Genomic DNA, 47,426 nt, shown 5'->3' on the forward strand with positions numbered 1-47,426 from the left:
CGGGGTGGGTTTGTTTGCAACAACTTTGCTTTCGGCAACCCCCAGCGAAGGGGACCATGTGGGGCTGTGTGGGAAGGGGGGGGGGGGGGGGGGGGCCGCGGGGGGGGGGCCCCCCCCCCCCCCCCCCCCCCCCCACGCCGGCAGCTCAAGGGCGTGCTGCGCGACCAGAGCGTCCTCGCGGGCATCGGCAACGCCTACTCGGACGAGATCCTGCACGCGGCCCGGATGTCGCCCTTCAAACTGGCCGCGAGCCTCACCGACGACGAGGCGCGGGAGCTGTACACGACAGTCGTCGACACCCTCGGCCGGGCGGTCGAGCAGGCCCGGGGCCTCGCGGCGGGCGACGTGAAGGCCGGGAAGCGGGCGGGGATGCGGGTGCACGGCCGGACCGGGCAGCCCTGCCCGGTCTGCGGGGACACGGTGCGCGAGGTCTCCTACCGCGATTCCTCGCTCCAGTACTGCCCGACCTGCCAGACCGGCGGGAAGTCGCTCGCGGACCGGCGGCTCTCCCGGCTGCTCAAATAGCCCGCTGCCCGGCCGAGTCCCGCCCGCCCCGCTGCCGCGGCCGCCCCCCGTTCGGCCCGTTCGGCAGGCCGCCGCCCGGCCGCGCCCTCGCGTCCGCAGCCGCTACCCAGCCGCGCCCTCGCGTCCGCAGCCGCTACCCGGCCGCCTCCCGCTCCCGCTCCCGCGCCTCCGCCTTGGCCAGCTCGGACCGCTTGTAGGAGTAGCCGAAGTAGACCACCAGGCCGATCAGGAACCACACCGCGAAGCGCACCCACGTCTGCCACGCGAGATAGGTGATCAGCCACAGCGACGCGGCCACCCCGATCGCCGGGACCACCGGCATCCCCGGGCAGCGGAACGTGCGCGCCAGCTCCGGCCGCTTGTAGCGCAGCAGGATCACCGAGGCGCAGACCACCGCGAAGGCCAGCAGGATGCCGATGTTGGTCAGCTCCGCCGCCTCGCCGATCGGCAGGAACCCGGCGATCGCCGCCGACGCGAAGCCGACGATCCAGGTCACCCGCGTCGGAACGTGCCGCGTCGGGTGCGTCTTCGCGAACCACTTCGGCAGCAGCCCGTCCCGGCTCATCGAGAACCAGACCCGCGTCACTCCGAGCATGAACGTGAACATCACCGTGAGGATGCCGATGATCGCCCCGACCGCGATGACATCCGCGAGCCCGCCCAGCCCCACCGACTTGAAGGCCGTGGAGAAGCCGCTCGCCTTGTCGATGTCCTTGTAGTCCTGCATCCCCGTCAGCACCAGGCAGGCCAGCACGTACAGCACCATCGAGATCGCCAGCGAGTACAGGATCGCCTTCGGCATATGGCGCTGCGCGTCCTTGGACTCCTCGGCCGCCGTGGACATCGCGTCATAGCCGAACACCGCGAAGAAGACCGTCGCCGCGCCCGTGAACGCCCCGCTGACGCCGAAGGGGAAGAACGGTTCGTAATTGCCGGTCTTGATATGGAAGAAGCCCACCGCGATGACCACGAGCACCACCAGGACCTTCAGCCCGACGACGATCGTCTCGAAGCGGGCCGCGTTCTTGATGCCGAGCGTCAGCAGATAGGCGATCAGCAGGCACAGCAACGCCGCGAAGAGATCGACCCGGTGCCCGCCCCCGGTGCCGGGGGCGCCCAGCATCCAGTGCGGCAGCCCGGCGTCCATCTCCCCGAGCAGGAAGTTGATGTACCCGGAGATGCCGATCGCCACGACCGCGACGATCGCCGTGTACTCCAGCAGCAGGTCCCAGCCGATGAACCAGCCCGCCAGCTCGCCGAGCACCGCGTAGCCGTAGGTGTAGGCGGACCCCGCCTTCGGGATGAGCCCCGCGAACTCCGCGTACGAGAACGCCGCTGCCGCGCTCGCCACCCCCGCGATCAGGAACGACACGAGTACGGCGGGGCCCGCCTTGCCGTTCGCGATCGTGCCCGCCAGGCTGAAGATGCCGGCGCCGATGATGCCGCCGACACCGATCGCGGTCAGTTGCCAGAGCCCGAGCGAGCGCTTGAGCCGCTCGCCCGCCGCGCCGTCGTCGAGCTGTTCGATCGGTTTGCGGCGCAATACGCCCTGTCCCATCCGGAGCCCGGCCATGATGTGTCCTCTCCGTGGAAGCTGACGGCCGGTCATCATGGCCGAGCCCGGGCGAGGGGGGAAGACGCCGCACCGCGCCGCGTGCGGTCAGTTCACCGCGGGCGGGGCGGCCGACGCCGAGGTTCCCCAGTCCGAGGGCGCGGAGCCGACGCCGAAGGACAGCGACCGTCCGCGCCGGATGTCCTCGGTACGCACGTACGTCTTGCCGTACGACGAGCCGTCGAGGCGCACCGACCGGATGTACCGGTCGTGGTCGGAGGTGCCCGGCGCGGTGATGGTGAACCGGCCGTGCGGGTACCAGCGGCGGTCCAGGCGCAGCTCGACGCGGTCGAAGACCGGCGTGGACAGCCCCCAGGTGTCGGCGCCGGGCTGCACCGGATAGACGCCGATGGCGGAGAGCACCATCCACGCGGACATGGTGCCCAGATCGTCGTTGCCGGTCATGCCGCTCGGCGAATCGGTGAAGAGGGTGAGCGCCGCGTGCACGACGTCGGTGGTCTGCCACGGCCGGCCGGTGGAGAGGTAGGTGTACGGGGCGATGGTGTCGGGTTCGTTCTGCGGGTTGTACTTGTCGGCGTTGTAGTAGTCGTACGGGCCGTTGACCCACACCTTGCGCGCCGTCCCCGCCGGGTCCTCGATCAGCTTGTCGTAGGCGAAGAAGGAGTCGAGGCGCTTGTTGGCCGCGTCCTTGCCGCCGATCAGGGACACCATGCCGGACAGGTCCTGCGGGACCAGCCACTGGTACTGCCACGCGGTGCCCTCGTGGAAGCCGACGCTCTTCGCCGGGTCGGCGGGGCCGGTGAACGCGCCGTTCGCGTCGCGCGCCCGGAAGAAGCCGGTGCCGGGGTCGAAGATGTTGCGGTAGTTCTGGGCGCGCCGCGCGTAGCGGGCGGCGTCCGCCGGGTGCCCGAGGTCGCGGGCCATCCGGGCGAGCATCGCATCCGACAGCGCGTATTCGAGGGTCGCCGACGCGCCGTGGTCGAAGTCGGAGTCGCCGGGCTTCTTGTGCTGCCAGTCGGCGAGGTAGGGGGCGTAACCGTCCTTGATGTACTGGGCGTTGGCCTCCCGGCCGACGGCGGGGGAGCCGGCCGGCGGCACCCCGTCGGCGTTCTTCTTGAGCGCCCGGTACGCCTCCTCCTCATGCCCCTTCAGCAGCCCCTGCTGATAGGCGTTGGTGAGGTAGGGCGTCACCGGGTCGCCGGTCATGATGTTGGTCTCGACCGTGCCGTACCCCCACTTGGGCAGCCATCCGCTGTCCGCGTCGACGCGCAGCACGGACAGCGCCATGTCCCGTGCCTCGCGCGGCGCTAGGAGCCCCAGCAACTGCGCCTGGGTGCGGTAGGTGTCCCACAGGGACCAGTTCTGGTAGTAGGTGAACCCCTTGGCGCGGTGGATCCTCTGGTCCCAGCCGGTGTAGCGGCCGTCCACGTCGCTGCCGAGGTTGGGCGCGAGGAAGGACCGGTAGAGGGAGGAGTAGAAGGTGCGCCGCAGCGCCTCGCCGCCGTCCTGGGTCCGTACGCCGCCGAGCCGCCGCTCCCAGGCCGCGTCCGCCGCGCGGGCCGTACGGTCGAAGCCGCCGCTCTCGGCGCGCAGATTGCGCCGGGCGCCGGCCGCGTCCACGTAGCTGATGGCGGTGGTGGCCTCCACGCTCCGGTCGCGGGTGGCGTCGAAGCGGAGCCACGCGCCGTTGCGCCCGGTGCCGGTGGAGGATCTCGAACCGGTGGTGACGGTGCCGTCCCGCCAGGTGCCGTAGGCGGTGAAGGGCCGGTCGAAGCGGGTGACGGTGTGCAGGGTGTACGGCTTGGTGCCCTGGCAGAAGCCGTGTCCGGTGATGGTGGTGCGCACGGTGCGCGCGTCGAGGATCTCGACGGTGGTGGAGTCCGTCTTGTGCAGCGACTGCCCGGCGTTGAGCAGGACGTTGGCCTTGTCGGTGGCGGGGAAGGTGTAGCGCTGGTGGCCGGTGCGCCGGCCGGCGGCGAGTTCGGCGGTGATGCCGCCGTAGGACTTCAGGCCGACCCGGTAGTAGCCAGGGCGCGCCGTCTCGTCGTCATGGCTGAAATCGGCGGCGTAGCGGGCGTAGTCGGTCTCGGTCACCTCGCCGGTGGTGGGCAGCGTCGGCAGGTCGCCGCCGAGGCCGCAGCCGACGCCGGACAGATGGACGGCGCTGAAGCCGCGGATGCGGGTGTCCTTGTAGTCGTAGCCCGTGTTGTGCCCGGTGTCGGGGGAGAGCTGCACCATGCCGAACGGCACGGAGGCGCCCGGGTAGGTGTTCCCCTCGTTCTGCGTACCGATGAAGGGGTTCACCAAGTCGGTGAGACGGCCGCCGGACGGGGTCTCGGCGGCCTGCGCGGGTACGGACGCGAGCCCGCCCAGCAGCGCCGCGCAGGCGAGGGCGGCGGCGCGGGCGCGCAGCCGCGGGCGTTGGGTCCATTTCATCGTTCACGACCTTCACACGATCGGTGACATCGTTGTCAGCGCAGAGGCTGGCCCGGCCCGTACGCCCTGTCAAGGACGCGCCGGACAACAGGGACGGCGCGTCCGCCGGGACGTCCTGACCGAACCGGCCCTTACGCGGCCCGCCGCCGAGGGCGAGACTGACGCCCTGCCAGTCGATTCCCCTACCGTGAACAGAGGCGGACCACCATGCCGAACGGCGCGCAGACCCTGATCCGCAGCCTCGTCGACGCAGGCGTCGACGTGTGTTTCGCCAACCCCGGCACCTCGGAGATGCACTTCGTCGCGGCCCTCGACGACGTCCCCGAAATGCGCCCCGTCCTCTGCCTGTTCGAGGGCGTGGCCACCGGCGCCGCCGACGGCTACGCGCGCATGGCCGAGCGGCCCGCCTGCACCCTGCTGCACCTCGGCCCCGGACTGGCCAACGGCCTCGCCAACCTGCACAACGCCCGCCGCGCCCGTACCCCCATCGTCAACCTCGTCGGCGACCACGCGCTGGGCCACAAGCCGCTCGACGCCCCGCTGGAGTCCGACATCGACGCGCTGGCCGGCAGCGTCTCCGGCTGGCTGCGCCGCACGCGCGACGTCGCCGAGCTGGGCGCGGACGCGGCGGAGGCCGTCGCCGCGGCCGCCGAGGGGCAGATCGCCACGCTGATCGTGCCCGCCGACATCTCCTGGACGGAGGGCGGCAAGGCGGCGCCCACCGGACTCGGCGTGCGCTCCGGATCCATCCCCTCCGACTTCGCGGCCGTCACCGCCGCGCTGACGTCGGGCGAGCCCGCCGCCATCCTGCTCGGCGGGGCCGCGACCCGCGGCGCGGAGCTGGAGGCCGCCGCCCGGATCGCACGGGCCACCGGCGCCAGGCTGCTGTGCGAGACCTTCCCGGCCCGCCTGGAGCGCGGCGCGGGCGCCCCCGAGGCCGAGCGGCTCGCCTACCTCGCCGACGCCGCCTCCGCCCAGCTCGCCGGTCTGCGCCACCTGGTGCTCATCGGGGCCGTCTCGCCCGTCACCTTCTTCGCCTACCCCGGCAAGCCCGGCGACCTGGTGCCGGAGGGGTGCCAGGTGCACACGCTCGCGCCGACCCCGCAGCAGGCGGCGACGGTACTGCTGCCGTTGGCGCACAAGGTCGCGCCCGAGGCCGCCCCCGCGCTCGCCGCCGCCCGCAGGCCCGAACGCCCCACCGGCCTGCTCACCGCCGAGTCCGCCGCCGACGCCATCGGCGCGCTGCTCCCCGAGGACGCGATCGTCGTCGACGAGTCCAACACCTCCGGCCTCTGGCTGCCCGGCGCCACCGCGGGCGCGCCCCGCCACGACTGGCTGACCCTCACCGGCGGCGCCATCGGCCAGGGACTGCCGGTGGCGACCGGCGCGGCCGTGGCCTGCCCCGGGCGGCCGGTGCTCTGCCTGGAGTCGGACGGCAGCGCCATGTACACGTTGCAGGCCCTGTGGACGCAGGCCCGCGAGAACCTCAACGTCACCACCGTCATCTTCGACAACCGCTCCTACGCGATCCTCAACCTGGAGCTCCAGCAGGTGGGCGCGGCGGTGGCCGGCGAGCGGGCCCGCGGCCTGCTGGACCTGTCCCGGCCCGAACTGGACTTCGTGGCCCTCGCCAACGGCATGGGCGTGCCCGCCTCGAAGGCCACCACGGCCGAGGAGTTCACCGCCCAGCTGGAACGCGCCCTCGCCGACCCCGGCCCGTACCTCATCGACTGCGTGGTGCCGCCCATCGTCTGAGGCGGTGTCGCGTCCCTGGTCGGATCACTGCTCGGTGTCCGGTGCGTACGCTTCGAAACTGCCGCGAACGACGCGGGGAGAGATCGAGCATCGGAGCCGCCACATGCCGGACACCAAGCGCATCCTCTGCTTCGGGGACTCGCTCACCTGGGGCTGGGTCCCCGTGGCAGAGGGGGAGCCCTCGCGGCGCTACCCCTTCGAGGAGCGGTGGACGGGGGTCATGGCCGGCGCGCTCGGCGACGCGTACGACATCGTGGAGGAGGGCCTCAGCGGCCGGACCACCACCGCCGACGACCCCGCCGACCCCCGGCTCAACGGCTCCCGCTACCTGCCGTCGGCCCTCGCCAGCCATCTCCCGCTCGACCTCGTCGTCATCATGCTCGGCACCAACGACACCAAGGCGCACTTCGACCGCACGCCCTTCGGCATCGCCACGGGGATGTCCGTGCTCCTGCGCCAGGTGGCCCGCTCGGCCGGCGGCGTGGGCACGGTCTACCCCGCGCCCCGGGCCCTGGTCGTCGCGCCGCCGCGGCTCGGGGAGATCTCCGGCCCGTGGCGTTCCGAGGTCTTCAGGGGCGGCCAGGAGAAGTCCGCCCGGCTCGCGGGCTATTACCGCGCCCTCGCGGACGCCGCGGGCGCGGCCTTCGCCGACGCCGGAGAGTTCATCACCACCGACGGGAAGGACGGCGTCCACTTCACCCCGGAGAACAACGAGGACCTCGGGCGCGCGCTGGCCGAGGTGGTGGCCGCGCTGCTGTAACCGCCCGCCGCGAAGGGCCGGGCCCCGGCGGGGCCCGGCCTGTCAGCGGCCCGGCCTCAGCCGGGGGCGTGCCACAGGCCCGCGTGCTCGCGATGCGCCTCCGCCAGGCCCTGGTTGAAGAACCGGTCGTAGTACTCCAGCTCCACATGGTGGGTCTGGAGCCAGACCCCCGGCACATGGATCGCGTCCGTATGGGCGGGGAACCGGCCGTGCGTGTCGAAGATGTACGAGCAGATGTCGCGGGCGCAGTCGACGACCCGCTCGTCGTACTCGCTGGCCTCCGCCAGATAGCGCTGCCCGTAGTCCTCCTTGTAGATCCGGGAGAAGACGTCCTTGTCCGTGTACGTGCCGCCCGGACCGAACTTCGAGCGGATCACCGAGTCCACGGCCGCCGACATCGACGCCTGGTAGGGCGGGCACGCGGCCTCGATCAGCCGCTCGCCGCCCCGCTCCAGACCGACGGGGTGGGACCGGACGTTCGCGTACTTGGGCAGCGGTACGTGCCAGCGCCAGATGTCCGCCAGCCGCCAGCGCGGCGTGACGAACGAGAAGCCCAGCATCCGCCCGTACAGCCGGGAGAACTTCGGGTCGCCCAGCGCGATCTGCGGATTGATCGAGGCGTGGATCCACGCGCCCAGCCCCATCGCGTCCGCGACGAGCATCAGGTTCTGGAGCAGCAGATCCGCCTCGATCTGGGTCCGCAGCGGTCCCAGCGCCCCCAGCGGCAGTTTCAGTTCACCGTTGAGGAAGCCGTTCTTGACCCACTTCTTGACGCCCGCCGGGCGGTAGAAGTTCCGGTCGTCCACCAGCGTGGGCCGGGCCCCGTCGGGCTGCGTCAGCAGATACATCAGCCCGTTGACGTACTGGTGCGAGAGGTCCACGACGGGGAAGAAGACCGTGCTGCCCGGCAGGTTGGACAGGAACCGGTTGGAGTCGAGGTACGCGGGGAAGTCCCGCAGCCCCTCGGCCACGTCGAGGCGGGTGTCGAGCACCCTGACCTTCGCCAGGCGCGCCCGCTCGATCAGGTTCGCGGCGTCGAACGGCACGTCCGGCGCGGGCGGCAGCCTCCGCAGGAAGTACGTGCCGCTGTCGTCGATCATGAAGAAGTGGGTGCCCTGGGCGTTGTCCGGGCTGCCCGCCGACCGGCCGGCCATGGTGAGGTTGGGCTTCGACATGATCGGCTTGCCGTCGCGCGGGTCCTCGAACGGCCGGTCCGGCATGGTCAGCCCGGTACAGCCGGTCAGCGCGATCAGCACCGCCTCCTCCAACTCGCCCAGCGGCTCGGGCGAGTGGGGGGAGTGGTACGTCATCGACCCGGCCGAGACGGACGCGCCCCGGCTCACCCGGTGCGTACGCCGCCGCCACACCGTCTCCAGCAGGGGCCGGGCGAGCAGGTCGTCCAGCCCCTCGTGCGCTGCTGCGCTCATCGTCGTCCTCTCAGCCGTCGGCGCCGGGGCTCCGGGCCGGCTGGACCGGCCGCCAGGGGGCGAAGGCGCTGCCGTGCCGCGGCAGCATGGCCGCCAGCTCCGGGCAGTGCCGCAGGATGACCGAGTTCATCGTGCCGTGCTCCACCCAGTCCATGCCCAGCGGCGTGTAGACCTCGGGCCGGTAGTCGACGGTCAGGAAGCGGTCGCTCTGCAGCCGCCGGGTCGCCATCAGGATGAAGATGCGGAACGCCGTGTCGCTGAACCCGAACCCGGTCGGCGGGTTCTCGGCGAACAGCCCGACCATCGTGTCGATCTCGTCGACCGAGCTGTACACCTCCTTGAGCCGCGCCACCGTCTGCGGGTCGTCGGAGAGCTCCTCGAAGCGCCGGATGCGCTGCTTGCGCAGCCCGGCCCGGAAGTCGTTGTACCGCGGCACGCCGCGCCGCCGGGTCCGTACCAGGTCGACGACGGACAGGTCGATCACCTCGCCGTCGCGCTCGAAGTGCTGGAGCGCGCGCGGGAAGTTGTTGAGGGTGATCGCGCCGGGGTGGGCGATGCCGAAGGAGTACAGCGAGTCGGTGAGCCCCGTCTTGCGGGCGACGGACTCCGCCGCGGTGCCCTGGATGTCGTTGAAGCCCAGTGTCTCCAGCCGCTGCCCGAAGTGGTGCTCGCGCATCTCGAAGTCGTCCGGGATCAGCGGGTGCATCCGGTAGACGGTGACGAAGTCCTCGGTGAGGGAGTACGGCACGTCGTTGTGGTCCGGCAGCGTGTTGGGGATGCCGGTCAGGGCGTGCGTGTCCAGCAGCCACAGGCCCAGCTTGCTCAGCCAGTTGTCCGGCGGGCCCTCCCAGTTGGTGTGCAGGCCGATGTCCAGGGCCTCGGTGGCGAGGATCGCCGGGGTCCACTCCACCGTATGGATCTTGGCGATCAGCGCGGAGACGACCAGCCGCGCGGTCTGGTAGATCCGCTCCTCGCTCATCGTCGGGTAGGAGTGCCGCAGCGCGCCGCAGACCGCGTTGTGCTCGCGGGCGAAGAGGGTGTGCATCATGCTCAGGCCCAGCCACCAGTTCTCGCTGAAGCCGGTGAGCGGGATGCCGTCGTGGCCGATGGGCAGGTGGCCCTCCTCCAGACGCAGCGTCGCACCGCCGTCCGCGTCCCGCATGGCGCGCGCCGTCTGCTCGTTCTCGCCGTACACCTCGGACCCGTCCCACCAGTGCGAGGCGGTGTTGGAGAAGAGGATCGGCGGCCGGTTGCCGGGCTGTTCCACGCCCTCGTTCTCGGCGAAGCGCATCAGGTTCTCCGGCGGCCCGCCGGGGGTGTTGTGCCACTCGGGGCTGCCCGGCGGCAGCGCCACCTCGACGTTCCGCTTGCCCGCCGGGTAGCGGCGGTGGTTGACCCAGTCGTGCACCTGGAACTGGATCCAGGACGCGGCGAGGATGTTCAGCGAGGTCGCGGGCCGGAACTCCTCACGGGTCAGCAGTTGCCTGCTGACGGTCACGGGGTTCGGGGTGTCGAAGAGGTCCGGGCGGTAGTCCGGTTTGAGGTTGCGGCCGAAGGACGCGCCGATCGCGCCCATCTTCGGGGCCGACAGGTCGTTGGACGTGCCGTCGTACGTGCGTGCCGTGCGGACCTGCTCGTCGATGGGCGGGGGCACGGGCACGGCCTGCGGCGGCGCCTCGCGGACCTCCGTGTCGATCAGGTTCAGCTTGCGCAGCGCCTGCCGCAGCGCCACCAGGTTGAGCAGGCTGAGCTGCAACGGCAGCTTGTGCCACGGCACGAACCGGTTCACCAGCCGGAACAAGGCCCGTACGGGAACCCCGAGGATCGCGTTGCGGCGCGGCTCCACCGTCACGAACCGCAGCCCCAGCCGGTGCGCGCTGCTCGCCTCGTACGCGACCTTGCGGGCGCGGTTCAGGTTGCCCAGCGGGCGGAACTCGTCCGTGGTGTACCAGGGGTTGAACGCCAGCTCCTCGACGCGCCGCGCCGCCGAGCGGGCCTCCGCGGTGTCGACGTCCTGCGCGGGCAGCGTCAGCACCGCGACCGGCACCACCGCCGCCACGTTCTCCTGCCACTCCACCGCGCCGTTCTCGATGGGCGTGCGCCGCTCGTCCACGAACCGCTGCACGCACAGTTCGAAGGCGACCTCGCCGGTGCCCAGCCGCCGCGCCAGTTCGTGCCGCAGATAGTCGGGGTCGGCCTGGTTCGCCTTCGGCGCGGGCGGCGCGCCGGGCGCGGGGCGCAGCTGGTAGCGGACCGGCCCCGCCTCGCCCCACAGGATGGCGCCGCGGCTCCAGTACGTCTCCTGCGCGAGGCTGTCCACCTTGTGGCGGGTCGCCTCCCGCACATTGCGCCGCATCCGGTTCGCGGCCGAGATGCCCACCGCCAGCGGCAGTTTGACCAGCAGCCCGAACGCCTTCTGGAGCGTGTTGCCGGCCCCTGCCATGGCCTTCGCGAAGGCCACGAACTCCCGTGCGTCGCGGGCGTGCGAGACGGGGAAGTTCGTCGTCAGCAGGTCGTGGCTCTCCTCCGCCGACACCTCGACGCGCACGGCCGCGCCGCGCATGTCGCCGGTGGCGTCGCTCTGCGGGATTCCGCCGGCGTTCGAGAGCCGCAGCAGCGCCGGGTACTCGGCGCCGGGCTGCGCGAAGCCCGTCCGCAGCGGCGCGGGCAGATCGTCGAGGAACCGCAGCCGCGCGTTCTCCAGCCCCAGCACCGCCTTGGCGTGGAAGGCCCGCTGCGGGTGCGCGGCCCCGCTCGTCTGCTTGTTCTTGAGCTGCACACGCATCAGTTCGCGGGCGAGCCGCTCGAAGACCAGCCGTTCGGCCTCGGGACTGCCGCCTTCATAGTGTTCGTACTGGTCGTGCTGCCCGGTGTCGGCCATGGGACGCGCCCTCCGTTACGGGAGCAGGGGGCAGTGACGCTACTCGCGCGGATTCGCTTGCCACAGATGAGGTTCGGGCCTCCTTGTGGATCTCGGCGGCGGGCGGCCGGGGCCCGGCCCGTACCGGAAACACCCAGCTCGGCGGGGGCGGGGACGCCGCCGCGGCGGCGCCGGGGCCGGGTGGACCGGGACGTTCTCCCTCAGCAGCCTCACCAGGCCCGCACCCGGTGGCCGGTGTTCGCGTCCGGCTCGGCACGCCGGTGCGCGGGTCCGGGCCGAGCACCGGCCGGACGCATCTCTCAGTACCCGTGAATATTATCTCTGACCTGCTCTTATTGATGCCGTGGTACCTGAGCAGTACGGTGGCCCCATGCCAGCCCTGAATGTGGACTTCCCCGACCAGGAGCTCCAGGAGATCCGCGAGATCGCCCAGGAGCGCGGGATGACGATGAAGGCGTTCGTCCGCGCGTCGACGGCCGATGCCATCGCGCACCACCGGGCGCTCAAGGAGGGCGCGGAGGTCTTCCGCCGGGTCTTCAACGACCCCGATCTCGCCGCGGCCATCGCCGAGGCCGGGATAGACGACGGCCCGACCACCGGCACCTCCGGCCGGGCCGCCTGATCCATGCTCCCGATCCTGCACATCGACGTCCGCTGGCTGCTCACACAGCACGAGATCGCGCTCCCCGACCAGCCCGTGATCTCCGACTTCTCCGCCCTGGTCGCCGCCGTCGCCCGGCACCGCGTCGACCCGCCCCGCCTGGGCGTCGACTCCGACCCGGCCTGGCGCGCCGCGGCCCTCCTGCACACCCTCGTCCTGCTCAAACCGCTGCCCGCGTACAACGTGCGGTTCGCCTGCGCGGTCTCCATCTCCTACATGCACGCCTCGGGCGAGGGCCTCGACGACCCGTACGGCGAATTGGTCGAACTCACCAAGGAGCTGGCGGCCGGCGAGAGCGACGTCTTCGCCGCCGCGGACCGCATCCGCTCCTGGCGGCTGTGACGGCGGGCGCTACGCGTCGGCGTCCGCCCGTCGCGGCGCCGGCGGCCACGCGTCCGTACGGAGCACCCCGAGTACGTACGCTCGCGCGACCAGCGCCGTGCGGTGCTCAATGAGGCGCTGCGGCTGTGGCCGACGGCCGCCGCCTTCAGCCGCCAGGCCCGCGAGGACACCCTCCTCGGCGGCCGGTACCCGCTGCGCGCCGGGGAAACCGTCATGGTGCTCACCCCCATGCTCCACCGCGACCCCGGCTGGGGCGACAACCCCGAGCTGTTCGACCCCACCCGGTTCTCGCCCGAGGCGGAGGCCGCCCGCTCACCGCACGCGTACAAGCCGTTCGGCACCGGTGAACGCGCTTGCATCGGGCGGCAGTTCGCGCTGCACGAGGCCACCATGCTGCTGGCGCTCCTCGCCCACCGCTACCGCTTCATCGACCACGCCGACTACCGGCTGAGCATCAAGGAGACGCTCACCCTCAAGCCCGACGGCCTCACCGTGGGGCTCGTGGCTCGCACCCCCGCCGACCGCGCCGCGATCCGCGGCGCCCTCCCGGCGGACGGCGGCGACCGGCTCCGCACCGACGCCGAGGCGGCGAACGGCCTGCCCACCCGAGCCCGGCAGGGCACCGGGCTCCTCCTGCTGCACGGCACCAACTACGGCACCTGCCGCGACTACGCGCAGCGCCTCGCCGACGCCGCCGCCGACCTCGGCTTCGCGCCCGCCGTCGCCCCGCTCGACGCCCACGCCGGCCGCCTGCCCACCGACCGGCCCGTCGTCATCGTCGCCGCCTCCTACAACGGCCGGCCCACCGACGACGCGGCCCGCTTCGCCGCGTGGGCCGAGCGCGCCGAGGACGGCGCGGCCGACGGCGTCGCCTACGTCGTGCTGGGCGTGGGCGACCGCAACTGGGCCGCCACCTACCAGCGCGTGCCCACCCTCCTCGACGACCGCCTCGCGGCCCTCGGCGGAACCCGGCTCCTCCCGCGCGCCGAGGCCGACGCCTCCGGCGACCTCGGCGGCGCCGTCAAGACGTTCGCCACGGCCCTGCGCGACGCCCTGCTGACGCAGTACGGCGACCCCGGCTCCGTCGGCGCCGCGGCCGGCCCCGCCGCCGACGAGCCCGCCTACGCCGTCACCGAAGTGACCGGCGAGCCCCTGGACGCCCTCGTCGCGCGCCATGGGCTGCTTCCCATGACCGTCACCGAGGCATACGACCTCACCGACGCCGCGCACCCGCGCACCAAGCGGTTCCTGCGCCTCGAACTCCCCGCCGGGGCCGAGTACCGCACCGCCGACCACCTCGCCGTGCTCCCCGCCAACGCCCCGGCGCTCGTCACGCGCGCCGCGGCCCTCATCGGCGCGGACCCCGAGACCGTACTGTCCGTACAGGCCCGCCGCCCCGGCCGCGGAACCCTGCCCGTGGACCGGCCGCTGACGGTACGTCAACTCCTCACCCGCTACGTCGAACTGCAGGACCGTCCCACCGTCGAGCAGCGCGCCACCCTCGCCGAGCACAACCCCTGCCCGCCCGAGCGGGCGGCGCTGGGCGCGCTCGGCGACGACGACCCGCGCACTCTCCTCGACCTCATCGAGGACCACCCCGCGCTGCGCGGCGCCCTGCCCTGGCCGGTCCTGCTGGAGCTGCTGCCGCCGATACGGACCCGCCACTACTCCATCTCCTCCAGCCCGGCCGACGATCCCCGCCGCGCCGACCTGATGGTCTCCCTGCTGCACGCCCCGGCCCGCTCCGGACGCGGCGACTACCGCGGCACCGGCTCCGGCCATCTGACCGCGCTGCGCCCCGGCGACACCGTCCTCGCCCGCGTCCAGCCGTGCCGCGAGGCGTTCCGCATCGGCCACGACGCGCGGACCCCCGTCATCATGGTCGCCGCCGGCACCGGCCTCGCCCCCTTCCGGGGCGCGGTCGCCGACCGCCGGCGCCGCGGCGGACTCGCCCCGGCCCTCCTCTACTTCGGCTGCGACGCCCCCGACGCCGACTACCTGCACGCCGACGAACTCCGCGCCGCCGAAGCCGCCGGGACGCTCTCGCTGCGCCCCGTCTTCAGCGCCCGCCCCCAAGACGGCCACCGTTATGTGCAGCACCGCGTCGCCGCCGAGGGCGAGGAGCTGTGGGGGCTGCTGGAGGCGGGAGCGGTGGTGTACGTGTGCGGCGACGGCAGCCGCATGGCGCCCGGCGTGCGCGACGCGTTCCGGGACCTGTACGCCGAGCGCACGGGCGCGGACCGGGCGGCGGCGGACGCCTGGCTGCGCGAGCTGACGGCCGCCGGACGCTATGTGGAGGACGTCTACGCGGCGGGCTGATCGCCGGACCTGCTCCACCACTGGGGCGGCAGGTGCAGCACGACGAGCGTGAAGCCCGCCAGGATGAAGTTCCGTCCGGCGGCCTCCAGCCCGTTCCACTTCGACGACTGCCACATCGCGAACCACTCCCCGCCGATCGCGATGAAGCCCGCCCCGAAGAGCAGCATCAGCATCAGGAGCCCCAGCGTGCTCAGCCGCCGGGCGCGGGCGAAGTCGCCCCGCCGCAGCCCGCGCCCCCACAGCGCCGTGGCGAGAATGAGGACGAGGGCGGCCAGCGTCTCCCAGACGATGACGGCGATGTAGGCGATGTCCTGCACGGTGCGCGAGTCGATCGCCCGCCACATGAGGTCGTCGTCCTTGAAGGTGGTGTCCATCGCCAGCACATGGCGTACGAAATCGCGGTTGGTGTCGAAGTCGGTGATGTTGCCGAAGGCGACGAGCGCGATGTAGAGCGCCAGCGCGCCAGTGAGCACCGTCGCCGCGACGGGCAGCGTGCCGAGCCGTTCGAGTCTCTTGATGACCATGTCAGGAAACTAGCGGTGCGGTGGCCACGAGGACAGCGCGGGGTGGCACGGTGTGCCGGTCACCGGCGATCAGCGCCGCGCCGGGGGCGGGCGCGCCGTCCTCGGCGCCGGTGTCGAGGACGACTCCGTAACGGGCGCCGGGCCTGCCGGGAACGGCGAAATCGGCGGGCCCGGTGTCCGCGTTGAGGAGCACCAGGATGTCATCGTCCCGCGCCGGGGCCCCGCGCCCGGGAATGCCGTCGCCCGCCAGGAGGAGGCCGAGGAACCGGGTCGACGGATCCTGCCAGCGGGCCGTGGTCATCACCCGCCCGTCCCGGTCGTACCAGGCGACGTCCGGGGGAGCGCCGGAACCGGTGAGGAAGGCCCGGCGCTGGAGGGCCGGGTGCACGCGCTGGAGGGCGATGACGCGGCGTACGAACGAGGTGAACGGGTCCGGGCGGTCCGGCCAGTGGTACCAGCTCGTCCCGTTGTCCTGGCAGTAGGCGTTGTTGTTGCCGCCCTGCGTACGGCCCAGCTCGTCGCCGCCGAGCAGCATGGTGACGCCCTGCGAGAGGAGGAGGGTCGCGAGCAGGTTGCGCCGCTGAAGGGCGCGTACGGCGTTGACGGCGGGGTCGTCGGTGGGGCCCTCGACGCCGTGGTTGGCGCCGTGGTCGTCGCCCGTGCCGTCCCGGTTGTCCTCGCCGTTGGCCTCGTTGTGCTTGCGCCCGTACGCCACCAGGTCGGCGAGGGTCATGCCGTCGTGGCAGGTCACGAAGTTGATGGACGCGTCGGGGCCGCGCCGGTCGGCGGCGAAGAGATCGGCGGAGCCCGCGAGCCGCTCCGCGAGGCCGCCGACGGCCGGCCGGCCGCGCCAGAAGTCGCGGACCGTGTCCCGGTAGCGGTCGTTCCACTCCGCCCAGCCCGGCGGGAACCGCCCCACCTGATAACTGTCGGGCGCCCCCACGTCCCACGGCTCGGCGATGAGCTTCGTACGGCCCAGCACCGGATCCTGGTACAGCAGGCCGAAGAACGCGGAGAGCCGGTCCACATAGCCGTGCTGACGGGCCAGGGTGGCGGCGAGGTCGAAGCGGAAACCGTCGACGCGCATCTCGGTGACCCAGTAGCGCAGCGAGTCGAGGATCAGGCGCAGCACCTCGGGGCGGCCCGTGTTGAGCGTGTTCTGAGTGCCCGTCGTGTCGATGTAGCGGGACGGGTCGGCGGGGTCGAGCCGGTAGTAGACCTCGTTCGCCAGCCCCCGGAAGCTCAACGCCGGTGCATCGGGCGGCCCTTCGGCCGTGTGGTTGTAGACGACGTCGAGGATGACCTCGATGCCCGCCGCGTGCAGCGCGGCGACCATCGACTTGAACTCCGCCACCTGGGCGCCCCGGTCGCCCGCCGAACTGTAGGCGCCGTGAGGGGCGAAGAACCCGATGGTGGAGTAGCCCCAGTAGTTGGTCAGTCCCAGGTCCAGCACGCGCTGCTCGGACAGGAACTGATGCACCGGCAGCAGCTCCACGGCGGTCACCCCCAGATCCGCGAGGTGCCCGACGACCGTCGGATGGGCGAGGCCCGCGTAGGTGCCGCGCAGGGGGCGCGGCACGCCGGGGTGCGTGACGCTGACGCCCCTCACATGCGTCTCGTAGAGCACCGTGTCCGCCCAGGGCCGCAGCGGAGGCCGGTCCGCTCCCCAGTCGAAGGAGTCGTCGGCGACCAGGCAGCCCAACTGCCGAGGCGCCAGCGGGTACATGGCCTTGGCGTACGGATCGAGCAGCAGCCGCTCACCGTCGAAGAACAGGCCGCGTGCGGGGTCATGAGGGCCGGACGCGCGGAAGGCGTACCGCTGACCCGGCCGCGCCTCCGGTACGTACGCGTGCCAGATGTCGCACTCCGCGGACATCGGCACCCGCCGCTCGCCGCCGCTCTCGTCGAGCAGGCACAGCACCACCTCGCCGCCGTACGCGCCCGCGGAGGAGTACACCGCGAAGTTCGTGCCCCGCCCGTCCCAGGTCGCGCCGAGCCGGTACGGGCCCGCGGGCATGGTCTCCATCATCGGACTCCCGTCGCTCCAGGCCCCGGCCGGGGCCCCGGTTCAGTCGTAGCCGCCGAACATGAAGAGGGCGGCGCGCTGGTCCGCCGGGTTCAGCAGTCCGTGCAGCTGCCCGCCCTTGAGCAGCGCGAGGTGACCCGCCGTCAGCCGCCGGACCTCGAAGCAGCGCGTGCGCGTGCCCGGGTCCGCCCAGTCGCCGATCACCATCAGGCCGTCGCCCTCCAGCATCAGGAAGACCTCCTGGTTGTCGCGGTGCCGGTGCAGCCCTATCCCGCTGGCCGGGTCCATGACGTGCAGGTCCATGTAGGAGACGGCGAAGAACGGCTCCACCTCGCCGCTTGCGTGCCCCTTGCGGCCGAACGCGTCGAGGTTGTACGGCTCCAGCGCGCGGTCCAACTCACCGCTGTCCGCCTGCCGGCCGTACGAACTGAACAGGTTGCGGTACTCCAGGAAGCCGAGTCCGCCGTGCGGCTGGGGGCTGACGCCGACGCCGAGGAAGGCGTCCCAGCCACGCACCCGCATCTCGAACCCGAGCCGCACCGTACCCCGCACCGGATCACAGGCCCCGGAGCCGTCGGCGTCCGCGGTCCACCGCACGTCGAGGTAGAGGGGGTTGACCGGGTGCATCGGATGACCGGCGGCGACCTGGCGCAGATCCCGCCCGTCCAGGCCGTCGCGGGCGAAGTCGGCCGCCCCGCCGGGGACCAGCTCGGGGCGCGGCTGGAGCAGCCCCGTGTCCAGCGAGGACTTCCCCCGCTCGCCGAGCCGCTCGCGCAGCCCGTCGCCGCCCCGGCCCCACAGCTCCACCGTGTAGAAGTCGCTCTCCTCGTCGTACGGGGCACGCAGCCGCACCGCCTCGCCGCCGCCGACGGAGACCGTCACGCCGATGGCGTCGCCGAGCCGCCCGGCCGCCTGCCACAGCTCGGAGTCGGGCCCGCCCCGGTAGCTCAGCTGGAGGAACGGGCCGCGCCAGTCGTCCGTCGCCGCCCAGCCGCGCACCGCTCGGGTGTCGCCCAGACGGAAGTCGCGGACGTTCTGCTTCTGGAAGTCGGTCTTGACGTCCTGCTCCTCGGCGGCCAGCCGGTCCTGGTCGGGCGCGCTCGGCCCGTACAGCTCCAGCCACCGCAGCGGAAAGAGGTACTGGAGCGAGACGGCTTCGTACGCCTCGCGCTCCGCCGCGAGGCGGGAGCGCTCCACGAGCCCCAGGAGCTTCTGGAGCGGGTTGGCGGCCTCGTAATCCGGTGGCTTGCCGGGCTCCACGCGGAAGACCGAGTCGCTGTGCACGATCGCGGGCATCGGCCCTCCCCAATCGGTGTGCTCCAGGCGGCGGCTAGGTGGTGTGGTACAGGAACGCCACGAAGACGAGTGGTTCGTCGAACGGGTTGCGGATGCCGTGCACCCCGCCGCTCTTGGTGTAGATCACGCTTCCCGGCCGTACCGGGAGCTCCCGGCACTTGACCGGACTCACCCCGAACACCGGCCGCTCCACCAGCGGATAGCCGTCCGTGTCCGCCGCGTCCCCGTCGCCCATGTACGCGAGGCCCGCGCCCGAGACGATGTAGTACAGCTCCTCCGAGCCGATGTGCCGGTGGGCGCCCTCCACCGCGTGCGGCGGGACGGTGACCTCGTGGAAGAAGACGAGGTCGCTGCCGAGTTCGCGCTGGAACAGCCAGCGCATCCGCACGATGTTGTCCTCGCGCCGGTCCGGGGCGCCCTCGTCGCTCATGGCGTTGCGGTAGTTGACGGGCCGGACGCGCGAGGCGTCCGGGATGAAGAAGCCGCGCCGGAAGTCCAGCAGGTAGTTGCTGTCGGAGACGGTGTTCGCCGGGGAGCTGGGCTCGTCGGTGCGCGGCTCCTGGTGCGAGCGCAGATAGGCGTTGTCCCACTGCGGTTCGCGCCGGCGCTGCCCGGTCGGATGGACCACGCCGTCCTCGCGGAACGCCACGGCCACCTCGCGGACCTGGCCGAGCAGCGGCGAGAGGGCCGGCACCCGGGTGATGGGCGCGTCCCGCCCCATCAGGGGCAGCACCCGCAGATCGTGCGGGGTGCCCTCCGGCGGCTCCAGGGTCTCCCAGATCTCCGTCGCGTACGCCCCGATCACCGGGTCCCAGTGCAGGGTGACCACGGCCTCCGCCGGGGCCCCCGCGTCATCCCCGGTCACCCGCAGCCACGCCTTCGTACGGGGCCCGAGCCGCCGCCCGAACTCCCGGGCCTGCTCGACGAGGCGGATGCCGGAGTACTCGATCCGCAGCATCGGGCAGAGCCTGCTGCCGCCGAGGTAGACATCGCCCTTGATGGCCGTGCCGTCCGCCGAGCCGCGCACCTCCGCGACGTAGTAGCGGTAGCGCGAGGAGCGCGTCGCGTTCAGATACCGGGCGTGGTAGATGCGGTCGGGGTAGAAGACGACCCGGAAGATCTCGTTCTCCGGGTGGGTGTAGACCTGATCGAACCGGCTGTCCATTCAGCGCCCCCCGCCCGTCACAGCTTTCCTCCACGGCTCACGGCGCATCACAGCCTCCCCAGCAGCGCGTCGCCGACCCGGAACGAGTTGGCCTCGATGGTGAGCGTCGGGTTGGCGCTGCCGGACGTCGGCATGAACGCCCCGTCCGTCACATAGAGGTTGTCGAAGTTCCAGGCCCGGCAGTCCGGGTCGAGCACGGAGTCCCGGGAGTCGGCGCCGAACCGCGCGCCGCCCAGCACATGGTTGGCGATCCGCACCACCGAGGCGCCCACCGAACCCGAGCTGACGTCCTTCACCTCGCCGCCGTTCTCCAGGATCGCCCGGCACCGGTCGGCGAGGACGTCCATCAGCGCGCGGTCATGGCCGTGCCAGGTCTTGATGATGTACGCGACCGGCCGGCCCCACTTGTCCTTGACGCGCGGGTGCAGCTCGATCCGGTTGGCGCGCTGCGGCACCTGGTTGGCCATGAACGCCAGCGACAGCCGCCGCCCGAACCCCGCGTCCAGATAGTCCTCGAAACCGTTGCCGAGGATGCCCGTGTCGTAGAGGTAGCCCTTCCACATGTCGTCCATGTCCATCGCGTGCCAGGTGCGCGCCAGCGAGATCGGCAGGGCCCCGTCCGAGGTGTTGTTGTAGATCACGCCGCCCGCCCACAGCCCTTGCTCGCGGAACCACTCGGGGCGCGCGCAGTGGTCGGTGGCCCAGTCGGAGTCCAGCGTCCGGGACTTGTCCGCGCGCGTCGGCACGGCGCACTGGGCGCCGCCGAAGCAGTGCGTGAGGAAGTACGCGCCGAGCAGCCCGTTCCCGTTCAGCCGCCGCTCGAAGGCGGGGTCGGCCGCGCCCGACAGGAGCAGCAGCCGCACCGACTCGATGGCCGAGCACGCCACGACGACGAGCTGCGCCGAGACCGTACGGGCCGCGCCGCCCGGATCGCGGTAGTGCACCCTGGTGACCTTCGCGCCCTCGGCCTCCAGATGCGTGACGCAGCAGTTCGCGCGCAGCTCGAACCCATGGCCGACCTCGCGCAGCGGGGCGAGCAGCGACACCCACGTATTGGACTTGAGGCCCAGCGGATCGCCGTACCGGTTCACGAACGCCGTCTTGATCGACTCCCGGTCCGCCGGCACCGTGCGGCCGCTCGGCGCGTGGTCCTCGGTGATCACGGCGAGCGGGGTGCGGTAGCGGCGCATGCCGAGCGCGTCCATCCCGGCCGCCGCGTACGCGCTGATCGGGTTGGGCTCCAGCGGCGGCTGGTAGTGATCGGCCGATGGAGTCTTCGCCTGGCCCTCCCAGGTGCCGTTGACGCCGATGAGACGCTCGGTGTGCCCGTAGTACGGCTCCAGCTCCGCGTAGTCCAGCGGCCAGTCGCGGGCCTCGCGCACCACGTCGCCGCCCGGATCGGCCCGCAGATCCGACCGGCCCTCGTTGAAGGAGCGCAACCGCAGGTCGTCCGGGGTGAACCGGGGCGAGACCCCGCCGTACAACTGGGTGCCGCCGCCCACCACCTGCGCGGTGTACCCCTCGATGGTGACCCGGTCCTGCCCGTCGCCGTCCCGGTAGACATGCGGCTCGTCGTTGAGGTCGGGCTCCACATGGCTGGAGAAGTAGGACTCACCGGTGTTGGCCACGCCCCGCACGGTGATCCGCTTCTCCGCGCCGGTCGCGAACGACTCGTCGCGCTTGAAGTCGCTCAGCCCGTCCGGGCTCTGCGCCTGGGTGCGCAGCAGCGGCCCCTTCTCCAGCACGAGCACCTGGTGCCCCGCGCGTACGAGCGTATGGGTCAGCGGGGCGCCGCCCGCGCCGCTCCCGATGACGACGACTTCGACGTGCTCGGTCTCCTGCCGCACGGCATCCTCCTGCACGGTGTTCCCCCTCAGCCGCGGTAGTCGGCGCTGTGCCCCAGCGGCTCCTCCACGGCGCGCCGCCAGTCGAAGAGCGTGCCGCCGGCCGGATCGCGGAACCGGCTCTCCAGGTACATCCAGCCCGCCGCGCCGGAATTGCCGCCGTGCCGCGGATGGGCGAAGGCGCCGGTCATCGCGTGCCGCCGCAGCAGCAGCAGGAAATACCGGGGACTGCGATAACGGCCGTAATCCCAGCCGTCCACCCGCTCGGCCGCCATCTGCGCATAGAGATCCGCGTATATCTCCGGGGGAGCCGCCGCGGGGTCCAGGCCGTCGATCCGGGACCGCAGCACATCGCCGATGATGTCCAGGCAGAGGTGGTAGTCGACCGCGTGGTGCTGCTCCTGCCGGGATATGACCTTGTCGATGTAGTTGACCGTGCCGACTTCCTCGTCGAGCTGGTAGGAGAGCGGGAACTCCGAGCCCCGCGCGCTCCGATCGATCGACTCGTACACCTCGCGCACGAACCGCCGGTTCTCCTCCAGCCGGAACGGCAGCAGATGCCGCACGAGCCGCCCGAGCAGCTCCCGTTCGCCGCGGTTCAGGGCGAGCGGCACCGAACACGCGTCGGTGAACAGCCGGGACCACACCCGGCCGTTGTCCGCGACCGTCTGCTGCGGATTGACCGGGTCGAGTACGTACGCGCCGTCGACCGCGTACTTGTACTGGTGCACCTGCCCCTTGGCGATGCGCACCGTGGCGGCGGAGAGACCCGTCGGCCGACCGGCGAAGTCCACCGACCGCAGCGGCACCAGGACATGCAGCGGCGCGAAGGTGCCCACCACGGAGACCGACTCCGGGGACGCGCCACGGCCGTCGTACACGAAGGTCACATCGTTGAAGGCGAACGACGTACGGGCGCCGATCCCGTCCCAGTGCGTGTCCACGACCGGGAAACGCCATGCCTCGCACACCGCGGCCCGCGGGTCCCGAGGACCGTACTGGCCGAAATCATGGCGGGCGTCCGAACTGTCCCGGGCGAGGTATTTCGTACAGTGGTTCAGGACGTATTGATCGTCCTTCTCGATGATCTCGACTTTCACCGCGGCCCCCCGAGCGATGTGACGATCAGGCGTCACCGAACGCTGGAATGCCAATGAACGTATTCCCGGTCCGGTGGCTTGTCCACGGCCGCGGTGCGAGGCGGCGAACCGGACGGCCGGCGTCCAGGGGTTTGCCCGCGCCGTACGGGGTACTTGCGGTGTTCTCGACCGTATCGTCACCCCGGTCGCCGTCCCCCTGGTTGGAGCCGATCGTGAGCCGAGCCCGGATCGTCATCGTCGGAGCCGGGTTCGCCGGCTACCAGGCCGCCCGCGCCCTGTCCCGCTCCGCGCGCGGCGCGGCCGAGGTCGTGCTGGTGAACCCCACCGACTACTTCCTGTACCTGCCCCTGCTGCCGCAGGTCGCGGCCGGGGTGCTCGAACCGCGCCGCGCCTCCGTCTCCCTGACCGGCACCCTCGACCATGTGCGCCTCGTCCTGGGCCAGGTCGACCGGGTGGACCTGGCCGAGCGCCGGATCGGCTACGCCGACCCCGAGGGCGGCCGCGGCGAACTCGGCTACGACCGGCTCGTACTGAGCGTCGGCAGCGTCAGCAAACTGCTGCCGGTACCGGGCGTCGCCCCGTACGCGCACGGCTTCCGCGGCCTGCCCGAGGCGCTCTACCTGCGCGACCACATGACCCGCCAGATCGAACTGGCCGACTCGGCCGCCGCACCGCGCGAACGCGCCGCCCGCACCACGTTCGTGGTCGTCGGCGCGGGCTACACCGGCACCGAGGTCGCCGCGCACGGCGCCCTGCTCACCGAATCCCTCGCCCGCCGCGGCCGCACCCTGCGCGAGGACCGCATCCGCCCCCGCTGGCTGCTCCTCGACAAGGCCCCGCGCGTCCTGCCCGAACTCGACGAACACCTCTCCCGCACCGCCCACCGGGTGCTGCGCAAACGCGGCGTGGAGATCCGCACCGGCACCTCGGTCAAGGAGGCGACGGCGGACGGCGTCCGGCTCGACGACGGCGACTTCGTCGAGACCCGGTCGCTGATCTGGTGCGTGGGCGTACGCCCCGACCCGCTCGTCGCCGGCCTGGGGCTGCCCACCGCACACGGGCGGCTGTGCGTGGACGAGTACCTGGCCGTCCCCGGCCACTCGGAGGTGTTCGCCTGCGGGGACGCCGCCGCCGTGCCGGACGCGACCCGGCCGGGCCGGTTCACCCCGATGACCGCACAGCACGCCCAGCGCCAGGGCCGGGCCGTCGCCCGCAACGTCGCGGCCTCCCTCGGCCGCGGCGCCCGCCTCCCGTACCGCCACCACGACCTCGGCTTCACCGTCGACCTCGGCGGCGCGCAGGCCGCCGCCAACCCGCTGCACGTGCCGCTCTCCGGCCCGCTCGCCGGGGCCGTCACCCGCGGCTACCACCTGCTGGCGATGCCCGGGAACCGGGTCCGCGTCGCCGCGGACTGGCTGCTCGAATCCGTCCTGCCCCGGCAGGGGGTCCAGCTGGGCCTGGTGCGCTCCGGCTCCGTACCCCTGGACAGCGAGTCCCCCGAGCTGCCGCGCATACCGGCGGACGGGCCCCGCTGACGCTCGCCTCGCGGGCCCGTGCCCGCTGGGGCACCGTGGAATGGGCCCCCACCGGCCCCACCGACCCCGCCCACTCGTTCGAGGGAGAGACCATGGCAGGCCACACCTACCGGGTGACCGAGATCGTCGGCACATCGCGGGAGGGCGTCGACGACGCCATCCGCAGCGGCATCAACCGCGCCTCGCAGACCCTGCGCGGACTCGACTGGTTCCAGGTCACGGAGGTCCGCGGGCACATCGTGGACGGCGACATCGAGCACTACCAGGTCGGCCTGAAGGTCGGTTTCCGCCTGGAGGACGATGAGGAGTGACCCGACCGCCCGCAGGGCCACGGTTCAGGCCAGCGCGGGCCACGGCGGGGGCGGACCGGCGGCGAAGAAGCGCAGCAGCCCCAGCAGGCGGCTGGCCGGAGGCGCGGTCCAGTGGCGCTCGCCGGGCCTCGGGACGGGGTCCGGCAGCCGGCCGAGCGCCCAGGTGAGGTGGTGCCACAGGACGCGCGCCTCCCACGACCACGCGTCGGCCCCCCGGCCCGCCCGGTCCCCGGCCTCCCGCCGGTAGCCGTCGAGCATGGCCGGGACCTCGCCCAGCGGAATCTTCGCGAACTCCACGGCGGGGTCCGCCCACATGGCGTCGCCCCAGTCCACGATGGCGCTCAGTTCCGCCGGCGGGGAGGTGACGAGCAGGTTCTGCGGGGCGATGTCGCCGTGGACCAGGACGTGAGGCGGATCGGCGGGCAGCCGGACCGCGAGCCGGTCGAGCCAGTTGGTGAGCCAGCGCGCGGTCCCCGGGTCGAGCCAGCCGCCGTCCAGGAGGCGGGCGACCAGCAGCCGGGGGTCCTCGGGGGCGTCGTCCACGGGGACGCCGGGAACCTCTTCCGCCCGCGGCGCCCGGCGGTGGAGCTTGGCCAGCTCGCGTCCGACCCGGCGCAGGACGTCCCGCACGGCCGGTTCGGGCAGTCCGAGTACGGACATGTCCCTGCCCGGGGCGCGGCGGAGCACCATGGCGGGCATGCCGCTCCCGGACCCGTCGACGTCGCCGAAGGCGACGACCTCCGGGGTGAGCACGCCCGCGGCGCGCGCCGCGGGGATGACCTCGGCCTCTTTGCGCAGGTCGGCAACTGCCGCCCGGGTCCGCGGTATCCGCAGCACCAGCTCGTCCCCGAGGAGGTAGACGCGATTGGCGGCCCCGGAGGGGAGGGGGCGCAGCCGGTCGGCGGGGACGCCGTACCGGGCGGCGATCGCCGCAGCCGTCCGGGCGCCCGCCGCGGTGTCATCCGTAGCCGATTCCATGACGGAGCATCCTGACACGGCCGACGGCGGCCCGGAGAGCGAAGAGGCGGGCCGCCGCCGCCCGGAGGGCTACGGCACCACCGTGACCGGCCAGCGGCCCGCCTTCACGAGCCGGACCGCCACCGAGCCGATGATGCGGTGCCCCGCCTGCTCGGACGCGCCGACGACCACGGCGTCCGCCGTGAGGTCGTCGGCCGCCTGCACCAGGCCGGTGTACGGGTCGCCTCGGAAGGTATGGAACTCCCAGCGCACGTTCCATATGCCCCGCAGCCGCTCCGTCGAGGCGCGGATCTCGGCCATCAGCTCCTCCGCGACCTCCTCCGTCGTCTCCATGACCGCGGCGCCCAGCGCCGCGCCCGACGCCAGGACGGGCTGTACGTACACGATGGCGAGCAGCGCGTTCTGCCGCCTGGCCAGGCCCGCGGCGTAGGCGGCGGCCCGCCAGGAGGAATCGGAGCCGTCCACCCCGGTGACGATCACCTTCGGACCGTCCGTTCCGCGTTCGAACCCCGCGGGCGCCCGGTCCGTCTCGTCGCCGGCCTCGTTGTGCTGGTCCTTCTCGTCCTTCACTGACCTTCGCCTCGCGTCATCCTCGATACGGCCCTGGGGGAGAGGCTAGCGGTCCGGACGTGCTCATGATCACCTGCCCCCGGGGTCGGCGGCCGGCGCCGGTACGGCCAGGCAGAGCGCGAAGCGGTCCGCGTGATCGGTCCACCAATGGGTGAGCTCCATCCCCGCCGCCGCCAGCTCGGCCCGCACGCCCGCCCGGCGGAACTTCGCCGACACCTCCGTCCGCAGCTCCTCGCCCGCCTCGAAGGCCACCGCGAGGTCGAGCGCGGGGATCTTGACGGTGACGGCGGAGCGCGCCCGCAGCCGCATCTCGATCCACTCGTGCTCCCGGTCCCAGAGCGCGACATGGTCGAAGCCGCCGGGGTCGAAGTCCGCGCCCAGCTCGCGGTCGATGACGGCCAGGACGTTCTTGTTGAAGGCCGCGGTGACACCCTCCGGATCGTCATACGCGCGGACGAGCACCCGCTCGTCCTTGACCAGGTCCGTGCCGAGCAGCAGCGCGTCACCGGGCTCCAGCGCGGCCCGTACGGACGCCAGGAACGCCGCCCGCTCGGGCGGCAGCAGATTGCCGATGGTGGAGCCGAGGAACGCGAGCAGCCGCGGCCCCGGGGTGCGGGGCAGCGCGAGCCGCTGCTGGAAGTCGGCGACCAGGGCGTGCACGGACAGCCCGGGGTGGTCCGCGAGCAGCGCCTGGGCGGCGCCGGTGAGCGCGCTCTCGCTGACGTCCACGGGCACATAGTGGTCGAGCGCGGTCAGCGCCCGGATGAGATGGCGGGTCTTCTCGGAGGAGCCGGAGCCCAGCTCGACGAGGGTGCGGGCGCCGGTCGCCGCCGCGATGTCGGCGGCACGGGAGAGGAGGATCTCCCGCTCGGCGCGGGTCGGGTAGTACGCGGGCAGCCGGGTGATCCGGTCGAACAGCTCGCTGCCGCGGGCGTCGTAGAACCACTTCGGCGGGAGCCGCTTGGGCTCGCGGGTCAGCCCCTCGGCGACGTCCGCGCGCAGGGCGGCGGCGGTGGCGTCGGCGGGCAGTGCGCGGGTCAGGGCGAACGGGCTCACGGGCAGGGCTCCTTGAGCGGGGTCAGCAGGACATCGGTACGGGAGGCGGTGAGCAGGGTGCGGTCCGGGACCTCGTGCCAGCGGGGATCGTCGTCGTAGGGCTCGGAGGCGACGACCACCCGGAGCCACGGCCCCTCGGTCAGTGGTCCGCCGGCCGTCGCGTCACCGGCCCGGGGGGCGGTGACGGCCAGATACCAGAGCGTGTCGCCCCACGCCGTCGCCGTGATGCTCTCACCGTCGGTGAGCAGCAGGTTGAGGCGCGAGCCGGGCGCGGCCCCGGCGAGCACCGCGACCGTCTCCGCCAGGGCTTCCGCGGCCGTGTCCCCGCCGCGCAGCCGGTGCCGTACGAGCGCCCATACGAACGCGGAGTCGCAGCGCGCGGCCAGGCCCAGCAGCTCGGCGGCGGGCAGCCGCGCCGCGAGCCGCGCGGCGGAGTCGGGCCAGCCGAGCAGCGCGCCGTTGTGGCTGAACAGCCAGGGGCCGTCCGCGAACGGCGCCACCGCCGCCTCCCCGTCGGCGCCCGCCTCGGTCGCGTCCCGCACGGCGCCGAGCAGCGCCCGGCTCCGTACGACCCGCGCCAGGTCCATGACCGACAGGTCCGCCCAGATCGGCCCGGCTCTGCGGTACCGCGCGGGCACGCCGTCCCCGGGCGCGTACCAGCCGATCCCGAACCCGTCCGCGTTCACGGTGCCGTACCGCTGCCGGCGCGGGGCCCACGACTGCCGGTACAGGGAGTGCGCGGGGCGCGTCAGCACGTCGCCGAGCGCGGTCTCCGGCCCCACGTAGGCCAGGTGACGGCACATCAGACGGCCTCCGCGTCGCGGGCCGTGCGGAAGCCCGAGAAGATCTGCCGGCGCACCGGCAGATCCCAGTTGCGGAACGTGCCGCGGCAGGCGACGGCGTCGACGGCGAAGGAGCCGCCGCGCAGCACCTTGCAGGAGTCGCCGAAGAAGACCTCCGAGTACTCCCGGTAGGGAAAGGCCCGGAACCCCGGGTACGGCAGGAAGTCACTGGACGTCCACTCCCAGACGTCTCCCATCAACTGCCGCACACCCAAGGGCGACTGGCCCGGTTCGTACGCGCCGAGGGGCGCGGGGCGCAGATGGCGCTGGCCGAGGTTCGCGTGCTCGGGGCCCGGATCGGCGTCCCCCCACGGATAGCGGCGCGAGCCGCCGGTGACCGGATCGTGGCGGGCCGCCTTCTCCCACTCGGCCTCCGTGGGCAGCCGCCGGCCCGCCCACCGCGCGTACGCGTCGGCCTCGTACCAGCTCACGTGCAGCACCGGCTCGTCCAGCGGTACGGGCTCCACCACCCCGAACCGCCGCCGCACCCAGCCGCCGCCCTCGCGGCGCCAGAACAGCGGTGCGGCGAGCCGGTGCAGACGCACCTGCGCCCAGCCCTCGGGCCGCCACCACCGGGGGTCGTCGTACCCGCCGTCCTCGATGAAGCGCAGATACGCGCCGTTGCCGACCGGCAGCGTGTCGATGTGGAAGGCGGGCACGAAGCGCCGGTGGGCGGGGCGCTCGTTGTCCAGCGCCCACGGCTCGGTGGAGGTGCCCATCATCAACGGGCCGCCCTCCACCCGTACTTCGGAGGGCAGGCGCGCCGTGGAGGCGGGGGCCCGCGGCGGCTCGGGCGCGCTGAGCGCGGCGGGCCCGCGCCGCAGCTGATGGGTGATCAGCATAGTCTCGTCGTGCTGCTGCTCGTGCTGAGCGATCATGCCGAACGCGAAGGCCGCGTCGACCAGCGGACGGCCGTGCAGCGGGGACCGGGCCAGTACGTCCAGCACCCGGTCGCGGACGTCCGCGACATAGCCGCGCGCCTCGGCGGGCGCCAGCAGCGGCAGCGCGGGACGCTCCGCGCGCGGGTGCTCGAAGGCGTCGTACACGGAGTCGATCTCGGGGCGCAGCGCGTCCTGCCCGGCGACGGCGCGCAGCAGCCACAGCTCCTCCTGGTTGCCGATGTGGGCCAGGTCCCAGACGAGCGGTGACATCAAGGGTGAGTGCTGGGCGGTGAGTTCGTGCTCGTCGACGCAACCGGTGAGGGTGCGGGTGCGCTCGCGTGCGGCGGTCAGTGCCGCCACGGCGCGCCGCCTCAGCGGGCCGGGGTCCGGTTCAGGGGCGGTCATCGGGATATCTCCTCGCCGGTGGCGGTCTCCAGCAGGTCGTCGGCCGGGCATCGGCGGCGCGCCACGTACCGGTCGGTGAAGTCGGCGACGGCGTGCCGCACATGCGGTGGCGCGCCGAGGCGGGGCAGGGCCTCCAGCGCCGCGGCGAAACAGCCGACGGCGGCGGTGTGCAGCTCGGGGTCGGCGAGGCCGTGCCGAGCGGCGCTCAGCCACAGCGGGTTGCCCGGCGCCGGCAGCGAACCAGCCGTGTCGCCCAGGGGTTTGACGGTCCGGTAGGCGGTCTCGGCGGCGATCGGATCGTCGAAGAGCGCCGCGGTCACGGCGAGCGGCACCAGCCAGCCGTCGTCGCCGGGCTGCGCGTCGATCATGCGCAGTTCGAGATGGCCGCGCGGCCGCACCGGCGGGAAGAGCGTCGTCAGATGGTAGGCGAGGTCATCGGCCGTGGGCGGTCGGGGACGGGCGCCGCGCGCCCAGGCGCGGAAGGACAGCGCCTCGGGCAGCTCCCAGGGCCCCTCGTCCGCCCGTACGCACATCACCGGCGCGTCCAGCGCGTACGCTGTCCACGCCGCGCGCGGATCCGGACAGTCGTCGGGCGGCGCGAGGATGCGGCCGGGATCGAGCTGCGCCCATGTCGCCTGCCGGGCCGAGCGCCAGCCCGTCGGGCGGCCCAGATGCAGTGGCGAATTCGCGAACGCGGCCACCAGGACCGCGCCCAGCAGATGCGCCAGCCGCCAGCGCCGCCCGAAGCCGAGCGGGCCGGGCTCCTCGTGGCCGGCGTCCACGCAGACCTGCACGGACGCGGTGCGGCTCATCATGGTGCGCCCGGCCGGACCGCGCCGGTCGAAGTAGGACTCCATGGCGTCGTAGCGCGCCTCGCGCAGCAGGCGGCACGGTGTGTGCCAGGGGTCCTTGCCGTGGCCGGCGAGCGCGATCCCGAAGTCGCTCAGCGCGGCCCGGACGAGCGCGAGGTCGTGGGCGGTGTCCGCCACGCAGGCGGCGAGGGATTCGGCGGGCAGCGAGCTGAGCTCCAGCTGGCCGCCGGGCTCGAAGGTGAGCGCCGACTTCAGCGGCAGTGCGCGGGTCCGGAGGGCGGCCGCTCTCATCCGGGCCGGGGCTACGGGGCGTTGCGGATCGTGCAGGTCGTGCAGGAGCCATTCGAGTTCGACCCCGACCCGGCGCGGTGGCCCGGTCTTGAAACAGATGCCGCGCACGAGATCCTCGGACTCGGTCTCGGTGACGGCTCGCGCGGTGGTGTGCTCTCCGTACGGCATGACCTGTGCCTCCCGTCCACTGCGGCCGCGACATCCGTCGCGGCCGGGCGTGGTGCTCCGTACCACCTAAGCCATTGCGGGCGGTCGGCTCAAGGGGGCCGAGGACATGATCCGGCCGCCCGGAGCCGGGCCCGGGACCGTCCGCGGACGTCCCCGCACCGGCCCGGCCGCGCCGGTCGCGGCCGGGTCAGTCGGCGATGGCATAGACGGTCGTGGCGTGTGCGACCGGCTCGTCGCGGCCCTGCGGGGTCAGCGTAATATCGGCGAACGCCAGCCGCCGCCCGAGCTTGGTGACAGCCGCCCTGACCAGCACATCCGTGTCGGTGACCGGGCGCTGGAAGGTGATGGACTGCTGGACGGTGGTCATCGGCCCGAAACCGCCGCGGGCGGCCGAGACGGCGATCACGGTGGCCGTGTCGGCGGCGGCCATCAGCGCCTGCCCGGACAGCGCGCCGCCCTCCCGCGCCAGAGCGTCCGACCAGGGCAGCCGCAGCACCGCGTGGCGCTCGCCCGTCTCCACCACGGTCAGCCCCAGCTCCCGTACCCACGGGGCGAAGTTGTCGGCGAGGATGGCGGCGGCGGCTTCGTTCGTCATGGTCATCGCGCCATTGTGGCGACCTCTTGACGCGGCCACCAGGGCACGCCGTACGGTCACGGCGTGAGTGCCGACGACGTGTTCGCGCCAGAGACGTACGCCCGCGGGGTGCCCTACGACCTTTTCCGGGAGCTGCGGGCCACGAGCCCGGTGTGCCGCGTCGAGGAACCCGCCCACGGGCCGTGGCCGGCCGGCACCGGGTTCTGGGCCGTCTTCCGGCACGCCGACGTCCGGCATGTGCTGCGCACCCCCGAGGACTACTCCTCCCACCTCGGCGCCACCCAGATCCGCGACCCCGACACCGCCGGTGACCTGGCGTTCGTACGGGCCATGATGCTCAACCAGGACCCGCCCGGACACGCGCGGCTGCGGCGGATCGTCGCGGCGTCCTTCACGCCGCGCGCCGTGCGGGAGCTGGAGGAGGTCATCGAGGCGCGGGCGCACGCGCTGATCGACGGCGTCGCGGCGCGCGGCGAGGCCGACTACGTGGAGCTGGCCGCCGATCTGCCGGTGTGGACGCTCGCCCATGTCCTGGGCGTTCCGGAGCGCGACCGGCGGCTGCTGTTCGGCTGGTCCAGCCGGGTGATCGGCTACCAGGACCCGGAGTACGCGGCGGACGCGGACCACGGCGGCGGCGCGGCGGGGCTCAGCGAGATGGGGCGCGCCGCGCTCGCGGTCCGGCCGGCGCACCGGGCCCGGCCGGACGGGAGCGCGGTCAACCCCCGCTCGCGCGCGGCGCTCGCCGACATGTTCGCGTACGCGCACGCGCTGGCCGAGTCACCCCGGCCCGGCAGCGTGATGGCGCACATGCGGGCGGGCGGGCTGAACCGGGAGGAGTTCGAGAACATGTTCTTCCTCTTCGCGGTGGCCGGGAACGAAACGCTGCGCAACGGCATTCCGGGCGCCCTCCTGACCCTCCTCGACCACCCGGAGCAGTGCGCGCGCTTCGTGCGGGAGCCCGCCCTGACCGATGCCGCCGTCGAGGAACTGCTGCGCTACTGGCCGCCCGTGATGGACTTCCGGCGCACCGCCACCCGCGACGTCGAACTGGGCGGGGCGCGCATCCGCGGCGGCGAGAAGGTCGTCGTCTACCACGCCTCCGCCAACCGGGACGAGACCGTCTTCCCCGACCCGGACCGCTTCGACATCACCCGCGCCCCGGGCCCCCACGTCAGCTTCGGCCACGGCCCGCACCTGTGCCTGGGCGCGCACCTCGCGCGCGTACAACTGCGGGCCATGCTGCGCGCCACCCTGGAGCGGCTGCCGGGACTGGAACGGGCGGGAGAGCCCGTCCGGCTGACCTCCAACTTCCAGAACGGGCTCAAGCACCTGCCCGTCAGATGGCGGACGGGGGGCTGAATCGCGCGACCGGGACCAGGAACGGGAACTGGAACGGGAACGGGAACGGGACGGCGAACGGTCAGCCGGCGGGCCGTCAGGTGGCGGACGGGGCGGTGAACCACCAGGTGGCGGCCCGTCAGATGGCGAACAGGGCGGAGAACGGTCCCGTCGCGTCCCCCACGGCGTGGCCGAACGGCGAGTCGAAGTCCCAGATCAGAAAGAGCAGGAAGGCGATCAGCGCGCTGTAGACCCCGGCCAGCAGCAACTCCCGCCCCGAGCGCCGGATCTGCAAGGTGAAGATCAGTCCCACCGCCACCACCGCCCCGACGACCAGCCCGAACCACACCACCCCGGGCATCGTGTCCCCGGCGTTGTGCGCCCGCTCGCCCCGCGCGTCGTCCACCGCGCCGACCTGGTCCAGCAGCGGCTGGTACGACTGGCTCTCGTGGTCGTCGCGCGGCACGTACGAGGTCACGTCCTCGCGCACCTTGTCCAGCAGCTCGGTGCCCCGGTCGGTCAGCTGGCCCGTATCGAGCATCACCGGCCACTCCTTGTGCACCACGTAACTGACGTACGCGTTCACGTCCTTGCGGGTGATGTCCCGGGCCGTCGGCGCGTACGCCTGGACCCGCTCGCTCACCTCGTGCAGCGCCTGCGCCTCGGTGCGCACCCCGTCCTGCGCGGCGGTCCGCGCCTCCCACACCCCGGCGATGGCGAGGCCGAGCACGATGGCGTAGACCACGCCGATCATCATGGTCATGTACTCGATGACGTCGGGCGTCTCGCTCGGATCGTCGTCGTCGCCGAATCTGCGTTGTCTGAGCACGGTGATCGACAGGACCACGGCGCACGCGGCGGCCATCGCCAGGGTCAGAACCAGCCACTCCGACATGGGAACCTCCGAAGGACGAACGGGAGACCGGGCAACGCGGTGCGTCAGCGACCGCGGCCGCCGCTGCCTGAACGCGGCCGCAGCATCGCGGCGGCGAGCACGGCCGGCGCCATGATCAGCAGCGCGAACGTGACCATCGACTGACCGCCGGCCGGCCGCTTGTGCACGGACCGGTGATAGGCGCGCGGCAGGATGTGGGCGGGCGTCGGCTCGGCGGGGGTGGAGGACGAGCGCGGCGGCGGGGGAGCGGGCGCCGCCGCCGACGGCTCCGTGGGTACGGGCGCGGGGGCCGAAGGCTTCGGCGGCGCGGGCCGCGCGGGCGCAGGCTCGGGAGGTTGGGGCTTGGGCTTGGGCTTGGGCGGTACGGGCCGTAGCCCCGGCTTCGCCGGCCTCGGGCCGGCGGCGCGGCACGAACGGCTCACCACGGCCCAGGCCGATCCGGCGCGCGCCTTGGCCCGTACACAGCCGCCGGGCCCCCGCACGACCGCCGACGCGGACGACCCGTCGCCGGAGGCGGAGACGGAGGAGCCGCCTTCCGACATGGACACCGAGCGGCCGCCCCCCGGTACGGAGGCCGAGTGACCGCCGTGCCGAAGGCGCGGCCAGGCGGGCGCGCCGCCGTGGCCGGGCGCCGCCCACCCCTCGCGTCCGTGCGCCCGCTCGCGCGGGCCGATGGGAGGCGCGCCGAGCACCCCGGCCGCGACGGCCGTCCCGCCCGCGGTGTGGCCGCGCACCACAGCGGCCGGGCCGTCCCGCGCGCCGCTGCCGGCCGCTGTGCCCGTTCCCCCCGTGCCCATCCCCGCGGTGGCCAGCACGGCCACCGCGGCCACGATGCCCGAACGCCCTGCTCGAAGCCATGAACTCACATCAAGGATGGTGCGCGGCAAGGTTGTTGATCAGTCTCTCGGATGGCCGGATTCCTTCGATGGGCTGAAAGGCGGGCCGATCCGGCCCTTCCGGGTTTGAGAGCCCGAGCCGTCATCCGCCTCAAAGGTCCGTGAAGTCCCCGTGCCGCCCCGCGCCCCCGGCGAACCGGGCGGCCCCCTCGGCGGCCTCACGCAACGCCCTTACCCCATAAGCGTGTTCGACCGCCATGGCCTCGTCGAGCGGCAGCCCCTCCTGATCCAGCAGGGAGGCGCGGTCGCCGCGCAGGCACGTCTGCGGGAAGCGGGCGATCTCGGCCGCGAGCCGCTCGGCCTCGGCGCGGGAGCGCCCCGGCGGTACGAGCCGGTCGGCGAGGCCCATCCCGTACGCCTCGGCGGCCGGTACCGGGCGGCCCGTCAGCACCAGGTCCATCGCCCGGCCGGCGCCGATCAGCCGCGGCAGCCGCACCGTGCCGCCGTCGACCAGCGGCACGCCCCAGCGGCGACAGAACACGCCGAAGACGGCGTCCTCCTCGGCCACCCGCAGATCGCACCAGAGCGCCAACTCCATCCCGCCCGCCACCGCGTGCCCGCTGACGGCCGCGATCACCGGCTTGGTCAGCCGCATCCGGGTGGGCCCCATCGGACCGTCGCCGTCCGCCGCGACCCGGTTGCCGCGCGCGGTGCCCATCGCCTTCAGATCGGCGCCCGCGCAGAACGTACCGCCTTCGCCCCACAGCACCGCCGCCCGCGCCCGCTCGTCCGCCTCGAACCCCCGGAAGGCGTCGGCGAGCGCGGCGGCGGTCGGCCCGTCCACGGCGTTGCGCACCTCGGGCCGGGAGAGGACGACCGTGGTGACGTCCCCCGCCCGCTCGACGCGGACGCTCACCGCGCCCCCTCGGGGAGCGCCCGCTCCAGCACCGGACCGAGGTCCACGCCCGGCGGCAGCGTGCCGAACGCGTGGCCCCAGTCGCCGCCGAGCCGCGAGGCGCAGAAGGCGTCCGCGACCGCCGGCGGGCTGTACCGCACCAGCAGACTGCCCTGGAGTACGAGCGTCAGCAGCTCCGCCAGCCGGCGCGCCAGCAGCTGGGCCCGGACCGGGTCGGACAGCTCCCCGAGCAGCTTGCGCAGCCGCGCCACGGCGGCGTCCAGCCGGGCGTCCGCGCCCGCCGCCGCGTCGACCTCGGCGAAGAAGGCGTCCAGAGCCCCCGGCTCCCGGGTGAGCACGCGCAGCACGTCGAGGGCCGCGACATTGCCGGACCCCTCCCAGATGGAGAGCAGCGGCGCCTCCCGGTACAGCCGCGGCATCCCCGACTCCTCGACATAGCCGTTGCCGCCCAGGCACTCCAGCGCCTCGGCCGCGTGCGCGCTGCCCCGCTTGCAGACCCAGTACTTGCCCGCCGCCAGCGCGAGGCGCCGCAGCGCCGACTCCGCCGCGTCACCCGCCTCGGACCGGTCCAGCGCCGCCGCGAGCCGCATCGCCAGCACCGTCGCGGCCTCCGACTCCACCGCGAGATCCGCGAGCACGGCGCGCATCAGCGGCTGGTCGATCAGTTCCGCGCCGAACGCGCGCCGGTGCGCCGTGTGGTGCAGCGCCTGCCGCAGCCCGGCGCGCATCCCCGCCGCCGACCCGAGCACGCAGTCCAGCCGCGTCATATTGACCATCTCGACGATCGTGCGCACCCCCCGGCCCGGCTCGCCGACCGGCCAGGCCACGGCCTGCTCGTACTCGATCTCGGCGGAGGCGTTCGACCGGTTGCCGAGCTTGTCCTTGAGCCGCATCAGCCGCATCGCGTTGCGGGTGCCGTCCGGCAGCACCCGCGGCAGCAGGAAGCAGGTCAGCCCCTCCCGCGCCTGCGCCAGCACCAGGAACACATCGCTCATCGGCGCGGACGTGAACCACTTGTGCCCGGTGATCAGATACGAGCCGTCACCCGCCGGTACGGCCGCCGTGGTGTTGGCCCGTACGTCCGATCCGCCCTGCTTCTCCGTCATCGACATGCCCGCGATCAGGCCCCGCTTGGCCAGCGGCGGGCGCGGCCCGTAGTCGTACGCGGTGGAGGAGAGCAGCGGTTCGTAGGCGGCGGCCAGCTCCGGCTGTGCGCGCAGCGCGGGCACGGCCGCGTACGTCATGGAGATCGGGCAGCCGTGCCCGGGCTCGGCCTGGGCCCAGGCGTAGAACTTCGCGGCCCGCACCAGATGTGCGCCGGGCCGGGCCCGCGCCCAGGCGGCGGCGTGCTGGCCGCTCTCCACGGCCGCGGCCATCAGCTGATGCCAGGCGGGGTGGAACTCGACCTCGTCGACGCGGTGCCCGTAGCGGTCATGGGTGTGCAGTACGGGCGGCGACGCCTCCGCCATCCGGGCCCAGTCCTGCACCTCGGCGGACCCGGCGCGCGCCCCGAGCGCGCGGACCTCGTCCTCGCCCCACGTCCCGCCGTCCCGCCGCAGGGCTTCGATCAGCGCCGCGTCGTCGGCCGTGCTGAAGCCGGTCAGGGGCGGGGCCTGGTTGAGAACTTCGTGCGTGGTGCTCACGGCGACCTCCGGGCGCTACGGGACCGGCCATTGCGGCGGTATTACAGTTCCATGATGCGTGATCGGAAACTGTAATGGATAGAGTGGGGTCAGCCATGGACGACACCGAACCGGACGGCCCCGAGCCGCCCACCGCCGGACCCCGCGCCGCCGGACCTCCCGCGCTCCGGCCGCTGACCGCCCGATCGATCGTGCTCTCCACCCTGCTGGGCCACCACCCGCCGACCCTCCCGGCCCGCGCCCTGGTGCGCGTCGGCGAGCTCTTCGGCATCGCCGAGGGCACCGTCCGCACCGCCCTCACCCGCATGGTCGCCGCCGAGGACCTCGCCCAGCACGACGGCGCGTACCGGCTCGCCGACCGGCTGCTCGCCCGCCAGGCCCGCCAGGACGACAGCCGCGCCCCGCGCACCCGCCGCTGGGACGGCGGCTGGGAGATCGCCGTCGTCACCGCCGAGCGCCGCCCCGCGGCCGAGCGCACCGCACTCCGCCAGGCCATGACCGACCTGCGCCTCGCCGAGCTGCGCGAAGGCAGCTGGCTGCGCCCCGCCAACCTCGTACGGGAGCGGCCCCCCGTCGTCCTCGCGCAGTGCACCCTGCTGACCGGGGCCCCCGAGGCCGACCCGGCGGAGCTGGCCGCCGCCCTGTGGGACCTCGACGGCTGGGCGCGGCAGGCCCGCGCCCTCCAGCGAGCGCTGATCGGCGCCCACGGGCTCGCGGAGCGGTTCACCGTCTCGGCCGCCATCCTGCGCCACCTCCTCGCCGACCCCGTGCTGCCCGCCGAACTGCTGCCGCCGCACTGGCCGGGCGACGGGCTGCGCGCGGGATACGACGCCTTCGAGGAGCAGTTCCGGCGACTGCTGGAGCGGCACGCCGGCGCGTAGGGCACGCAGCGCCCATACCTCCTCGAAGCGACCGGGAATGTGAGCGGTCGATGACAATTCCGCTGTTCGGCGCCCCCGATGCGGGACCGCGGCACGATCGGATCGATACTGAGCGCATGTCACGCGTGCTGCTGATCGAGGACGACCGCGCCGTACGGGAAGGGGTCACCCTCACCCTCCGCCGCCGCGGTCACGAAGTCGAGGCCGCGCCGACCGGCGACGCCGGACTCGCCGCGCTGGAGACCTTCCGGCCCGACCTCGTACTCCTCGACCTCATGCTCCCCGACCGCAGCGGCTTCGAGGTCTGCCGCCGCATCCGCGCCACCCAGCAGCTCCCGATCATCATGCTCACCGCGCGCGGCGACGACATAGACGTCGTGCTCGGCCTGGAGGCCGGCGCCGACGACTACATCGTCAAACCCGCCCGCGGCGAGGTGCTCGAAGCCCGCATCCGCGCCGTACTGCGCCGCGCCGCGCCCGGCGAAGCCACCGCGGAGGGCTCCGCCGCCACCGTGCCCCCGGCCGCCGAGACCCACGGCGACCTCACCATCGACCGCGGCGGACTGCTGGTCGCCAAGCACGGCAGGGACCTGCCGCTGGCCCCCTCGGAATTGAAGCTGCTGCTGTACCTGTCCGCGGCTCCCGGCCGCGTCTTCAGCCGCCAGCAGCTCCTGGAACACGTCTGGGAGCACAGCTACTACGGCGACGCCCGGCTGGTGGACGCCTGCGTGATGCGGCTGCGGACCAAGGTCGAGGACTCCTCGCGCTCGCCCCGGTACATCCAGACCGTACGCGGCTTCGGCTACCGCTTCGGACCGCTGTGAGCCGCTCGGAGCCCCGCCGGAGGACCCCGGACCAGAAGCCACCCGACCCTGAGCCCGGGGAGAAGGCGGCGGAGGGGGCCGGGGACCGTACGCCCGCCGAGCACGGGACCGCCGACGGCGGGCCGGCCGGCCCGCCCGCCCGGCGCCGGTTCGCGCTGCGCCCCCTGGCCCGCGGGCTGCGCGCCCGCCTCGTCGTCGCCTTCCTGCTGGTCGCCGCCCTCAGCGCGCTCACCACCGCGGCCCTCACCTTCCGCGAGGCCCGCAACGCGATCCTCAAGCGCACCCAGGACACCGCCGTGCAGACCCTGCGCTCCCAGGTCAACTCGCAGATCCCGGACATCGCCTTCCCACCCGACCGGGAGACGCTGCGCACCTTCACCCAGGACCTCGACCAGGCGGGGGAGTCCCAGCACTGGGTCACCCACGCCCGCTACAAGAACGAGGCCGTGGTGCCCGAATCCGTCACCTCGATCGACGGCGTCGTCCCCCGAAAGCTCCAGGAGAAGGTGCACAAGGGGGTGACCGCCTTCCAGCGCATCGAGGTCAGGGGCGAGCCGTGGCTCGCCATCGGCCTGCCCGTCACCTTCGCCGACAACGAGCGGGAGCCCTCCGGCCTGGAGATCTACGCGCGGCTGCCGCTGCGCAGCGAGGAAGCCAATGTGCAGGCCCTCGTCCAGGCCGCCCAGCGCGGGGCGCTGCCCGCCTTCGCGATCGCCATCGTGCCGGCGCTGCTCGCCGCGCAGGGGGTGCTGCGGCCCGTACGGGAGCTGCGGCGCGCCACCCAGAAGATCACCGAAGGAGAGCTGGACACCCGGCTCAAGGTGACCGGCGGGGACGAACTCGCCGACCTGTCGCGGACGTTCAACGGCATGGCCGCCGCCCTGGAGGAGAACGTCGCCGAGCTGCGCCGGATGGAGGCCAACGCCCGCCGCTTCGCCGCCGACGTCTCGCACGAGCTGCGCACCCCGCTGGCCGCCATGACCGCCGTCACCGACGTCCTCGACGAGGACGCCGCCGACCTCGACCCCGACACCGGCCACGCCGTGCGCCTCATCACCGAGGAGACCGGCAAACTCGCCCGTATGGTCGAGGACTTGATGGAGGTCTCCCGCTTCGACGCGGGCGCCGCCGCGCTCCATCTCGACGAGGTCGACGTCTGCGAGGCCGTGCGCAAGACGCTCCAGGCGCGCGCCTGGGAGGGCCGGGTGACCACCGAACTCCCCCAGGGCGTACGGGCCAGGATCGACCCGCGCCGGATAGACGTCGTGGTCGCCAACCTCGTCGGGAACGCGCTGCGGCACGGCGGCCCGCCCGTACGGATCACGGCGCGCACCGAGCCCCGCGCGGACGGCGAGTGGCTGCTGATCGAGATCTCCGACGGCGGCGGTGGCATCGACCCCGAAGTCCTCCCGCACGTCTTCGACCGCTTCTACAAGGCGGACGCCGCGCGGGCCCGCTCCGAGGGCAGCGGCCTCGGCCTCGCCATCGCCATGGAGAACGTACGGCTGCACGACGGTACGGTACGGGCCGCCAACGGCCCCGAGGGGGGCGCGGTGTTCACCGTGGAACTGCCGCTGAGGCGGGGAGGGCCGCGGACATGAGGAGGCTGCGGACCGCGACGGCCGCCGCACTGCTGCTCGCCGCGGTCTCGGGGTGCGGCGTCGAGACCACCGGGGTCATCGACGTGGGCCAGCCCGCCACCGGCGCGAAGCGGTCCGAGGCCGCGGCGCGCGAGGCGGTGCTCTACTTCCTCTCGCCCATGGGCATGCGGCCGGTCCGCCGGCCCGCCACCAGCGAGGTGAGCGCGGAGGAGGCGGTGCAGCTGCTGATGGGCGGTCCCACCGAGGCGGAACGGCGGCGCGGCATGCAGACCGAGGTGCCGAAGATGGCCGGCCGTGTCCACGTCACCACCGGCACGGCACGGGTCGGCGTGCAACTCCCCATGGACGTGAGCGGACTCAGCCCCGTCGTCAGGAGCCAGCTCGTGTGCACCGCGGCCAACAACGACGTGCCGGGCGACAAGCCGGCCTCGGAGGTCAAGGTCGAACTCAGCGGCGGCGGAAAGGTCGCCTCGAACCTCGTCTGCGACGCGAACAACGCCTTCCCCGCCGGGGGTATGCCGTCGCCGCCCTCGACTCCCCCGTCCCCCAGCGACTTCGGCGAATGAAAGGGACGTCGGAGCTGACTGGACATCACTGACCCGCGTCCCAGAGGTCCTTGAAGCGCCGTACGCGCCTGGCGACCCGGACGTCGCGCAGCACCAGCCGGGTGTTGGCGATCACCGGTTCCAGCGCCTGCTCCGCGCTGACCTCGTAGCTGACCGCCTCGTCGAAGACGATGAAGTCGAACATCGTGTCGAGCTTGAGCACATGCGGCAGCGTGGACATCGACAGCACCCGCACCTCCACGCCCAGGTCCTCGTGGCTCACGCACAGCTGCCGGACCGCCTCGTCGCCGACCAGGTCCGGATGGTCGACGAGGAACAGCCGCCGCACCCGCACCCCGCGCTTGATGGCCTCCCGCTGGGCCGCCAGATAACGCCGGCCGAGCTCCGTGGTCCAGAAGTTCACGTCCACCGAGGTGCTGGTGGCGTCGATGGTCTCGGTGGCGCTGTGGGTGAGGGTGAGCAGCCAGTCGTGGTCCTCCCCGTCGTAGGCCGCTTCCCCGCCGTCGAGATCCTCCATCAGCATGCCCAGCCGGCTGATCTCCGACTGGGCGAACGTGGCGACGATGCCGGCGCCCTCCGCCTTGATCTTCGCGGCGTTGCCGACCAGCTGGACGACCGAATCGGTGTGCAGCGGGGAGTTCTCCACCAGGCTGAACAGCTTGGTGGCCTCACTGATCTTGGCGAACCGCCGGTCGACGAGGGACTCCATATCCTTCGCGTGCCGGTCCAGCGCCGACTCCACGCCGGCCAGCCGCCGGTCGAAGTCGGCCATGTACTGGATGATCAGAGTCGATCCGCCGATGAAGATGGAGATCGTCAGCCGCCAGATCTCCGGCTGCCCGGTGGCGTTGGTGATGAGGTAGGCCGCGCCTCCGACGGCGAGCGTGATCGCGGCCTTCCACAGAAAAGGCGGTATCGCGTGATCGCGGTCCATGTCGTCCCCCCGAGGGTCGTGCCGTGGTGACCGCTAGCGGGACGCCAGGGCGTCGCACAGCAACGGGATTGCTTGCAGCGTGAGTTGGTCCCGGATGCGCTGGACCAAGGTGTGCCACTGCCGGGTGAAGCCGGGCTCCCGTTCCAAGGCGTCCCACAACGGCGCCAGAAGTCGGTCCACGCGCGCTTTCGGCATCCACAAGTGCAGCAGATGATCGACCGCGGGACGCAGGGACAGCACGGCCCCCGGGCCCTCGGCCGACCCCAGACGGCTGCGTTCGACCATGGTCACCAGGGTCGTCAGCAGCCAGTCGTGCAGGGCGAGATCCTCGCAGAAACCGGCGGCCGCCGCCGGGTCGAGGCCGGGCAGGCGCAGGGAGAGCGTCCGCAGCCGGTCGTCGGCCACGGTGAACCGCCCGATGGCCGCGCCGTCCCCCTCGGCGCCCCGCACCGCGGCCCACCGCAGCCGGGTGCGCCGGGACTTGAAGGGCGGCCGGCGGTCGAGCAGCGGATGCTCCAGCACATCCGTCAGCAGCCGCTCCGCGATGGCGCCGGGGTCGACCGTACCGGCGGCCGCGGGCTCGCCGGAGAGGAAGCCGTCGCGCATGTCGGTCACGGACGGGCGCCCCACGGGCACCACCACCCCCGGCCGTACCAGATAGAACCCCCACGGCATCCGCTGCTCGGTACCCGGGTCACCGACCCGGAACAACGCCGTGGCCTGGAGCACCCGCCCCCCGGTGAGCACGGCCCGCGCCGCCACCGTGCCGACGCCGCGCACCTGGCGGCCCGACGCCGTGGGCAGCGCGCAGTCCACACCGGTGAGCAGATCCGGCGAGGCCGCGTACGGGTTCGGGCGCTCCGACACGCGCACCAGCTCGTCCGGGCGCAGCCGCAGCAGCTGCGCGGACCCGTCGCGCGAGAGGGCCCCGGAGGTCTGCAGGAGACATGTCCGCACCTCGCCGCACGCGATGACCTGGACCTCTGGGCCCGCGGCGCCGTTCATGGCTCGTCGAAGAAGTGGTAGGAGGTCCGCCGCACGATCTCCGCGGGCACCTCGACGCCCTCCCGCGCGGATCGCTCCGCGACCTGGCGGAGCACGGCCTCCTCCACCACCACCCGGCCGAGCACGATGTGCACGGCGTGCTCCACGGGCAGGAACCGGGTGGGGAGGATGGAGTACGTGCGGTAGGCGGCGAACGGGGCCGCGGCCGGGTTGAGCTGGATCAGCGGCGGCAGCTGCGCCCACTGGTCGGGAAAGTCCCCGCTCCAGGGGGTCGGCCGCAGCACGGGCTCCCCGCGGTCTCTGAGCAGGCCCAGTCGCGTCAGCTGCCAGACGGCCGCGAGGAACGGGCAGGACCAGGTGCGGTCCCCGCCGTCGCCGTCCCACAGCTCGATGTCGACGAAGATCGAGTGCCGCCGCGCGCCGACCTCCGACGGCGGCTGCCACGCGGCGAGACCGCTCATGGCCTCCAGCGAGCCGGTCGCGGGCGTGCGCTCGCCGTTGGCCAGCCAGCCCACCTGCCGTACGGACGGACGCGACCCGTCGCTGCCCGGCGGGGGCGACTCCACCAGCCGGGGCTCCACGGACCGGGCGGGCTCCACGCCCTGCGTACGGGCGCACGCCGACTCCCGCGCCAGGTAGTCGATGGTCAGCCCGGCCTTCCGCGCCTCGTCGAGCAGCAGCGGAAGCACCTCGGCGGGCGTCGAGAACGGGCTGAAGTAGTCATCGACCAGAAAGCAACTGCTCACCCGGGGGCGGCCCTTGGGCACCGACCCCGCGAGCGACGCGTGCAGGGCGTCGGCCCAGGGCCTGACCTGGGCGAGCTGCCGGCGCAGCCGCTCACGGCCCGCCGCGAAGTCCTCCATGTACAGATGCCCCAGCTCCATGGAGACATGGGAGAGCGGCACCGCCTGGGTGCGAGGGTCCGCGGTCGCCTCGCGGAACACGGAATCCACTACCGCTCACCCCACGCCTCGTCGTCGTAGAGCTTGTCCGCCAGATCCTCCAGGGCCGCGCGGGTCGCGCCGTTGGCCACCTTGCTCGCCAGCACGTCCTCATCGGTGATCAGCTGCTCCCGCCACTGGAGCACGGGCTCCAGCGGAACCGTGCTGAGCACCCTGCTGTAGCCGACCTGCTGGGCCGACGCGAACTCCTTGAGGTCCTGGTCGCACTTGCGCAGCCACGCCGACTGGGGCGCCGGCACGTGCGCCAGCAGCGGGGACTCCGGGTCGGGCACCGCGGCCCGTACGAACCGGATGGAGGACAGCAGCCGCGCCTTGTCGTGCCCGCGCGCGACACCGCCGGCCACCACGCCCCGATCGCCGAAGACCAGCCCGGACGCGGCGATGATGTGCTGCCGGGTCCAGCGGTGGAAGATCAGCCAGCGCACCAGCAGCCCCTCCGTCCCGGGCTGCGACGTCGCGTCGAGCGCCATGTCGACGGCGTAGGACCGGCCCGCGCTCAGGTCGACGAGGATCACGTCGAACTCCTCCTCCAGCCGCAGGAAGAGGCTGACGCAGCGGCGCACCGCGTCGCGGTTGGTCGCGAACTCGCCGCCGCTGCGGTCCCCGGGCACCAGCACCAGCTGGCCCGAGCCCGTGGGGCGCTGCCGCAGGGACTCGTTCTCGGTTTCGGCCCAGACGTCGATCCGGCGCGGCTCCGTGACCTTTCCCTGGAGGTAGGAGTGCAGCCCGCCGCTCTCGACGCCGCGCAGCGAGCCGGGGACGTCGAAGACCGCGGCGGCGGTGGGGGAGCCGAAGTCGAAATCGAGATAGCAGACGTCATCGCCGCGCAGGGAGCGCCGATAGGCGAGATTGGCGCTGGTGACCGAGCGGCCGGTGCCTCCCTTGTCGGAGGCGGCGAAGACGAGCACCCCTCACACCCCCCTCGATCCGGCGCGCCGGGCGACGACCAATTCGTCGAGCTGGCCCAGTACGTCCAGGGCCAGCGCGCACGCGGTGCCCGGCCGGTCGTCCGCGATCTGCCGCGCCCTGCGCAACTGGAGCTCCACGGTTTTGAGCCGGATCTCCCGCGAGGTGTCCTCGACGGAGGTGGGTTCCATCATCTCGTTCCCGAAGAGGTGCCCGGCCTCGCTGAGCAGAGCCGTCGCCGTGGTATTCAATTCGTTGCTGCGAATGGGAGGTTGGCGGTACAGATCGGTGGCCGCGGCCATGCATTCGACTATGCGTTCGGTGATGGTCCAGGAGAGCGGCGAGGCGGTCGGCGGCGAACCCGGGCACACGGCGTGCACGTTGTCCCACAGCTTCGCGCCCGCGCCCGTGGGAATGCGCCGCTTCCAGAGGTGGTCCAGGATCTGCTCCGCCAACCGCAGCAGCCGGTCGTGCGAGCCGATGTTCCGGGAGAGGCTGCACAGCTGGATGGTGCGCTTGAGCAACTGGGCCGGGAAGTCGGACATCGCCCACTGCATCGCCGGCCCCAGGCTCTCACTGCCCAGCAGCGGCAGTCTGATGCCCGGATTGTGCAGCTCCACCGCGGGGTCGTCGCGCGTCATCCGCCGGGTGATCTTGGCCCGTGAGGCCAGCTCCTCCATGACCGTCACGGTCCGGGTGAGGTCGTCGTCCGTGGCCCGGCGGCGGACCAGGTCCTGGACCAGGATGGCCGCCACCGAGAGGCTGAAGTAGTCCGACTCCAGGTACTGGTCGCCCGTCTGCCAGGGAACGTCCTCCAGGGGCCAGCGGCCCTCGCCGAACCGGGCGATCTTCGACCAGTACTGCTGGGTGATCTCCCAGCGCAGCCGGAGCGCCTCCGCCAGCCGTTGCTGCTCCGTGTTGAGCAGCCCCAGCGTGAGCGTCCGGTCGGAGAACAGGTCCTCGATGCCGTCGAGCGCGACCACGGTGAAGTACAGATAGGGCTGTGGCCGCGCGACCCCCTTGGGCTGGGTGCCGATGGGCGCGCTGGTGTCGATCGGCGGGGCGTCCTGCACCACGCCCCAGGACCAGCCGCACTCGAACAGCAGATTCTCGTTGCCGAGGTCTCCCACGACATTGATGCCGAGTTCCACGTATTCCCGGATGGCGGCCCTGATCGGTTTGAGCTCGCGCTGGAGCTGCTGCACCACGGAGCGCCGGGAAAGGCCCTCCTGGTTCACCCGGTCGCACAGCGCGATGCCTTGTTCGGATTCGGCGTCGAAGAGGTTGACGGTGAAACACCTGAGCAGGCTCGCCATGGCCGCGGTAAGGCGCTTCCTGGTGGCCGCCTCCAATTCGACGGCCATTTCCTCGACGTCTTTGCGCCGGGGCTCCCGCGCGTAGACCTTGAGAAATCCGAGTGTCGCCAGTGACAAGGTGATCGACATGGAGTACGAATCCACTACACCGAGTGCGCGCTGCTCCGGCGTTAATTCCTCCGCCGGGTCCTGCGAGTCGAAATAATATCCGCCGGCGAAGCTGGGAATCGCTTCTTCAGTGGTATGCGCGTCCATGAACTGAGTGATCGCGGCGATCAGATTGCACGGGATCTCCTCACGGGTGCCCGCTTTCCGCAGGGCGCGCAGGGCGTCGTCCGTGGTCTCATTCGGCGCGTCCAGCCGGAAGGCCGGAATCTCGGTCGCCGGATACAGCAGGCACAGCAGATGCTCCGCGTCGGCGACGCTGCTCGCGCCGCCCCGCTCGCCCCATTGCCAGCCGCCATCGGAGAATGAATGCCGAGCGATGGCCTGCCAGATCTCCAGCAGGTGCTGCCGTGGCTGGATGCGCATCCCCGTACCCCTTGGATGAGAGCGTCGGTGTGCGGTGCGGTCAGGAGGGGCGGCGCAGCCCGCAGGCGAGGATCATGCCGGTGTACCCCTCCCGCACCGGGCCCTCGGGCAGGCCGAACCGCTCCAGCCTCTCGACCGTGGCGTGCGGTTCCAGGCCGGCCGCGACCTCCGCGCTGTCGACCTCGCAGGCGGGGAAGAGCTCGTCGCCGACGACGTAGCCGCCCGAGTTCTCCATGAACGCGGCGGCGAACGGCGCGCCGGGCGCCAGCGCCCCGACGAACGCGGCCACCGCTTCCTCGAACTCCCGGTGGGAGTTCGACAGCGATTCCGCGACGAAGAACATCGTCCCGACGCCCTGGTTCCGCAGCCGGTCCGGCAGCCGGAACAGGTCGCCTTCCTCGACGGTCACGGAACGGGCGAACCGCTTCCGCGGGTCGGCGATGTCCTGATATTCCTCTCCTTTGCGCAGGACTTGCCAGAACGGGTCCCAACTCTTCTCATACCCGGAGATCTGGTTCCGCAGCCACTTGACGTTCCGCGCCGACCGCTCGTACAAGGTGATCTTCTCGCACCACGGCAGGAGCGAGAGAGCGGGATAGAGATTGGCCCCCGCGCCCACGTCGATACCCGAAACCGGCCGTTCCGGATTCGTTCGGAAGTGATCAGAGAAGAAGTCTCTTACGACATTGATGATCTCTTCATCGTCGGGTCGCAGTGCACTGTAGTTGTGCTGCGTGTACGACTGGGAGTCGAACGAGTCCCAAGGGGCGTCTCTGTTGAGACACAGCGTGCCACCGTCTGACGTGAGATCCATGCAACCGATGTTAGCGCCAACCCGCGCCATGAGAGCGGCGGAGTGAAGGATTTAAGACGGCCGCGGAGTGATGGCGGGAATGACCTTGATAACCCCTGGCGGAAGAGGGTGCGGAATGATCGGGGAGTGGCCGGAGTGCCCCGGGGAATCGCCTTTGGATGTTCACTCGATAGTGAATACGCGCACCGTTGACACCGAGATAGGGCATGCTACGCACTGCACCCCGGAGCCCGTACCGGTGATATCGGCGGGACGGGGGGGGGGGGGGGGGGGGGGGGGGGGGGGGGGGAGGGGTGGGGGGGGGGAGGGGGGGGGGGAAGGGCGGCCTGGGCCGTCCCTTCGGGTCTCACCCCCGGGCATTCCGAGGATCGCGGATAGTG

38 protein-coding genes and 2 pseudogenes are annotated in these 47,426 nt (G+C 72.7%); 13 read left to right on the top strand and 27 right to left on the bottom strand.

From position 1 onward, the window contains the following. Positions 1–135: 135 nt before the first annotated feature. A pseudogene (locus tag AC07AB_RS36775) lies at positions 136–525 on the top strand (zinc finger domain-containing protein); the annotation flags it as partial. Between the two features lie 133 nt (positions 526–658). On the opposite strand, the gene AC07AB_RS36780 reads toward AC07AB_RS36775, so the two are convergent. Next, positions 659–2,098 carry an amino acid permease gene (locus AC07AB_RS36780; protein WP_478576334.1) on the bottom strand — a complete coding sequence of 480 codons (1,440 nt, stop codon included), beginning with the start codon at positions 2,096–2,098 and terminating at the stop codon, positions 659–661. Positions 2,099–2,185: 87 nt separating this feature from the next. Beyond that, entirely contained in the window at positions 2,186–4,534 is a 2,349-nt protein-coding gene (locus tag AC07AB_RS36785; RefSeq protein ID WP_478576336.1) for a GH92 family glycosyl hydrolase, read from the bottom strand. Between the two features lie 207 nt (positions 4,535–4,741). On the opposite strand from AC07AB_RS36785, the gene AC07AB_RS36790 reads away from it, so the two are divergent. After that, positions 4,742–6,289, top strand: a complete 1,548-nt coding sequence (locus tag AC07AB_RS36790; RefSeq protein WP_478576338.1) for an acetolactate synthase large subunit — start codon at positions 4,742–4,744, stop codon at positions 6,287–6,289. 103 nt (positions 6,290–6,392) lie between these two features. Continuing rightward, positions 6,393–7,049 carry an SGNH/GDSL hydrolase family protein gene (locus tag AC07AB_RS36795; protein WP_478576340.1) on the top strand — a complete coding sequence of 219 codons (657 nt, stop codon included), beginning with the start codon at positions 6,393–6,395 and terminating at the stop codon, positions 7,047–7,049. Positions 7,050–7,105: 56 nt separating this feature from the next. Here AC07AB_RS36795 and AC07AB_RS36800 read toward each other — a convergent pair whose 3' ends face one another. Both AC07AB_RS36800 and AC07AB_RS36805 read right to left on the bottom strand, forming a co-directional pair. Then, a complete protein-coding gene (locus AC07AB_RS36800) occupies positions 7,106–8,476 on the bottom strand; it encodes a hypothetical protein (RefSeq protein ID WP_478576341.1) in 1,371 nt (456 codons plus the stop codon). Positions 8,477–8,486: 10 nt separating this feature from the next. After that, positions 8,487–11,357: a peroxidase family protein gene (locus tag AC07AB_RS36805; protein WP_478576343.1), complete on the bottom strand. Its 2,871-nt coding sequence runs from the start codon at positions 11,355–11,357 to the stop codon at positions 8,487–8,489. Positions 11,358–11,727: 370 nt separating this feature from the next. Here AC07AB_RS36805 and AC07AB_RS36810 point away from each other — a divergent pair, with 370 nt between their 5' ends. The 3 genes and pseudogenes from AC07AB_RS36810 to AC07AB_RS36820 form a co-directional block, all read left to right on the top strand. Then, the gene (locus AC07AB_RS36810) at positions 11,728–11,979 is read left to right on the top strand and encodes a hypothetical protein (RefSeq protein WP_363130531.1); all 252 of its coding nucleotides are present in this window, start codon (positions 11,728–11,730) and stop codon (positions 11,977–11,979) included. A 3-nt stretch (positions 11,980–11,982) separates the two neighbouring features. After that, positions 11,983–12,360: a toxin Doc gene (locus tag AC07AB_RS36815; protein ID WP_478576345.1), complete on the top strand. Its 378-nt coding sequence runs from the start codon at positions 11,983–11,985 to the stop codon at positions 12,358–12,360. A gap of 96 nt (positions 12,361–12,456) precedes the next feature. Further along, positions 12,457–14,679: pseudogene (locus AC07AB_RS36820) on the top strand (diflavin oxidoreductase); the annotation flags it as partial. Here AC07AB_RS36820 and AC07AB_RS36825 read toward each other — a convergent pair. Genes AC07AB_RS36825 through AC07AB_RS36850 form a run of 6 tightly spaced genes read right to left on the bottom strand, consistent with a single transcriptional unit; the run spans position 14,664 to position 22,634 of the window. Further along, a complete protein-coding gene (locus AC07AB_RS36825) occupies positions 14,664–15,203 on the bottom strand; it encodes a DUF2165 domain-containing protein (RefSeq protein WP_478576347.1) in 540 nt (179 codons plus the stop codon). The pseudogene AC07AB_RS36820 and the gene AC07AB_RS36825 overlap by 16 nt on opposite strands. A gap of 1 nt (position 15,204) precedes the next feature. Further along, complete coding sequence (gene glgX / locus AC07AB_RS36830; protein WP_478576349.1) at positions 15,205–17,229, bottom strand: glycogen debranching protein GlgX; 2,025 nt, start codon at positions 17,227–17,229, stop codon at positions 15,205–15,207. Positions 17,230–17,271: 42 nt separating this feature from the next. Continuing rightward, entirely contained in the window at positions 17,272–18,525 is a 1,254-nt protein-coding gene (locus tag AC07AB_RS36835) for a cupin domain-containing protein (protein ID WP_478576350.1), read from the bottom strand. Positions 18,526–18,559: 34 nt separating this feature from the next. Beyond that, positions 18,560–19,690 carry a cupin domain-containing protein gene (locus AC07AB_RS36840; protein ID WP_478576352.1) on the bottom strand — a complete coding sequence of 377 codons (1,131 nt, stop codon included), beginning with the start codon at positions 19,688–19,690 and terminating at the stop codon, positions 18,560–18,562. A 47-nt stretch (positions 19,691–19,737) separates the two neighbouring features. After that, on the bottom strand, positions 19,738–21,552 hold the full coding sequence (locus tag AC07AB_RS36845; RefSeq protein WP_478576354.1) for a GMC oxidoreductase: 1,815 nt from the start codon (positions 21,550–21,552) through the stop codon (positions 19,738–19,740). 11 nt (positions 21,553–21,563) lie between these two features. Then, the gene (locus tag AC07AB_RS36850) at positions 21,564–22,634 is read right to left on the bottom strand and encodes a gluconate 2-dehydrogenase subunit 3 family protein (RefSeq protein ID WP_478576355.1); all 1,071 of its coding nucleotides are present in this window, start codon (positions 22,632–22,634) and stop codon (positions 21,564–21,566) included. A gap of 212 nt (positions 22,635–22,846) precedes the next feature. Between AC07AB_RS36850 and AC07AB_RS36855 the strand changes: the two genes are divergently transcribed. Together AC07AB_RS36855 and AC07AB_RS36860 are read left to right on the top strand one after the other, a co-directional pair. After that, the gene (locus AC07AB_RS36855; protein WP_478576357.1) at positions 22,847–24,169 is read left to right on the top strand and encodes an NAD(P)/FAD-dependent oxidoreductase; all 1,323 of its coding nucleotides are present in this window, start codon (positions 22,847–22,849) and stop codon (positions 24,167–24,169) included. Positions 24,170–24,261: 92 nt separating this feature from the next. After that, on the top strand, positions 24,262–24,480 hold the full coding sequence (locus tag AC07AB_RS36860) for a dodecin (protein WP_478576359.1): 219 nt from the start codon (positions 24,262–24,264) through the stop codon (positions 24,478–24,480). 24 nt (positions 24,481–24,504) lie between these two features. Here the strand turns inward: AC07AB_RS36860 and AC07AB_RS36865 are convergent, their stop codons facing one another. The 7 genes from AC07AB_RS36865 to AC07AB_RS36895 all read right to left on the bottom strand — a co-directional run bounded on the left by AC07AB_RS36865 (position 24,505) and on the right by AC07AB_RS36895 (position 31,084). Beyond that, complete coding sequence (locus tag AC07AB_RS36865) at positions 24,505–25,458, bottom strand: phosphotransferase family protein (RefSeq protein WP_478576361.1); 954 nt, start codon at positions 25,456–25,458, stop codon at positions 24,505–24,507. A gap of 69 nt (positions 25,459–25,527) precedes the next feature. After that, positions 25,528–26,028, bottom strand: a complete 501-nt coding sequence (locus AC07AB_RS36870) for a universal stress protein (RefSeq protein ID WP_478576363.1) — start codon at positions 26,026–26,028, stop codon at positions 25,528–25,530. A 69-nt stretch (positions 26,029–26,097) separates the two neighbouring features. Further along, positions 26,098–27,084 carry an L-histidine N(alpha)-methyltransferase gene (egtD, locus tag AC07AB_RS36875; RefSeq protein ID WP_478576365.1) on the bottom strand — a complete coding sequence of 329 codons (987 nt, stop codon included), beginning with the start codon at positions 27,082–27,084 and terminating at the stop codon, positions 26,098–26,100. Next, positions 27,081–27,887, bottom strand: coding sequence for an ergothioneine biosynthesis protein EgtC (egtC, locus tag AC07AB_RS36880; RefSeq protein ID WP_478576367.1), 807 nt, complete (start codon positions 27,885–27,887; stop codon positions 27,081–27,083). Before egtC ends, egtD begins: the two co-directional genes overlap by 4 nt. Then, positions 27,887–29,212, bottom strand: coding sequence for an ergothioneine biosynthesis protein EgtB (gene egtB / locus AC07AB_RS36885; RefSeq protein WP_478576368.1), 1,326 nt, complete (start codon positions 29,210–29,212; stop codon positions 27,887–27,889). Before egtB ends, egtC begins: the two co-directional genes overlap by 1 nt. Beyond that, positions 29,209–30,483, bottom strand: a complete 1,275-nt coding sequence (egtA, locus tag AC07AB_RS36890; RefSeq protein WP_478576369.1) for an ergothioneine biosynthesis glutamate--cysteine ligase EgtA — start codon at positions 30,481–30,483, stop codon at positions 29,209–29,211. The genes egtB and egtA overlap by 4 nt, the downstream gene beginning before the upstream one ends. 187 nt (positions 30,484–30,670) lie before the next feature. Continuing rightward, positions 30,671–31,084: a PaaI family thioesterase gene (locus tag AC07AB_RS36895; RefSeq protein WP_478576371.1), complete on the bottom strand. Its 414-nt coding sequence runs from the start codon at positions 31,082–31,084 to the stop codon at positions 30,671–30,673. A gap of 57 nt (positions 31,085–31,141) precedes the next feature. Here AC07AB_RS36895 and AC07AB_RS36900 point away from each other — a divergent pair, with 57 nt between their 5' ends. After that, on the top strand, positions 31,142–32,437 hold the full coding sequence (locus AC07AB_RS36900) for a cytochrome P450 (protein WP_478576372.1): 1,296 nt from the start codon (positions 31,142–31,144) through the stop codon (positions 32,435–32,437). Between the two features lie 118 nt (positions 32,438–32,555). Here AC07AB_RS36900 and AC07AB_RS36905 read toward each other — a convergent pair whose 3' ends face one another. The 4 genes from AC07AB_RS36905 to AC07AB_RS36920 all read right to left on the bottom strand — a co-directional run bounded on the left by AC07AB_RS36905 (position 32,556) and on the right by AC07AB_RS36920 (position 36,706). Next, the gene (locus AC07AB_RS36905) at positions 32,556–33,311 is read right to left on the bottom strand and encodes a bestrophin-like domain (protein ID WP_478576374.1); all 756 of its coding nucleotides are present in this window, start codon (positions 33,309–33,311) and stop codon (positions 32,556–32,558) included. Between the two features lie 44 nt (positions 33,312–33,355). Next, positions 33,356–34,177 (bottom strand): hypothetical protein, encoded by an 822-nt coding sequence (locus tag AC07AB_RS36910; RefSeq protein WP_478576376.1) that lies wholly within the window; start codon positions 34,175–34,177, stop codon positions 33,356–33,358. A 121-nt stretch (positions 34,178–34,298) separates the two neighbouring features. Next, complete coding sequence (locus AC07AB_RS36915; protein ID WP_478576377.1) at positions 34,299–35,063, bottom strand: crotonase/enoyl-CoA hydratase family protein; 765 nt, start codon at positions 35,061–35,063, stop codon at positions 34,299–34,301. Further along, positions 35,060–36,706, bottom strand: a complete 1,647-nt coding sequence (locus tag AC07AB_RS36920) for an acyl-CoA dehydrogenase family protein (RefSeq protein ID WP_478576379.1) — start codon at positions 36,704–36,706, stop codon at positions 35,060–35,062. Before AC07AB_RS36920 ends, AC07AB_RS36915 begins: the two co-directional genes overlap by 4 nt. Positions 36,707–36,801: 95 nt before the next feature. Between AC07AB_RS36920 and AC07AB_RS36925 the strand changes: the two genes are divergently transcribed. The 4 genes from AC07AB_RS36925 to AC07AB_RS36940 all read left to right on the top strand — a co-directional run bounded on the left by AC07AB_RS36925 (position 36,802) and on the right by AC07AB_RS36940 (position 40,578). Further along, positions 36,802–37,587 (top strand): PaaX family transcriptional regulator C-terminal domain-containing protein, encoded by a 786-nt coding sequence (locus AC07AB_RS36925; RefSeq protein WP_478576381.1) that lies wholly within the window; start codon positions 36,802–36,804, stop codon positions 37,585–37,587. Positions 37,588–37,703: 116 nt separating this feature from the next. Next, positions 37,704–38,411: a response regulator gene (locus AC07AB_RS36930; protein WP_478576383.1), complete on the top strand. Its 708-nt coding sequence runs from the start codon at positions 37,704–37,706 to the stop codon at positions 38,409–38,411. A 155-nt stretch (positions 38,412–38,566) separates the two neighbouring features. Then, positions 38,567–40,012: an ATP-binding protein gene (locus AC07AB_RS36935; protein WP_478576417.1), complete on the top strand. Its 1,446-nt coding sequence runs from the start codon at positions 38,567–38,569 to the stop codon at positions 40,010–40,012. Then, a complete protein-coding gene (locus tag AC07AB_RS36940; protein WP_478576385.1) occupies positions 40,009–40,578 on the top strand; it encodes a hypothetical protein in 570 nt (189 codons plus the stop codon). Before AC07AB_RS36935 ends, AC07AB_RS36940 begins: the two co-directional genes overlap by 4 nt. 25 nt (positions 40,579–40,603) lie before the next feature. Here the strand turns inward: AC07AB_RS36940 and AC07AB_RS36945 are convergent, their stop codons facing one another. Genes AC07AB_RS36945 through AC07AB_RS36970 form a run of 6 tightly spaced genes read right to left on the bottom strand, consistent with a single transcriptional unit; the run spans position 40,604 to position 47,046 of the window. Then, positions 40,604–41,512 (bottom strand): phospholipase D-like domain-containing protein, encoded by a 909-nt coding sequence (locus AC07AB_RS36945; protein ID WP_478576387.1) that lies wholly within the window; start codon positions 41,510–41,512, stop codon positions 40,604–40,606. Between the two features lie 33 nt (positions 41,513–41,545). Then, entirely contained in the window at positions 41,546–42,517 is a 972-nt protein-coding gene (locus AC07AB_RS36950; RefSeq protein ID WP_478576389.1) for an SCO2521 family protein, read from the bottom strand. After that, positions 42,514–43,461 (bottom strand): SCO2522 family protein, encoded by a 948-nt coding sequence (locus tag AC07AB_RS36955; RefSeq protein WP_478576419.1) that lies wholly within the window; start codon positions 43,459–43,461, stop codon positions 42,514–42,516. The genes AC07AB_RS36950 and AC07AB_RS36955 overlap by 4 nt, the downstream gene beginning before the upstream one ends. Positions 43,462–43,469: 8 nt before the next feature. Further along, positions 43,470–44,387 (bottom strand): SCO2523 family variant P-loop protein, encoded by a 918-nt coding sequence (locus AC07AB_RS36960; protein WP_478576391.1) that lies wholly within the window; start codon positions 44,385–44,387, stop codon positions 43,470–43,472. A 3-nt stretch (positions 44,388–44,390) separates the two neighbouring features. After that, positions 44,391–46,232, bottom strand: a complete 1,842-nt coding sequence (locus AC07AB_RS36965; RefSeq protein WP_478576393.1) for an SCO2524 family protein — start codon at positions 46,230–46,232, stop codon at positions 44,391–44,393. A 40-nt stretch (positions 46,233–46,272) separates the two neighbouring features. Continuing rightward, positions 46,273–47,046 (bottom strand): SCO2525 family SAM-dependent methyltransferase, encoded by a 774-nt coding sequence (locus AC07AB_RS36970; RefSeq protein WP_478576395.1) that lies wholly within the window; start codon positions 47,044–47,046, stop codon positions 46,273–46,275. Positions 47,047–47,426: the final 380 nt, after the last annotated feature.

The sequence above is a fragment of the Streptomyces sp. NPDC044033 genome, from assembly GCF_056434425.1.

Bases quoted from the DNA above. Each gene is read 5' to 3' on its own strand.
- AC07AB_RS36800 (WP_478576341.1), bottom strand. From the start codon at position 8,476: ATGAGCGCAGCAGCGCACGAGGGGCTGGACGACCTGCTCGCCCGGCCC.
- egtB (WP_478576368.1), bottom strand. From the start codon at position 29,212: ATGACCGCCCCTGAACCGGACCCCGGCCCGCTGAGGCGGCGCGCCGTG.
- AC07AB_RS36780 (WP_478576334.1), bottom strand. From the start codon at position 2,098: ATGGCCGGGCTCCGGATGGGACAGGGCGTATTGCGCCGCAAACCGATC.
- AC07AB_RS36785 (WP_478576336.1), bottom strand. From the start codon at position 4,534: ATGAAATGGACCCAACGCCCGCGGCTGCGCGCCCGCGCCGCCGCCCTC.
- AC07AB_RS36950 (WP_478576389.1), bottom strand. From the start codon at position 42,517: ATGAACGGCGCCGCGGGCCCAGAGGTCCAGGTCATCGCGTGCGGCGAG.
- AC07AB_RS36905 (WP_478576374.1), bottom strand. From the start codon at position 33,311: ATGTCGGAGTGGCTGGTTCTGACCCTGGCGATGGCCGCCGCGTGCGCC.
- AC07AB_RS36940 (WP_478576385.1), top strand. From the start codon at position 40,009: ATGAGGAGGCTGCGGACCGCGACGGCCGCCGCACTGCTGCTCGCCGCG.
- AC07AB_RS36790 (WP_478576338.1), top strand. From the start codon at position 4,742: ATGCCGAACGGCGCGCAGACCCTGATCCGCAGCCTCGTCGACGCAGGC.
- AC07AB_RS36930 (WP_478576383.1), top strand. From the start codon at position 37,704: ATGTCACGCGTGCTGCTGATCGAGGACGACCGCGCCGTACGGGAAGGG.
- AC07AB_RS36895 (WP_478576371.1), bottom strand. From the start codon at position 31,084: ATGACCATGACGAACGAAGCCGCCGCCGCCATCCTCGCCGACAACTTC.
- AC07AB_RS36825 (WP_478576347.1), bottom strand. From the start codon at position 15,203: ATGGTCATCAAGAGACTCGAACGGCTCGGCACGCTGCCCGTCGCGGCG.
- AC07AB_RS36965 (WP_478576393.1), bottom strand. From the start codon at position 46,232: ATGCGCATCCAGCCACGGCAGCACCTGCTGGAGATCTGGCAGGCCATC.
- AC07AB_RS36925 (WP_478576381.1), top strand. From the start codon at position 36,802: ATGGACGACACCGAACCGGACGGCCCCGAGCCGCCCACCGCCGGACCC.
- AC07AB_RS36865 (WP_478576361.1), bottom strand. From the start codon at position 25,458: ATGGAATCGGCTACGGATGACACCGCGGCGGGCGCCCGGACGGCTGCG.
- AC07AB_RS36860 (WP_478576359.1), top strand. From the start codon at position 24,262: ATGGCAGGCCACACCTACCGGGTGACCGAGATCGTCGGCACATCGCGG.
- AC07AB_RS36805 (WP_478576343.1), bottom strand. From the start codon at position 11,357: ATGGCCGACACCGGGCAGCACGACCAGTACGAACACTATGAAGGCGGC.
- AC07AB_RS36945 (WP_478576387.1), bottom strand. From the start codon at position 41,512: ATGGACCGCGATCACGCGATACCGCCTTTTCTGTGGAAGGCCGCGATC.
- AC07AB_RS36810 (WP_363130531.1), top strand. From the start codon at position 11,728: ATGCCAGCCCTGAATGTGGACTTCCCCGACCAGGAGCTCCAGGAGATC.
- AC07AB_RS36970 (WP_478576395.1), bottom strand. From the start codon at position 47,046: ATGGATCTCACGTCAGACGGTGGCACGCTGTGTCTCAACAGAGACGCC.
- egtC (WP_478576367.1), bottom strand. From the start codon at position 27,887: ATGTGCCGTCACCTGGCCTACGTGGGGCCGGAGACCGCGCTCGGCGAC.
- AC07AB_RS36835 (WP_478576350.1), bottom strand. From the start codon at position 18,525: ATGCCCGCGATCGTGCACAGCGACTCGGTCTTCCGCGTGGAGCCCGGC.
- egtA (WP_478576369.1), bottom strand. From the start codon at position 30,483: ATGCCGTACGGAGAGCACACCACCGCGCGAGCCGTCACCGAGACCGAG.
- AC07AB_RS36840 (WP_478576352.1), bottom strand. From the start codon at position 19,690: ATGGACAGCCGGTTCGATCAGGTCTACACCCACCCGGAGAACGAGATC.
- glgX (WP_478576349.1), bottom strand. From the start codon at position 17,229: ATGGAGACCATGCCCGCGGGCCCGTACCGGCTCGGCGCGACCTGGGAC.
- AC07AB_RS36815 (WP_478576345.1), top strand. From the start codon at position 11,983: ATGCTCCCGATCCTGCACATCGACGTCCGCTGGCTGCTCACACAGCAC.
- AC07AB_RS36795 (WP_478576340.1), top strand. From the start codon at position 6,393: ATGCCGGACACCAAGCGCATCCTCTGCTTCGGGGACTCGCTCACCTGG.